Origin of the sequence: Pedobacter agri PB92 (genome assembly GCF_000258495.1) — a bacterium.
Classification (GTDB): Bacteria; Bacteroidota; Bacteroidia; order Sphingobacteriales; family Sphingobacteriaceae; genus Pedobacter; species Pedobacter agri.
The window spans coordinates 1-42,149 of sequence record NZ_AJLG01000016.1; the positions used below are offsets into that span (position 1 = coordinate 1).

Annotated in this window: 36 protein-coding genes; 18 read left to right on the plus strand and 18 right to left on the minus strand. The window is 38.1% G+C overall.

The window, feature by feature from the left end; genetic code table 11:
- A partial coding sequence (locus tag ON09_RS24060; protein WP_202947113.1) for a hypothetical protein occupies nucleotides 1–440 on the minus strand: 440 nt, incomplete at its 3' end.
- A 327-nt stretch (nucleotides 441–767) separates the two neighbouring features.
- On the opposite strand from ON09_RS24060, the gene ON09_RS03915 reads away from it, so the two are divergent.
- Nucleotides 768–1,571: a glycosyltransferase gene (locus ON09_RS03915; protein WP_157258828.1), complete on the plus strand. Its 804-nt coding sequence runs from the start codon at nucleotides 768–770 to the stop codon at nucleotides 1,569–1,571.
- Here the strand turns inward: ON09_RS03915 and ON09_RS03920 are convergent, their stop codons facing one another.
- The 6 genes from ON09_RS03920 to ON09_RS03945 all read right to left on the minus strand — a co-directional run bounded on the left by ON09_RS03920 (nucleotide 1,572) and on the right by ON09_RS03945 (nucleotide 7,813).
- Nucleotides 1,572–2,378, minus strand: coding sequence for a DUF5672 family protein (locus tag ON09_RS03920; protein ID WP_010599756.1), 807 nt, complete (start codon nucleotides 2,376–2,378; stop codon nucleotides 1,572–1,574).
- Entirely contained in the window at nucleotides 2,368–3,087 is a 720-nt protein-coding gene (locus ON09_RS03925; RefSeq protein ID WP_010599757.1) for a glycosyltransferase, read from the minus strand. Before ON09_RS03925 ends, ON09_RS03920 begins: the two co-directional genes overlap by 11 nt.
- 104 nt (nucleotides 3,088–3,191) lie before the next feature.
- Nucleotides 3,192–3,983 carry a glycosyltransferase family 2 protein gene (locus ON09_RS03930; protein WP_010599758.1) on the minus strand — a complete coding sequence of 264 codons (792 nt, stop codon included), beginning with the start codon at nucleotides 3,981–3,983 and terminating at the stop codon, nucleotides 3,192–3,194.
- A gap of 2 nt (nucleotides 3,984–3,985) precedes the next feature.
- Nucleotides 3,986–5,821: an ABC transporter ATP-binding protein gene (locus ON09_RS03935; RefSeq protein ID WP_010599759.1), complete on the minus strand. Its 1,836-nt coding sequence runs from the start codon at nucleotides 5,819–5,821 to the stop codon at nucleotides 3,986–3,988.
- A gap of 129 nt (nucleotides 5,822–5,950) precedes the next feature.
- A complete protein-coding gene (locus tag ON09_RS03940; RefSeq protein ID WP_010599760.1) occupies nucleotides 5,951–6,937 on the minus strand; it encodes a glycosyltransferase family 2 protein in 987 nt (328 codons plus the stop codon).
- Nucleotides 6,938–7,813, minus strand: coding sequence for a glycosyltransferase family protein (locus ON09_RS03945; protein ID WP_010599761.1), 876 nt, complete (start codon nucleotides 7,811–7,813; stop codon nucleotides 6,938–6,940). It abuts the gene before it with no gap.
- A gap of 67 nt (nucleotides 7,814–7,880) precedes the next feature.
- Here ON09_RS03945 and meaB point away from each other — a divergent pair, with 67 nt between their 5' ends.
- Entirely contained in the window at nucleotides 7,881–8,777 is an 897-nt protein-coding gene (gene meaB, locus ON09_RS03950; protein ID WP_010599762.1) for a methylmalonyl Co-A mutase-associated GTPase MeaB, read from the plus strand.
- 57 nt (nucleotides 8,778–8,834) lie between these two features.
- Here meaB and ON09_RS03955 read toward each other — a convergent pair whose 3' ends face one another.
- On the minus strand, nucleotides 8,835–10,124 hold the full coding sequence (locus ON09_RS03955) for an aminopeptidase P family protein (protein WP_029204097.1): 1,290 nt from the start codon (nucleotides 10,122–10,124) through the stop codon (nucleotides 8,835–8,837).
- 169 nt (nucleotides 10,125–10,293) lie between these two features.
- On the opposite strand from ON09_RS03955, the gene ON09_RS03960 reads away from it, so the two are divergent.
- The 6 genes from ON09_RS03960 to ON09_RS03980 all read left to right on the plus strand — a co-directional run bounded on the left by ON09_RS03960 (nucleotide 10,294) and on the right by ON09_RS03980 (nucleotide 16,665).
- A complete protein-coding gene (locus ON09_RS03960) occupies nucleotides 10,294–11,646 on the plus strand; it encodes an OmpA family protein (protein ID WP_010599764.1) in 1,353 nt (450 codons plus the stop codon).
- A 100-nt stretch (nucleotides 11,647–11,746) separates the two neighbouring features.
- Nucleotides 11,747–11,884, plus strand: a complete 138-nt coding sequence (locus ON09_RS26565) for a DUF6728 family protein (RefSeq protein ID WP_010599765.1) — start codon at nucleotides 11,747–11,749, stop codon at nucleotides 11,882–11,884.
- Between the two features lie 11 nt (nucleotides 11,885–11,895).
- Nucleotides 11,896–12,276: a RidA family protein gene (locus ON09_RS03965; protein ID WP_010599766.1), complete on the plus strand. Its 381-nt coding sequence runs from the start codon at nucleotides 11,896–11,898 to the stop codon at nucleotides 12,274–12,276.
- 3 nt (nucleotides 12,277–12,279) lie between these two features.
- On the plus strand, nucleotides 12,280–13,182 hold the full coding sequence (locus ON09_RS03970) for an EamA family transporter (RefSeq protein WP_010599767.1): 903 nt from the start codon (nucleotides 12,280–12,282) through the stop codon (nucleotides 13,180–13,182).
- Nucleotides 13,183–13,187: 5 nt separating this feature from the next.
- Nucleotides 13,188–15,293 (plus strand): ATP-dependent DNA helicase RecG, encoded by a 2,106-nt coding sequence (gene recG / locus ON09_RS03975; RefSeq protein WP_010599768.1) that lies wholly within the window; start codon nucleotides 13,188–13,190, stop codon nucleotides 15,291–15,293.
- A gap of 88 nt (nucleotides 15,294–15,381) precedes the next feature.
- Nucleotides 15,382–16,665: an MFS transporter gene (locus ON09_RS03980; protein ID WP_039841817.1), complete on the plus strand. Its 1,284-nt coding sequence runs from the start codon at nucleotides 15,382–15,384 to the stop codon at nucleotides 16,663–16,665.
- A 421-nt stretch (nucleotides 16,666–17,086) separates the two neighbouring features.
- Here the strand turns inward: ON09_RS03980 and ON09_RS26765 are convergent, their stop codons facing one another.
- The 6 genes from ON09_RS26765 to ON09_RS04005 form a co-directional block, all read right to left on the minus strand.
- Nucleotides 17,087–17,302, minus strand: a complete 216-nt coding sequence (locus ON09_RS26765; protein WP_010599770.1) for a PLDc N-terminal domain-containing protein — start codon at nucleotides 17,300–17,302, stop codon at nucleotides 17,087–17,089.
- Nucleotides 17,303–17,316: 14 nt separating this feature from the next.
- On the minus strand, nucleotides 17,317–19,068 hold the full coding sequence (locus ON09_RS03990; RefSeq protein ID WP_010599771.1) for an ABC transporter ATP-binding protein: 1,752 nt from the start codon (nucleotides 19,066–19,068) through the stop codon (nucleotides 17,317–17,319).
- Between the two features lie 103 nt (nucleotides 19,069–19,171).
- Nucleotides 19,172–22,060, minus strand: coding sequence for an outer membrane beta-barrel protein (locus ON09_RS03995; RefSeq protein WP_238533596.1), 2,889 nt, complete (start codon nucleotides 22,058–22,060; stop codon nucleotides 19,172–19,174).
- A 62-nt stretch (nucleotides 22,061–22,122) separates the two neighbouring features.
- Nucleotides 22,123–22,338, minus strand: coding sequence for a carboxypeptidase-like regulatory domain-containing protein (locus ON09_RS25855; protein ID WP_238533597.1), 216 nt, complete (start codon nucleotides 22,336–22,338; stop codon nucleotides 22,123–22,125).
- 240 nt (nucleotides 22,339–22,578) lie between these two features.
- The gene (locus tag ON09_RS04000; protein WP_039841825.1) at nucleotides 22,579–23,889 is read right to left on the minus strand and encodes an amidohydrolase family protein; all 1,311 of its coding nucleotides are present in this window, start codon (nucleotides 23,887–23,889) and stop codon (nucleotides 22,579–22,581) included.
- Nucleotide 23,890: 1 nt separating this feature from the next.
- Nucleotides 23,891–26,911 (minus strand): amidohydrolase family protein, encoded by a 3,021-nt coding sequence (locus ON09_RS04005; RefSeq protein WP_010599773.1) that lies wholly within the window; start codon nucleotides 26,909–26,911, stop codon nucleotides 23,891–23,893.
- A gap of 113 nt (nucleotides 26,912–27,024) precedes the next feature.
- Here ON09_RS04005 and ON09_RS04010 point away from each other — a divergent pair, with 113 nt between their 5' ends.
- The 6 genes from ON09_RS04010 (at nucleotide 27,025) to ON09_RS04035 (ending at nucleotide 32,793) form a co-directional block, all read left to right on the plus strand.
- Nucleotides 27,025–27,468: a hypothetical protein gene (locus ON09_RS04010; RefSeq protein WP_010599774.1), complete on the plus strand. Its 444-nt coding sequence runs from the start codon at nucleotides 27,025–27,027 to the stop codon at nucleotides 27,466–27,468.
- A 384-nt stretch (nucleotides 27,469–27,852) separates the two neighbouring features.
- Nucleotides 27,853–29,250, plus strand: a complete 1,398-nt coding sequence (locus ON09_RS04015; RefSeq protein ID WP_010599775.1) for an anthranilate synthase component I family protein — start codon at nucleotides 27,853–27,855, stop codon at nucleotides 29,248–29,250.
- Nucleotides 29,251–29,281: 31 nt separating this feature from the next.
- Entirely contained in the window at nucleotides 29,282–29,866 is a 585-nt protein-coding gene (locus ON09_RS04020) for an anthranilate synthase component II (protein WP_010599776.1), read from the plus strand.
- Nucleotides 29,867–29,947: 81 nt separating this feature from the next.
- Nucleotides 29,948–30,730, plus strand: coding sequence for an indole-3-glycerol phosphate synthase TrpC (gene trpC, locus ON09_RS04025; protein WP_010599777.1), 783 nt, complete (start codon nucleotides 29,948–29,950; stop codon nucleotides 30,728–30,730).
- Between the two features lie 355 nt (nucleotides 30,731–31,085).
- Nucleotides 31,086–32,042 carry a mechanosensitive ion channel family protein gene (locus ON09_RS04030; protein WP_238533598.1) on the plus strand — a complete coding sequence of 319 codons (957 nt, stop codon included), beginning with the start codon at nucleotides 31,086–31,088 and terminating at the stop codon, nucleotides 32,040–32,042.
- Nucleotides 32,043–32,319: 277 nt separating this feature from the next.
- Nucleotides 32,320–32,793, plus strand: coding sequence for a hypothetical protein (locus ON09_RS04035; RefSeq protein WP_010599779.1), 474 nt, complete (start codon nucleotides 32,320–32,322; stop codon nucleotides 32,791–32,793).
- 111 nt (nucleotides 32,794–32,904) lie between these two features.
- On the opposite strand, the gene ON09_RS04040 is transcribed toward ON09_RS04035, so the two are convergent.
- Both ON09_RS04040 and ON09_RS04045 read right to left on the minus strand, forming a co-directional pair.
- The gene (locus ON09_RS04040; RefSeq protein ID WP_010599780.1) at nucleotides 32,905–35,208 is read right to left on the minus strand and encodes a Tex family protein; all 2,304 of its coding nucleotides are present in this window, start codon (nucleotides 35,206–35,208) and stop codon (nucleotides 32,905–32,907) included.
- 343 nt (nucleotides 35,209–35,551) lie between these two features.
- Complete coding sequence (locus ON09_RS04045) at nucleotides 35,552–36,253, minus strand: SAM-dependent methyltransferase (RefSeq protein ID WP_010599781.1); 702 nt, start codon at nucleotides 36,251–36,253, stop codon at nucleotides 35,552–35,554.
- A gap of 278 nt (nucleotides 36,254–36,531) precedes the next feature.
- Between ON09_RS04045 and ON09_RS24065 the strand changes: the two genes are divergently transcribed.
- Nucleotides 36,532–38,244 (plus strand): DUF6600 domain-containing protein, encoded by a 1,713-nt coding sequence (locus ON09_RS24065; protein WP_010599782.1) that lies wholly within the window; start codon nucleotides 36,532–36,534, stop codon nucleotides 38,242–38,244.
- Nucleotides 38,245–38,290: 46 nt separating this feature from the next.
- Here the strand turns inward: ON09_RS24065 and ON09_RS04055 are convergent, their stop codons facing one another.
- Nucleotides 38,291–38,914: an HAD family hydrolase gene (locus ON09_RS04055; protein ID WP_010599783.1), complete on the minus strand. Its 624-nt coding sequence runs from the start codon at nucleotides 38,912–38,914 to the stop codon at nucleotides 38,291–38,293.
- An 80-nt stretch (nucleotides 38,915–38,994) separates the two neighbouring features.
- Between ON09_RS04055 and ON09_RS04060 the strand changes: the two genes are divergently transcribed.
- From ON09_RS04060 to ON09_RS04070, 3 genes are all read left to right on the plus strand, one after another.
- A complete protein-coding gene (locus ON09_RS04060; RefSeq protein WP_010599784.1) occupies nucleotides 38,995–39,222 on the plus strand; it encodes a YtxH domain-containing protein in 228 nt (75 codons plus the stop codon).
- A gap of 59 nt (nucleotides 39,223–39,281) precedes the next feature.
- Nucleotides 39,282–40,682: an MBL fold metallo-hydrolase RNA specificity domain-containing protein gene (locus tag ON09_RS04065; RefSeq protein ID WP_010599785.1), complete on the plus strand. Its 1,401-nt coding sequence runs from the start codon at nucleotides 39,282–39,284 to the stop codon at nucleotides 40,680–40,682.
- Nucleotides 40,683–40,883: 201 nt separating this feature from the next.
- Nucleotides 40,884–41,567, plus strand: coding sequence for a class I SAM-dependent methyltransferase (locus ON09_RS04070; protein ID WP_010599786.1), 684 nt, complete (start codon nucleotides 40,884–40,886; stop codon nucleotides 41,565–41,567).
- A 75-nt stretch (nucleotides 41,568–41,642) separates the two neighbouring features.
- Here ON09_RS04070 and ON09_RS04075 read toward each other — a convergent pair.
- Nucleotides 41,643–42,149, minus strand: a 507-nt coding sequence (locus ON09_RS04075; RefSeq protein WP_010599787.1) for an outer membrane beta-barrel protein, incomplete at its 5' end; no start/stop codon positions are given.

The window sequence follows — 42,149 nt, forward strand, 5'->3', positions numbered from 1 at the left end:
GAATCGCTCATATAATCAGATATTTTCCCGATGATGTCCATTTCGTTTCTGGTTAAAAAATCAAGTGAAAAATGGGAATGAGCCAAATTCAAAACACCTTTCAATTTAAGTTTAGTAATTGTTGGAAGTGTTTTGTATTTATTAGGGAATAAACGCGATTTAAGCGAATAAAATTTCTTATGCTTTACTGCTTCTTTGGCATTATTAAGTACAATTTCGTAGTTTGTAACACTAAGCCACCAAACAATTTTTTTAATAGCAGAATAATTTTTATCAAATATAGGCTCTAAAAAAGTTTCTGGTAAAATAAGAAAATTACCTTTTTGGTTTTCGATTTCATTTACAAATGGGACATTGTACTTGATATATGATTGATGTACTGGATGTTCACCTTGGTGATAAAAATAATACATGAAAACACTATGACCTAATTCAATCAATCTTTTGCCAAGCTGGTGTAGCGCTTCAGGGCCGCCTGTAGCATAATTTGAAGGGCAAAAAATGTATATCTGGGTGTTAGGTTTAATCTGTATCAATTCAAAATTTTTCCTCAAAAATAGGCAATTATACCGTAAAAGTTGAATAATGGTTATGAGCTTCGAAATATCGTTAAATATCAAAGAAAAATAGCACTTATATATCATTTTGATATCTTTGGCATTTGCTTAAAGTTATGATTTCAATAATAATATCCTCAGTTAATAAGCGCAACCTTGATAATGTTAGTAAGAATGTCGCCACTTCAATCGGGGTGCCGTATGAAATAATTGCATTTTATAATGGTACTGGAGAGAGAGGAATATGTGAGATTTATAATGAGGGGGCAAAAAAAAGCAAGTTTTGATATTTTATGTTTTATGCATGAAGATATCTTAATAAAAACTTCAAATTGGGGCATAGAAGTTATTAATAATTTTGAGAAAGATAAATCATTGGGTCTGATAGGCATTGCTGGCAGCTCTTTTAAAACCTTGGCTCCTTCTGGCTGGGGTAGTCCTGTATATGAAATCGATACAAATTTTTACAACTATGAACAGCATTTTAAGCATAGCGATAAAAAAACATTTCATACTTGCCATAATCCACGCGGAAGAAATTTAGAAAATGTTGTCGTTTTGGATGGTGTATGGCTTTGCACAACTAAAGAGGTGTTCTCGAAATGTAGTTTTGATCAAAGCTTATTTAAAGGCTTTCATTGTTATGATCTCGATTTCAGCTTAAGTGTGGGCAAGCATTTCAACGTAGCAGTAACCTTCGATATTCTGATTGAACATTTTTCAGAAGGTGGTTATAACAAGGAATGGTTTTATGATACCTTAAAATTACATAATAAGTGGCGAATGGAGCTACCTAAAAGTATAGAGCCGATTTCTGAAAGGCTGATAGCACAAATGGAAAAGAAGGCTTTTTTACGCATTTTATTTAAAATGATCAACTTAGGATTTAGTAACAAATATCTATTTAATTTTCTTCGTGATTATAGAAAGCACTCAAAAATAAGCAACAGTTTATACTGGAAGCTGGTTTATTACTTGATTAAAATGATATATCTCGGTAAAACAGTCGATTAATCATGTAAGTTTGTAATGAAAATCTTCAATTTTATCCTTCCAGAATTTTAGATTTTTCTCCCAGGCATGGCAACCAAAAGGAAGTTTACCGTCGTTAAGTTCAATGGCAATTTCAGGGCAAGTTTCGATAGCGAAGTTAACAGCTTCCTTGTATGAGGGGATTTTGAGGGTATTCGTTTTGCGATTTAATTCGATGCTGAAAAAAATATCCTCATTAAAAATACTATTTTCTTTATCTTCATATTCCGTGATTTGCGTTTTATACTTTTCGCAAATCTTAAAAAAAGTATCTGTTTTACGCAGAGAGAAACCGCCATTGCCGACCATTTTGTTTAACTGCTTATCCAGTGCTGGTTTACCGTCTTTTCCTTTAATATTGTATCTCCTATGCCAATAAGATCTGAAAGCTTCTTTCAGTTTTTTGAAAGTTGATTGATGACCTTTGTCGTAAAACCAGGGCGCACCGATATAATCATATTTTTTTGAACACCAATAATCCAATTGGTTAGAAAATACAAATGCGTCTAATTGGTAAATTAAGATATAAGGGTAATCCTGAAAAGCTGCGTAAAATGTCGATGATAGCATTAACCTATTATAGCCAAAAACATTTTCAAAGTAGGCATTTTCGAAGGTGATTACTTTGGTAAATCGTTTGTCGGTAGTTTGGAGTTGTACTGGCTTTACGGCCACAATATCCAAGCCCTTAAAAATGCGGAAGCATTGTTCGAGCGATATTTGTTCGTAAACAGATAAGCTTTCTTTGTAAATTGGAATTACAATTGCATTGGTCTGGTTACTTGACATGTCTTCCTTGTGCTTTATGTTTCATTATTCTAAACTTAAACCTCAAGTAATTTAGAAGACCTAAATGTTTCTTGATAATTAATGGTTTATCACTTATAAATTTCGAATCAATTTCTGAACTAGATAGGCCAGTAGTGCCAAATTTAGCAACGATCAAAGGGATGTGCTTAAATTCGTAATTTGCATCTCCCCTTAGTTTTAAGTTTAAATCATAGTCTGCACAAATTCTATATTGCAGGTTGTACTCGTATTTTTTAAATACACTTGCAGGATAAAAAATGGCCTGATGCGAAATATTATATTTCGCTAGCTGGTAAGCCTTTGCCGATCTTACAATCCGAATATCGTCCATTAAAATGTCTCCATAATAACAGGTACTCTCATCTGTTAAGTATTTGGGAACTGATTTGAAATCTGAATAAATTTCATCATCTGCACCAATAAAATAAAACCACTTGCCTTTGGCGTGTTTAAGTGCTTTATTCATAGCATCGTAAATTCCAAAATCTGTCTCTACAACAACTGTTTGATCAATATTGCGTTTTTCTTTGAGCAATTCTAGCGTATTATCGGTACTTTCTCCATCAAAAAAAATTAACTCACAATTGTTAGGCATGGATTTTTCAATGCTTTCGAAAAACGAAGGCAAATGTGTTGCAGCGTTAAATGTAACACAGATGATGGAAACTAGGGGTGTAGTATTTTGCATTTACAAAAACTTTCTTGCGTAATTAAGTTTACTCCAATAGCCTTTTCTCTGCATAAATAGCAGGATTTTTTGATTACTAATGATAAACTGAAGCAGCCTGATGTTTATTTTTTCTCACTTTTTCTGCTTACTAAATTTAATAAATGAGTTTTGAATTTTTGATGATCGTTATACAGGTACGCGGTAAAATGTTTCAATCGTTGAAGAAATTGTTGGTCAGCTATTTTTCTATCTGCCCTCTTCGGTTTTTTGGTCCTGAGAATGTCCGTGCTGGTTGAAAGATGTTGACGGTATTTTACCAAAATAGCGGTTGAAGCTAATATTGTTCCTGTGTTTGTAGCAACGTATGCAATCCACCAATCATGAAAAATTTCTGGTTTGAAATGATCCAGAAAGCGTACTATCCGCTTGTTAAATAGGATCGTATGCCCTGAAACACAGTTTTCGAATAAGAAATATCTTGAATCACCACCAGAATAAAATCTTCTTACGTCAGAGATTTTTTTATTTATAGAAATTCCATGTTCATTTATGAATTCCGAGTCATGATAAATGAGGTTATGTTCCCCAATTTCGTTAACCTGAACTGCTATTTTATTTAGATGCCAGATATCATCCTGATCAGCCAGGGCTATAAATTCACCCGTACAAAGCCTAATTGCCTTTTCAAAATTTTTGATATAGCCTAAATTGATCTCATTTTCATATACTTGAAAATAAGGATATTTTTCGGCATAAGCTTTCAGTATATCAACAGTTCCATCAGAGGAACAATCATCAACTGCAATGATTTCAATGTTGGGATAACTCTGATTGACAATAGAATCTAACTGTTCAACCAGGTATTTTTCTCCGTTATAGGTACATAAGGCTATTGAAACTAATGGCTTATCCATACTTAATCATTAAAAGCCTGCATATCAATCAATCTTCTATATAAACCATTTTTAGCCAGTAACTCAGTATGGCTTCCTGATTCTACAACAGTTCCTTTATCGATAACTACAATTTTATCTGCATGCTGTATGGTGCTTAAACGGTGGGCAATTACAATAGATGTACGGTTCTTCATCAGGTTATTCAAAGCTTCCTGTACCAGTTTTTCTGATTCTGTGTCAAGCGCCGATGTGGCTTCGTCTAGCAGCATAATTGGTGGATTGGCAAGAACTGCTCTTGCAATACAAATACGTTGCCTCTGCCCACCAGAAAGTCTATTACCCCTGTCACCAACAAATGATTGATAACCATTTTCAGTATTGAGAATAAATTCATGGGCATTTGCAATTTTAGCAGCCGCAATTACTTCTTCTTCGCTAGCTTCTGGTCTTGCAAAGGCGATATTATTAAAAATGCTATCGTTGAATAGGAAAGACTCCTGATTGACGGTACCCATCTGCGCTCTAATGCTTTCGACAGTTAAGTCTCTATAATCATTACCATCTATTTTAATAGAGCCTGATTTCGGATCATGGAAACGTGGAATAAGATCCATTAAGGTACTTTTTCCACCACCTGATGGGCCAACTAAAGCTATTGTTTTGCCTTTTTCTATGTCAATATTAATGTTTGAAAGCACTTGCTTTTCACCATATGAAAAGGAAACATTATTCAACGTCAGTGCATGCTCAAAAGTTTTTAGCGGTTGGGCATCTGAAGAATTCACCAGTTGTGGTTTGGTGTCAATCAGGTCTAGCACACGCTCTCCAGCTGCAATTCCTGAATGAATGCCACTAAACGAATCGGTTAGGGCTTTAGCCGGACGCATGACCTGTGAAAATATCGCGATGTAAGCAATAAAGTCAGCTGCAGCCAGCGCATTTTTATCATTGTGTAAAATTAATGAACCCCCATACCAAACAATAATCGAGATCATCAGCACCCCTAAAAATTCAGATACAGGTGAACCCAATTGTTGTCTCCTCACCATTTTACGTGTAAGATTCGAATAGAAGATGTTTTCCTCGTTAAACTTATTTTTAATCCTTTCAGTTGCATTGAAAGCTTTGATAATTTTAATGCCACTGAGTGACTCATCTAAAAAACCAATCATTTTTGCAAAAGACTCATGCGATTCTTTGGCTTGTTGCTTCAGTCGCTTTACAATTTTACTAATGATGAAAGCCGAAATGGGAATTACCAGTAAAGAGAAGAAGGTAAGCTTTGCAGAGATGTTAAACAATAAAATAACATATACAATAAGGGTAACAGGCTCTTTAAAAACAACCTGTAGCGTATTGGTCACTGTAAATTGAACCACCTGAACATCTGAGGCAACTTTCGAAATAATATCGCCTTTACGCTCGCTGTTAAAATAACCTACGTGAAGGTTCATCACATTGTTAAAAACCCTTTTTCTAAAATTCAATAATGTATGTACGCGTAAATCTTCCATAATACGTTGCGAAAGATATCTGAATATGTTTGAAAGCAATACAGAAATCACAATTACGAAACATACATACATCAGGGTGGTTTCAATGGTGTTCACCCGGATAGAATAAGCTACAAACTCTCTTAGTTTACCCAAAAGGCTAAATGATGATGCCGCCTTGTCAGTTAAACTAGGGGTTTCACAAGCTTGTTTATTGGCATTTAAAAGCGTTTCAAAAAGTGGAGATAATAGCGCCAGGTTAAATGTGCCAAAGAGAATGGAAAGTAACGTAGCAATCACATAAGGAATTGCAAATTTTTCTATCGGCTTGGCAAAAGATAATAAACGAAAATATGTTTTCATTTGAAGTGAAATGGAATATGTAAGATGGACGATGAATCAAATCATCTCCAAAAAAATCTAATTAAAACTTGGCAAAGGTAAGCTTTTCAGACAAACCTGTTGGAATTTCAGCAGCCAGGAAGCTTAAAATTACAATCGCTTAATTTTCTTATGCTTAATTGATTGATTGATCACGTCGATGATATCATCGATGTTGTGCTGAGATTGATGTTTTAACTTTAATTGTTCCAACTTTTTTTTGCTTTCATCAATCCGGCCCTGGTGGTTCAAATATTCCTGATAACTTTCCCATACCCAGGTTTTGCCTGTAACTAACTTTGGGATAAGTTCTGTAAATATTTGTTGCAGTGGATACAAGGCTTTTCTAATTCCGGTAAGATGAATGCCCTGCAGGATGTATCTGTTCCGATAGTAGATTTTTTTAATGAAATTCGATTTGATTTGTGTTTTAGTGCTGCCGCTCACATGGTGGAAGCAAAAGGACTGATGTTCATAGTAACACTTCCAGCCAAGTTGCCAGGCACGTAAACTCAAGTCAAAATCTTCTGATGAGAAAGGAGAGTAGATTTCGTCAAAACCGCCCAACTCCTTAAGTTTCTTTGCGTCAACCAAAGCATTCGCACCTGAAAGATATGCCGTGTAAACATCTTCATCAGCTGGATTTTGGCTATAATAAAATTTGTTCGCCTTAATTCTGCAACCAGAATAATATAACAGGCGAGCGGCATCCTCAATCCGGCTTTCATCAAAACTCATGATACGGGCCATCACGCCAAAAGTATCTTCCCGTTCAAAATACTTCCATTGTGCCTTAAAATAATCAGGATCTAATTTAACATCAGAATTTAAAAGTAAAATTAGCTCATGCTGAGCTTCCCTAATTCCATGGTTACAAGTAAATGAAAACCCCCTGTTCCTATCATTAATAAGCAACTTTATCTTTGGATAATGTTGGTGAATAAATTCGATACTGTTGTCTTTCGAGCCATCATCAATCACGATAACTTCAAATTGTGAGCCGGTATTTTCTGCAGCTGTAAAAACCGATGGCAGATACTTTTCTAAAAGGTGCCTGCCATTATAATTTGGGATAACAATTGAAACGCTTTTTTGCATCTACTTCACAATTTTATAATTTCGATACTCAAATAAGCGTAACCCGGTTAAATCTTCAATCTTTTGCAATAGCCTTCTCCTGAAATTCATTTTTGGTGTTTCCTTAGTCAGATCTTTCTCAAACTTCCAGTTAGCCGCCCCAATTCTGGGTGCCATTACTTTTGGATGACTCCCTTTAAAATGCACAAGGCGATCGGCATTACGCATATCAAAGGTTTCCTGAACCGGATAATTTTCTTCAATCCATTCTTCCGTTTGATAAAATTGATTGAAATTCCGCACTTTGCCTTGAAGTCCTTGTGGTGGTTTTACCCAGCCATAATGAAAAATATAAGCATCGATCAATTTTACCCTCAGCTTTCTGTCATTGATACGAAAACCTTGCGCATCACGATATGAGTGCACACCAGGCAAATTTTTGATGATTCTAACCTCTCTTCGATACCACCTTCTTGATTCAGCCAGGTAATCATAAGAAGCGTAGAAGTGTTTGTATTTTAATAAGAGCGCCTCTACCTGTTTATTCTCCAACTCCAGCTCCATTTCTTTCCTAATTATTGGAAGATAGTCTTCATGAATGGCTTCATCGCCCTGAATATAAATCATCCAATCCGTGTCAGCAGAAATTGCGGCGATGGCTTTGTTGGTTTCATCAGCAAAAACTCTTCCGCCTTCGCGGATAGATTCATCCCATATGGTATCGATAATTCTGATTTTTGGATCGATATTTTGAACCAGTTCTGCGGTTTCATCGGTCGAATTACCCAATGCAATTACAAACTCATCGCACAAAGGCAGCACAGAAAGAATGGCCTCTTTTGCAGGGTAGTCATTTATAACTGCGTTTCTCAAAAAAGTAAATCCGGTAACTTTCATTCGGGACAGAGGTTTGTGCGCTTTGTGGTTTATTATTTTGTTAATTTGTACAAAGATAGTTTTATTGATGAATACCCATCTATCCATTTTAAGCGAAGTAAAACAAGGCAATTATAAGATTTTGGCCCGGGCACTTACGTTCGTTGAAAATAATATTGCACCGGCAGATCAGATATTAAAAAATTTAAATCCACATTCAGAAAATCTTGTTATTGGAATTACAGGGCCTCCAGGGGCAGGAAAAAGCACTTTGGTTAATGCCATTACCAATCATTTTACTGCTGCAAATAAACGGGTGGCAATATTAGCGATAGATCCGACCTCGCCATTCAATTTTGGTTCCTTGCTTGGAGATCGGATCAGGATGGCGGCACAGTTTAACAATCCAAAAGTATTTATCCGTTCGCTGGCTACAAGAGGTGCGCTGGGTGGTATCTCGGCGAAAACCATTGAAATGGTTGATGTATTGAAGGCTTCAAATTTCGACATCATTTTAATTGAGACGGTTGGTGTTGGGCAATCTGAAGTGGAAATTGCAGGCCTGGCTGATAAAACGATTGTAGTTTTAGTTCCCGAATCGGGTGACGAAGTGCAGCACATTAAATCTGGCTTAATGGAGATAGCAGATTGTTTTGTGATCAATAAAGCTGACCGTGATGGAGCCGATACCTTCGCCAATAATCTAAAAAAAATCGTCCACCAAGGGCTCAAGTCTATTCCGGTATTAAAAACTGTCGCTGACAAAAATACTGGTGTAACAGAATTATGTAAATGGATACTGAAACCAGTTGAAATGACAAATGAGCGGAAAGTTCATCTTTTTGCAGAGAAAGCCTGGAGGATTATACAAAATCAGAAGATGATGGCAGTGGACAAAAAAAGGCTGCAAGAAAATATTCAGGCAGCCTTAGTAAAAAATGATTTTAATGTTTATCGGTTTGCAGAAGAGTTTGTGAAATTGTAACTGATTTTGTTGGATCAGTGCCCAAGAAATCAATCATGTGGTCAGCCCATTAAACCGCTAGCTATTCATGATGCTTTCGATCTCTTCAGCTTCCACAGGGATATCTGACATTAAATCTATATTACCACTTGAAGTAATCAAAATATTGTTTTCGAGTCGGATACCCAAGCCTTCTTCAGGAATATAAATTCCAGGTTCAACTGTTAAAATGTTACCTGCCGCAAATGGCGTATATCTTCCGGCAAAATCATGAACATCGATACCAAGGTGATGGGAGGTGCCATGCATGAAATATTTTTTATAAGCCGGATAGTTCTTGCTTTGGTTTTTTACATCATTAGTGGTAAGCAGGCCAAGATTAATAAGCTGCTCCGTCATTATCTCACCAACTTCTTCGTGATAAGTATTCCATACTGTATCGGCAACAATTAATTTGGTTGCCTCTTTCATTACATGCAAAACAGCGTTGTACACTTCTTTTTGCCTTGCAGTGAATTTGCCATTAACAGGAATCGACCGGCTCATGTCGGCATTGTAGTTGGCATATTCTGCGCCAAAATCAAATAAAATTACATCGCCATCATTACAAGTTTGATTATTATCGTTGTAATGGAGGATGTTGGCATTATGTCCAGATGCTATAATTGGGGTATAAGCATGCCCTGTACCACCTTGCCTGATAAATTCGTGGATAATTTCTGCCTCAATCTCGTATTCTTTCACACCAGGTTTGGTGAATTTCAATACCCTAACAAAAGCATCGCGGGTAATGGAACAAGCTTTTTTGGTTAATTCAATTTCTACTTCCGACTTAACTGCTCTTAATTCACGCATGATTGGCGCTGACCGCTCATAGTGGTGTAAAGGATACTTCGATCGCATCTGCTCGATAAAACGAATGTCGCGATAGGGAACAGTGTGTGCATACCGGTCGTTTTCATTTGTATTAAGATAGATATTCTCTGCATAGTGGACAATGCTGTGCAAAATATTATCAAAATCTTCCAGCCAATAAATGCTTTCAATGCCAGAAGCAGCTTTCGCTTGTTCCTTCGTATACTTGTAGCCTTCCCATACTTTGATGTAATCATTTGTCTGTCTTAAAAACAGGACTTCTCTGTACAAAGGATTAGGACAATCGGGATATAGCAGTAATATAGTCTGTTCCTGGTCAATACCAGATAAATAAAATAAATCAGGATTTTGCTTAAAGATATAGTTCTGATCGCCACTTCTTGGGAATTCATCAGCTGCGTTAAATAGTGCTAATGAATTGTTTTTTAGCTTTTTAACGAAGTTTTTTCTATTTAAGATAAAGAGGTTCTGATCAATTTGGGAATATTTCATAATAAATGCAATTTTAACAAGGTGATGGCCAAATGTAAGAAAATCATTAATCACAGCGAAGTTTGGAACAGAGTTTGTATAAAAGTTTGAAAATTTAAAATTTTGTTTAATTTTGCCATTACTAAAAAATTAATCAATTAGATTGTTTACCCTTAAAAGAAAAAAGATTATGAATTATTCTACTTTAAAGAAAAGTGTTGCGCTTTCTTTAGTGGCATTAACAGGAGTTGCTACTCTTGCTGTCGCTCAAGATGCTCCTGCAACAACTTCTTCAACCAAGGTATTTGGTGGAAGAGGACAGTACAGAACCTGGTCAATTGGTGTTAATGCTGGTGTGTTAGCTCCTGTTATTGCTATTGGTGGTACTAATGATTTTGACAAATGGGATGTGAACTTAGGTTACGGTTTAAATATCCGTAAACAATTAGGTCACTCTTTCGCTTTAGAATTAGCTGGTGTTCGTGGTAAAGTTTCAGGAACAAACAATTCTGTTCTTTCTCCAACTTCAACTGTTAGAGAGTTTGAAACTGAATTACAATATGCTGTAGATTTACGTGGTGTTGTTAATTTAGGTTCTATCGATTTCTTACGTCGTGAGAACTCAGTAGGTTTCTTCTTAACTGCCGGTGCTGGTTATTTAGCTTATGCTCCAAAAGTAACTTATACTAACGGAAATGTTGTTGACTGGAAAGGTAGAGCTATAGGCCCTGCTGATGACAGACACGATTCTCCAAAAGATTACGTAAAAGGTTTCTATATCCCAGTTGGTGCTGGTGTTAAATTCAAAGTTTCTGAGCGTGTTAACTTTAACTTAGGTTATACTATGAACTTTGTTGATGCTGATAACTTTGATGGAGTTTATGCTAAAGGTACTACTAAAGATAAATTCTCTTACGGTTACGCTGGTTTAGAATTCTCTTTAGGTTCTTCTGCAAAACCAAGCTTAGAGTGGTCTAACCCATTAGCTACAATGTACGATGAGTTAAAAGATCCAACTTTACGTCAAGAAGTTGAAGCATTGAAAAACCGTGTATCTAACGTAGAAAAATCTGTTGAAGATTTGAAAAAAGATACTGATGGTGATGGTGTTGCTGATCAATTCGACAAATGCCCAGGAACTCCTGCAGGTACTGCTGTTGATGGTTCAGGATGTCCACTTCCTAAATTCACTGCTGCTGCTGATTCATCAAACGTAACTGGTTTCGAAAAAATCGGTTTCGATTTCAACTCATCAGTATTAAAAACTGAATCTTATCCAACTTTAGATAAATTATCTTCAGTGTTACGTGAAAACGGTGGTAAAGTAACTGTAAACGGTTACGCTTCAAGCGAAGGTACTGCTGCATATAACTTGAAATTATCTAAAGACAGAGCAAATTCTGTTAAAACTTACTTAGTAAACTCTGGTGTTAACGCTAGTCAAGTTGCTACTAAAGGTTTAGGTGAAGCTAATCCAATTGCTTCTAACGATACTGAAGAAGGTCGTATCCAAAACCGTCGTGTTGAAACTGCTAGAAACTAGTATTTCAATATAAAGTTTAAAAAAAAAGTCCCGATGCAAATCGGGACTTTTTTTATGCCTTTTAATTTTCTGAATTAAGCTTTTTAATTAAGTTTGTAGCATGTACTTCTTCAGGAAAAAAGATCCGAACAGGCCAGATAATATCAATATTAAGATTATGCATTTCATTAATGCATTGGCAATAACAGTTTTTCTGGCAGGTATCCTCTACAAGCTTATTCAATGGCTTGCTAAATAATTACTTTTATTATGAAACAAATCATCACCACAACAAATGCTCCAGCTCCAATTGGACCATATAGCCAGGCTGTACAAGCAGGTAACTTTTTATTCGTATCAGGCCAGGTAGCAATCAACCCTGAAAATGGAGAGCTTAACCTCATCAATATAGAAGAAGAAACCCATCAGGTAATGCGAAACCTTAAAGCAGTATTATTGGAAGCTGGTTTAACGTTTGATCACGTTGTGAAGTCAACTATTTTTTTGAGTGATATGGGTACTTTTGGGCAAGTAAATGAAATTTACGGGCAATATTTTACCGCAAATTTTCCTGCCCGCGAAACGGTGCAGGTATCTGTATTACCAAAAAATGTAAATGTAGAAATTTCTGTTATTGCCATTGTAGCATAAATTTTGGCGAGCAGCAAGAGTAAATATTTCCTGGCCGGCATTATCCCGTATATCATTTGGGGTACAATGTCAATTCCTTTGCGAAACATTAAAGGATTTCCTCCACAGGAGATATTGTATTATCGAATATTCGTTTCCATTGTTGTGGTGTGGGGCATTATTCTACTCTTTAGAAGATCAGCGCTTAACAAAGATATTGAATTCTTTAAAGCGTTAACGCCCAATAAAAAGGTTAAGCTTTTAGCGCTAACCATATTATCTGCGATTTTAATTACTGGGAATTGGTTTACTTATATCTATGCTGTAAATAGTGTAAGCTTAAAAGCTGCGGCCTTTGCGTATATGGTTTGCCCGTTATTAACGGCACTATGCGGTTTTATCATCTTGAAAGAACAGTTAACAAAAGCCAAAGTTGCTGCACTTGTTGTGGCATTTGTAAGCATTGTGCTTCTTGCCACGGGTTCGTTGCAGGAAGTGTTATGGGCAATTCTAATTGCTGCTTTTTATGCGGTTTATGTTATTGTTTTAAAGGTTATTAAGAATATTGATAAGTTCAATTTTTTAGGCATTCAGCTTATATTATCAGGATTGATGATGCTGCCTGCCTACTTAAGTAACTCGAATGTTTTTCCTACTGATTCATTCTTTTGGATACATATTTTCTTAATTGCAATTGTATTTACCATTATTCCCCTGTTTTTAAATGCTTATGCTTTACTGGGAATGCCATCATCTGCGCTCGGTATCTTAATCTATTTAAATCCTATAGTAGCTTTTACCGTTGCATTTTTCTATTTCAAAGAAGAGATAGATGTGCATCAGCTTTTTGCCTATTTGCTTTTACTGTTGTCTATCGTTATTTTTAATGCGCAATTGCTACAGCGCATTGTTTACAAGAAAGCATAAAGAATTTGTACCAGTCGATTCTAGATACCCCTATCGAGTTTATAAAAGGCGTAGGGCCAAGTCGTGCAGATGTTTTGAAAAAAGATTTAAGTCTTTTTACCTTTCAAGATATGCTGGCGCATTATCCCTTTCGCTACATTGACCGTACAAAGTATTTCAAGATTAATCAGATACACCCCGATTCACAATATATCCAGATTATTGGTCGTGTGATTAGTAAAAAGGTAGTTGGCGATAAAAGAACAAAACGCATTGTAGCTGTTTTTAAAGATGAAACGGGCATCATGGAGTTGGTTTGGTTTCAAAGTCTGAAATGGGTTGAAGACCATATTACTGTCGGAACAGCCTATGTAGCATTTGGAAAACCAACGCTTTTTAATGGCACCTTTAGTATTTCACATCCGGAAATGGAGTTGTATCAAAACAGATCTGTTGGTCGTGGAAACTTAACCCTGCAACCTATTTATAGTTCTACAGAAAAGCTCAAAAAATTTACGCTCGATTCCAAAGGAATTCAGCGACTGATTGCCGGTTTATTAGATCAGGTAATTCCACAGGTTACTGAAAATTTGCCACAATATATTATCGATAAATATCAGTTGCCAGACAAGAGGATGGCGCTTTTAAATATTCATTTCCCAAAAAATGAAAAAGATTTAAATGCCGCTCAGCGTAGGCTCAAGTTTGAAGAGCTTTTTTACATTCAGTTGCAGTTGCTTCACAATAAACAGTTAAGGCAATTAAAATTTAAAGGTGCGAGGTTTGATAAAGTTGGAGAGAAAGTAAACCGTTTTTACAAAGAGTTTCTGCCTTTTGAACTAACGAATGCACAAAAACGCGTTGTTAAAGAAATCAGGATCGATACCCAACGGGGTGTTCAAATGAATCGGCTTGTGCAGGGCGACGTAGGAAGCGGTAAAACCGCCGTGGCACTCATGAGTATGCTTTTGGCAAATGATAACGGCTACCAAGCTTGTATGATGGCTCCAACGGAAATTCTAGCCCGGCAACATTATGCTTCCATTACGGAATTGGTAACCGATGATTTGGTCAAAGTGGCGATTCTTACCGGAAATACCAAAAAGAAAGAAAGAACCATTTTGCATGAGCAGCTGGAGAACGGCGAAATCGATATTTTGATTGGTACTCACGCACTCATTGAAGATAAAGTAAAGTTTAAAAACTTGGGCCTGGTGGTAATTGATGAGCAGCATCGGTTTGGGGTAGAACAAAGGGCAAAACTTTGGCGCAAGAACATCATCCCGCCACACATTTTAGTGATGACGGCAACACCCATTCCGCGTACGCTGGCCATGACTTTATACGGCGATTTGGATGTTTCGATTATGGATGAATTGCCTGCAGGAAGAAAACCGATTGAAACCCGGCATTTATTTGAAGGTCAGCGGCTGCGTATGTTCGGTTTTATGAAACAGGAGATTGCTAAAGGCCGACAGGTTTACATCGTTTATCCACTGATTAAAGAAAGTGAAAAACTCGATCTCTTGCATTTGGAAGCGGGAGTAGAGCAATTAAGTTACCAATTTCCTCGCCCTGATTATCAGATCAGCATTGTACACGGACAAATGCCAAACGCCGATAAGCAATTTGAAATGCAACAGTTTATTGAAGGGAAAACACAGATTATGGTCGCCACAACGGTTATTGAGGTTGGTGTTAATGTTCCAAACGCTTCCGTTATGGTCATTGAAAACTCCGAACGTTTCGGACTTTCTCAATTGCACCAATTACGTGGACGAGTGGGTAGGGGTGCAGAACAATCTTTTTGCATTTTAATGAGTGGAAATAAACTCAGTAAAGAAGGTAAAGTACGTTTAGAAACCATGGTACGTACCAACAACGGTTTCGAAATATCGGAAATTGACTTACAGCTTCGGGGTCCAGGCGATATTACTGGAACACAGCAAAGCGGCGTGCTGGATTTAAAGCTTGCAGATTTGGCAAAAGATCAAGTTATTTTATCAGAGGCGAGGAATACTGTTATCGAGATTTTTTCTGAAGATCCGCAATTGGAGAAGCCAGAAAATGCCATTCTAAAGGCACATCTCCAAAAACTGGAGCGTGGAATTTCTTTTGATAAGATATCTTAATATCATTCCCAGGTAACGTTTCTAATGGTGTTCTATTTCCATTGCGGTTTTCATTTTTCAAACCTTAGTTTTGCATAAATATTTTCCAGTGGCAGATTCAGACTCCAACCCCATAATCGTTAAACAAGATCCTTTTGCAGCGCTTCGCTTTAAAGAATTTAGGTCGTTTTTAGGCATGCGTTTCTTTTTCACACTTGCTTACCAAATGCAGGCTGTGGTAATCGGTTATCATATTTATGAGCTAACGCATGATCCATTAAAGCTGGGTCTGGTTGGGTTATGTGAGGCCATTCCTGCAATTGGTATAGCACTCTACGGCGGTTACATTGCCGATAAAAGCGAAAAGCGTGGTTTGCTGATTAAGATATTTTCAGGCGTTTGGCTGGCGTCGGTGTTGATGCTTATCATTACCAGTAAATACCTGCATTTGAAAGAAGATCTCATCGTGCTGATTATGTATGGTTTGGTTTTTTGTATCGGTTTAGCGAGAGGTTTTTTCGGACCTGCTACCTTTTCATTAATGGCCAATATTATTCCTAAAGAACTTTATCCTAATTCAAGTACCTGGAATAGCAGTAGCTGGCAATTGGCTACCATTATTGGTCCGCTTTTAGGAGGATTGATCAACTGGCTTTGGGGAATTACTGCAGCTTACAGTGTAATTGTATTTTTAGTATCGGTATCGCTAATCTGCATCTTCACATTTAAAAAACACCCAGCAACGTTTGCGCCCACACAAAATATTTTTCACAGTTTAAAGGAGGGAATTCAGTTTGTATTCAAAACCAAAATGATGGTTTGGGCCATGAGTTTGGATTTGTTTTCTGTGTTTTTTGGCGGTGCTGTAGCCTTGCTTCCAATTTTTGCAAAAGATGTATTCCATTTAGGGTCTTTCGGATTGGGCATGATGAGGGGTGCGGCATCTTCTGGTGCAGTCATCACTATGCTCTTAATGACCAGATTTTCTCCAATGGGAAAACCGTGGCGAAACCTGTTAATTGCTGTTACAGGATTTGGTTTGAGCATCATTTGCTACGGACTTTCCAGAAACTTCTACCTCACCCTTTTCTTTTTATTTCTTGAGGGGTCGTTTGATAGTGTAAGCGTAATCATCCGGCAAACCATTATGCAGTTGCTTACGCCAGATCATATGCGTGGTCGTGTATCGGCAGTAAACAGTATGTTCATCGGCTCATCTAACGAAATTGGCGAATTTGAATCAGGCTTAACGGCGAAATATATGAGGCTGGTTCCTGCAGTAGTTTTTGGCGGCAGTATGACCATTGCCATCGCAGGAATTACGTGGCTAAAGACAAAATCATTAACAAAGTTAAGCTTGCAGGATATAAACGAACAAACCGCGAAAGTTTAGTATTTATTGGAAAGCCAACTGCTGCTTATATTTAAGTTTGTTCCTGCCTTTCCTCCAATCTTTTAAAAACAACTGTCGTGCTGAGGCACGAAGCATTTGTTTCATCGGTTGCAGGTGCTTCGTGCCTCAGCATGAAAGCTTATTCAAGTCTACTGCTGTTTTAAAAGTATTTCCGTTCAGTCAGGTTTATTTAGGAAACTATTCTGCTGATAAACGATGGAATCGTTAAGTTATTGGTGCGCTCGTTACAAACGAACGCAAGCTTAGAAAGCCTAGAGCACTTTATTTTCCGTTGGGTAGGCAATACGATCAAAAAAGCGAGTGACTTTGCAAACTAAACCCGATGGCACAGCGGGACAGAAACCAACCTAAGAAAACTGAACTTGCTTTCCAAATCCTTATTTTGTAGCCGATTACTAGATCAAAATTTTCTGTTCTTTCCCCAGATCAAGTAAATTATTGAGCCTAAAAAAGGCGCAAGTAATATGATGATAAACCATAATGCTTTTACGGGGAAAAGCATGGTTTTGTTCCGTGATATATGATAAAGCGCAGTTAAAATTAGTGCCAGCCAAAGGATGGCACCAATTATAATAATTATACCGATTTCGTTGCTTTCAATTTGTGCTACTAACATAGGATGAAGTTTTATTATACCTCAACAATTCTTTCGCCAATTTGTTGACGCCACATGGCTTGGTATAATCCATTTTGAGCGATTAAGGCTTCATGCGATCCTTGCTCGATAATGTGGCCTTTCTCCAACACGTAAATTACATCTGCATGTTTAATGGTCGATAAACGGTGGGCAATTAAAATCGTCATATGGTCGGTAAGATTGGAGACCGAGCGAATGGTTTTAGTAATCTCTTCTTCCGTAATTGAATCCAATGAAGATGTTGCCTCATCGAAAACCAAAATATCTGGCTGACGAAGTAATGCTCTGGCGATTGATAAGCGTTGCTTTTCACCTCCGGAAACTTTAACACCGCCTTCGCCAATCAACGAATCTAAACCTTTATCTGCTCTGGTCAATAGGGTTTGACATGCAGCTTGATTTAATACTTTATAACACTCATCATCAGTTGCGGTTGGATTTACAAAAAGTAAGTTCTCTCTGATTGTTCCGGAAAATAGCTGAGTATCTTGCGTTACAAAACCAATTTTCTCACGCAAAGCATCTAAATCAATATCATCACTTGGTGTGCCGTTATATAAAATTTTACCTTCCTTAGCTGGATAAAGACCCACCAATAATTTTACCAGGGTAGATTTTCCTGCCCCTGATGGACCAACAAATGCGATGGTTTGTCCGCTCTGCGTTTTAAATGAAATGTTTTCCAATGCGTTTCTGTTCGCAGTTTGGTGTTTAAAACCAACATTACTAAAAGTTAAATCTTTTATCTTCTGAATAGAGATCGGGTTTACTGGTTTCTTATCAATTGGCGTACTCAAAATCTTTTTAAAATTGCCTAAAGAAACTTCTGCCTCACGCCAGGCCAAAATTACGTTTCCCAATTCCTGCAACGGACCGAAAAGGAAGAATGAATAAAAAAGGAAAGTTAAATACTGACCTGCAGTAATGTCGTTATCGAAAATAAGCAGCAACAAAACTAAGATCATCGTGCTTCGCACTAAATTCACAGTGGTTCCTTGAACAAAGCTCATGCTTCTCACATATTTCACTTTCTTCAATTCCAGACCTAAAATTTTATAGGTGGTTTTGTTCAAACGATCAATTTCCTGATCGGCCAAACCCAAACTTTTTACCAGTTCGATGTTCCGCAAAGATTCTGTAGTGGAACCCGCTAAAGCAGTAGTTTCGCCAACAATAGAGCGTTGAATGGCCTTAATTTTACGGCTTAAAAACCAACTTACAAAACTGATGATTGGGATGGCTGTAAAATAAACCAATGTGACTTTATAACTGATGGAAACAGAGTATACGATAACGAAAATCATCCCAATCAAACTTACAAATAAGATACTGATGAAAGAGGTGATAAATTTTTCAGAATCCAAACGCACCTTTTGCAAAATGCCTAAGGTTTCGCCACTGCGCTGATCTTCAAAAACTTGATAAGGTAATTTTAGAGAATGCTGCAAACCATCGGCATACATTTTAGCGCCCACTTTTTGAACGATAACACTGGTAAAATAATCCTGAAAATTTTTAGCCACACGAGAAATCATTGCTGCGCCAATGGCTAGTCCGATTAATCCTAAAGAGCCCCAAAGGTATTGGCTATAGGTTAATTTATCTTTTTGGTTAATAAAACGGTCTAAAATCCTACCGGTGATATATGGATCTAAAAGTGAAAAGCCAATATTTAAACCTGCAAGCAATAACGCCAGAACCACAATCCACTTGTGGTTTTTCAGGTAGTCTAATAATAATCCCATTAAAGTTTTGTTGTTTGTAATGCAAACATAAAAAAAGGGAATGGATAAAAACCCATCCCTTTTTTTATGACTTTTCGGAAAGATACAGCCTATCTTGCGATGACTAAAATCCGTATCTCAAGCCAATTTGTGCCTGCCATGGGTTACCTGTTGGAATGACAACACCTGTGTTATTTAAACGGTAGTTATAGTTCGAACTTGCAGCATCAAAACCAGTAACCGCATAAAGTGCTTGCGTACCTAAAGTTTCTGATGTACCCCAGGTTTTCTTAAACAAGTTGGCTACGTTAAATAAGTCGCCCGAAATTTCCAGGCTTTGTTTCTTATTTGAGCCAAATTTAAACTGATAGGCTAATCTTAAATCGAACGTACCATAAAAGCCATTGATACCTCCATTACGTTCCGCAAAAGTACCTTCGTATTTTGTGATATAATCTTTTAAGCTTTGGCTCGCGTCGCCATTTGCCAATAATGTTTGTAAGGCAGTTCTAAGTGCCGCTGGTACATTTGTATTTGATGTATTGAAAATATACGCCAAATCATTTGTTGCTACAAAATCGCCGTTGGTATTTCCACCAGATAATAAACTATATCTCGTGCCACCGATTCCCGAATAGCGGATACCTGCCTTAATGCCATAGAATGATGGTAGTGTTCCATAAACTACCACTTTGTTTCTGAATTGACCATTTGAATAAGTCATATTGCTTAAGTTCCTTGGGTCATCTACCACTGGTAGTGATAGGGTAGCTGAGTTGGCCACATTACCATTGAAAGATGTATTGTCTTTTGCATCATTCCAGGTAAAGCTTGCTGAAATTTCTCCATCTTTAAAGTATTTCCAGGTACCATCTACAACAACGGCAAATTGATTTACTTTACCTTTACTGTTCATTTCTAACACCCTACCGAATGCATTGGTTAAGCGGCCTGTTTTCCAATCAGTAGTACCATTACCAGCAATAATTGTATTCGCAGGTACATACACACCTCTATTCCCTTCATTTGATAATGTGAAGAATGGATTGGCAACCATATTTCTATCCACATACATATAGTTATTACGTGCTAATGTAGCGTAACCCGTAATACCTATTCTTATTTTATCATTTATTAATTTATTATACGATAAGTTGGCTTTATACACAACTGGTATTTTAGCGTCCTCTGCGTAAGTATTGATGGTAGGGATTTGTAATCCTGGTAAAGTTGGTGCTGTTGCAGTTCCATTTCTGTAACCAATAAAGTTTGGAGTAGGCACGCCGGTTCCGGTAACGTCAACTGTAGCGAAGTGTTTACCATCAAACGTTAGGTTATTAATGGTTACATAATTGTTCACATCCGATCCGAAAATTCCGGCACCTAAGCGAACATAGTCGGTATGTTTTTCATTCACGTCCCAGTTAAACTGAATACGAGGTTGAATTAAAAACTGCTTTAATTTGTGATCTGTTCTTACGCCAATGGCATCAAACAGTTGTTGGTTAAGTGGCGATGTTGGATATTTGCTATAATCTAAGCGTAAACCACCAGTAAAATCTAAGCCTTTACCCAATTTGGTTTGCATTTGACCGTAAATTGCTGTATTCCATAGCTTACCAATTACGGTTGGGTCATCAACTAAGGGAACTTCTCTGTAATAGCTGATGGGAATTAAATTATCAAAGTTTTGTAAGGCTGTTTGCGCAGTTGCTCCTGTACCCGATCGGTTAAATGTAAATCGACCGTTAACTTCACTACCATACAATGATTTTGCATGGGTGTACATGATGTCTACACCAAAAGTATATTTGATCTTATCTGTGTTATAGTAAAAATTATCTACCAATTGCAGAACGTTATTGGTAAAACCCTCTTGTCCGAACCGATGTCCACCAATTTGAACTGCAGCGAACCGACTGCCACTAGGAGTGATCGATTCTAAGTTAGAAACAACAGCTCTAGGGATGGCAAAACCTAATTCATCATTTTGCGTGCTGGCCTGGTAGGTATACAAATGTTGTAATTTCAATTCATTCGTAACCTTGCTGCTAATGGTCGAACGTAAGGTAGCCAATAAGCTATTATCAACATTTTTATCATTACCGTAACTTTCGTAAAAGTTAATTCCGGTATTATCTGCTAATCCTAATGGATTTCTGTCGTTGGTATAATTGTCCCTAACGGTTAATAAATTTTTCTCATCAATTTGCCAATCTAAACGAAGAAAGCCTGCATCTGTACCTCTTTTTTTAGAAAAAGATCCAAATTGTGGAGAGTTAGCCACACCATATTTGTTTCTGGCAACAGCTAAAAAGTTGTTTAAGGTGTTGTTTGTGATATTAAATCGGGCTTCGTCTGCTTCTGAATTAATATCTGCAATTAGTAAGGGGCGAGAATCTCTTTGATGATCCCACGCAGCAAAATAATGTAATTTATCTTTGATGATTGGTCCACCTAAACTAAATCCATATTGATAAGTGGAGAAATCGTTTACTCTTTTGTTACCTCTGATATCGTAACTACTGGCTAAAAAATCTGCTCTGTTGTATGCAAACGCACTACCTGTAGTTTCGTTTGTTCCTGATTTCGTTACTGCACTGATTGTACCGCCTCCGGAACGGCCTAAACTCACATCGTATTGGTTGGTTACTACTTTAAATTCACGAACACTTTCAATTGAGATAGAGTAGGGTGCACCGCTTCGGCTGGTTGTACTTCCAGATGAAGTTGGGTTTTTTGCAGTCATACCATCAATGGTAAAGTTGGTAGATGAACTTAACTGTCCAGAAATACCACCTGGGCCAGCCAAAGGCGATAGATCCGTCAAACTAGAAAAGTTACGTCCGTTTACTGGCAATAGATTCATTGTTTTTGATGAGATCTCTGTTGAAGCGCCAAATTGTTGTGCCTTATTTCTTAGGGCAGAACCATTAACCTCAACGCCACCCAGATTCTGAGAAGTTTCTTGCATGTTGATGGCGATTTTTACAGCATCACCCTGGTTTAGCATAAAACCGGTTCTATTTTGTTCAGCATAACCAATGTAAATTGCTTTTACTGTATATGGCCCACCTAATGGAAGTTCTTTAAAAGTGTATTCGCCTTGGTAGATGTTCTGGTGGTAAAACCAGTTGAATTGTTTTTAATTTGAACGGAAACTCCAGGAATCGGTTTCTTTTGTTCATCCGTTACAATACCGGATATGGATGCTTGCGTGGTTTGTGCAATTGCAGAATGGGTAGCAAAAGACAATAGTAGCATCACTGCAACTAGTAAATTTTTCATCATTGTTTGATTTTTTAATAGGTTATGAAGCTTGCATGAGCTCGCAGAATATTGTTTGATGCTCATGCAGGTTTCATCATGATTAGTTCTGATTTTTATGATGCAAAATTGTAGTTGTAGTGTTAAGCTAAATTCGATTTTATGTTATCAAATGATTTATAAATTGTTTGATTTAGGGATTGATGTTAAAATAAAAAACGGCCAATAATTAATATTGGCCGTTCCTGTTAACTTATTGTGAACCTACTTTTTATCAGCTGTATACTTATCGCTGAACTTCTTATCCAACTGTTTATGCAAATTATCCAGATTGATATCTCTTCCCTGAATAAATGCCTGTTCCACTTTGTTGGTTCTCATATCCAAAGCATCGCCGGCAGAAATAAAGAAAGTAGCATCTTTTCCAGTTTCAATGCTCCCGGTAATTTTATCAACGCCCATTACTTTTGCGGCGTTAAGGGTAATGGTAGATAATGCTTTTTCTTTATCCAAACCCCAAGCGGTAACTGTTCCAGCCATAAAAGGCAGGTTCCGTTGTTGCCAGTAACCATCGATGCTTAATACTACATTTAAACCGGCATTAGCCAAAACAGCTGCATTTTTATACGGCATATTTACATCATCATCATTGTTGTTTGGCAAGGCGTGAGGTTGTTTTACCACCAAACTGATATTATTTTCTTTTAAGAAATCGACTATTAAATAAGCTTCATCAGCGCCGGTGATTACGGGTGTGATGCCGAATTTCTTGGCAAAGTTTACAGCAGCAACAATATCTTTTTGACTATCAGCTGTGATAAACAACTTTTCCTCGCCAGAGAAGACTTTTTTCATGGCATCGAAGCGATTATTGATTACCTCAGGTTTGCCCATTTCTGAATAGGCTTTTGCTTCTGCGAAGAAAGAGGTTAACTGCGCAATTGCAGCTTGGGTTCTTTCAGCTAATGCTTCAGGCGACATTTGCGGTCTGCCGAAGCCACCGAACCCACCTCTGAAACGTGGTGTAACCGGCCAGCTCATGTGCATGGCGTCATCAGTTTTTATGGCTGCATCTTCCCAGTTCCAGGCATCCAGTTGAACTACTGATGAACTTCCAGATACTGTTCCACCCTGTGGAGTGGGCTGCGCCATTAGTACTCCATTGCTACGTAATGTAGCCGGAACCTTTGAATCGGTATTGTAAGCTACAATAGAGCGAATGTGCGAGTTGAAATCACCAATTTCCTGAAAATCCAAAGTTGCCTTTACCGCCTCAATTTCTGTTAAACCTAAATTGGTTGTAGCGGCAATAAAACCCGGATAAACGTGTTTTCCTGTGGCAACAATTCTGCTTACATCATCTTGTGGCACCTGTCCGTTTGCAGTAACCGAAATAATTTTTCCGTTGCTGAAAAGAATGGTGCCATTTTCAATCACTGTTCCGTTGCCTACGTGCACGGTTGCACCCGTAATGGCGATGGTTTTAGTTTGTTTTTTAGCTGGCGAAATGTTTGCCTGGGCAAAACACATCAGGCTTGTTGCCGAAAAAGCCAGACTCATTAAATATGTTTTCATGTTAGTGTGCATGTTCTTTCTCGGTTAATTCTGCTGAATAATTTTCTAAAGTTTCGCAATTGTACAAGCGTGGTGCATCTCCCATTGGGCGTTGCATTCTGCCACCTTTACTTTTACTTTCTAACATTTTTTGGATCAAACGGGCTTTTTCTGCTTGCTGTGCTTTAATTACCTGCGCATCTTTTTCAATATCCCAGTATGCAATACCGTCAACAAATGTTTTCTCTGCTTTTGCGTAAATTGAAAGTGGATTAGCAGTCCAGATCACTACATCGGCATCTTTTCCAGGTTTTAAACTCCCAACCTTATCGTCAATGTGAAGCATACGTGCAGGATTCAAAGTCACAAATTTCAAAGCATCTTCTTCCGGAACATTGCCATAAAGCACTGATTTGCCAGCTTCCTGGTTCAGGTGACGAGCCATTTCTGCATCATCAGAGTTGAAAGCAGTGGTTACGCCAACATTGTGCATAATTTTTCCATTGTAAGGAATGGCCTCAGCAACCTCATTTTTGTAAGCCCACCAATCTGAGAAAGTAGAACCCGCAATACCATGTGCTTTCATTTTATCAGCCACTTTATAGCCTTCTAAAATGTGTGTGAAAGTATTGATTTTAAAACCAAGGCTATCAGCAACATGAATTAACATATTGATTTCGCTTTGTACGTAAGAGTGGCAAGTAATGAAACGTTTGTTGTTTAGGATTTCAACGATCGCATCCAATTCCAAATCTCTGCGAACGCTGTTGCCTTTTACTTTCATTGCTTTTTCATATTCTTTCGCACGGGTAAATTCATCCACAAAAGTTTGCTCAACGCCCATACGGGTTACCGGGAAACGGGCGCCCGTACCAAAATTACTTTGCTTCACATTTTCTCCTAGTGCAAATTTGATGAATCCATCAGCGCCAGCAAACTTTAATTCCTCCGGTGATTTACCCCATCGAAGTTTAATCAGTTGCGACTGACCTCCAACCGGATTCGCGGAACCGTGTAAAATATGAGAAGTGGTTACACCACCAGCCAGTTGGCGGTAAATATTTACATCTTCCGAATTGATGATATCGGCAATGCGAACCTCTGCAGAAACAGATTGGGCGCCTTCATTAATACCACCAGCGCCAGCAATATGCGAATGTTCATCGATAATACCTGCAGTGATGTGTTTGCCTGTGGCATCAATCACTTTTGCTCCACCTGCCGAGAGATTTTTTCCTACAGCTTTAATTTTTCCGTTCTCTAATAGTACATCTGCATTTTGCAGTACACCATCCTTTTCATTCGTCCAAACCGTACCGTTTTTGATTAAAACAGTTTCCACTTTTGGTAATTCCGTTGCACCAAAAGCAGTGAATGGATAAATTAACGAACCCACCGCTAATGATGGCTTTGGCTCATCTTTTTTAGGCATTTCTTTCGCAGCCTCTTTAAAAGTTGCGGTAAATTTCCCTGTAGATCCATCTGCCAAAGCAGATTCACCTTTAATGGTTATGGGGTTGGCAGAAGTAATGTATCCGCTTAAACGCACATCGCCTTTCGGATTTTTCTTCAGATTGAAATTGATGCTTACCCAGTCACCACTTCTGGTGAAAGTAGCCGAGGTTTTAACGCTATCTACACCAGTTCTTTCAATTGCAGCGGTTGAGCCGCCACCTGTTCCGGTGATTTTAAGAGTTAAAGCGCCAGCGCCATCCACATTGAGGTTATAAGTTCCACGAATATCGCTCACATCAATTTTATTAACAATGAAGCGTTTTCCCTGTACCCAGTTTTCGAAAATGATATTGCCGTTTTTAAATAGGTTATCCGATGAAATTAAAAAATTAGCCACTTTGCCTTTTTCCAGTGAACCAACTTTATCTCCAATTCCCAATAAATTGGCAGGAATTGTAGTTACCGCTAATAAAGCTTGTTTCTCAGTTAAACCGTTTTCAATCGCTGTGCGGATATTCGTCCAGAAATCGCGGCTGTTTTCTAAACCAAAGGCAGTAAGTGCAAAATTAACACCTGCTTTTTCTAAAGCTGCCGGATTGGTTGGAGCCAATTCCCAACCTTTCATTTGTGATAAGGTTACATTTCTGGCTTCCGCAGGGTCTTCTACATCATATGCTTTTGGAAAAGATATCGGAACGATCAAACTTGCGCCAGTTGCCTTGATTTCGTTAATGCGTTGATATTCATCGCCGCCAGATTTAATGATGAATTTCTTGCCAAATTCTTTTCCAATTTTATCAGCACGAAGTACATTCTGCCATCCATCAACTTCAAAAATTTGAGGGATGGTTTGTTGTTTGCCAAATTCATCCAATGAAATGTTGTACTCCTCTTTTTGTTTGCCATACCATTGCGCATCGTAATAAGTTTGGCGCAACAAAGCAATTGATCCCATTAAAGAAGTAGGATAATCATTTGATGAAGTTCCTTTGTTGAAAGAGTAATTTGCTGCGGTTTGATCTTTTAGAATCACTGCATTATCAGCGCCTTCATTCAGCGTTACCGCTGCAGAAACACCACGGGCAATGCCATCGCGACTGATTACATTCACGCTTCCAAAACCAACCTTACGCAATTCATCAGCTTTTTTGGTATCTACCGAAAAAATATTTTTCACATAAGTTTCAGGTCTGATGGCTTCGTTCCAGCCGTAAGCACCTTTCTTGGTAGAAACAAAAATAGATTGACGTTGTCCGCCAAAGCCCCGGGCCTGGGCGGGTGCTTCAGCAATTCCATAATTCGAAAAAGCATCAACCAATGAGGGATAAATAAATTTTCCTTTCAAATCTACAACCACATAACCCTTAGGTACAGCAACACCAGCGCCAACTGCCTGGATGGTTTGTCCTTTGATTAATAGTGTAGCATTTGTTAAGGTTTGGTTGGCATTTACTACTATAGTCGCATTTGTAAAGGCAAACATTCCTGGCCGCGTATCAAAAGAGCCGTTTACAGGGAAGGTAGTTTGCTGTGCAAACATAATTGTAGTAGAAAATACCATCGCAATAGCGAGTAAAATTTTCTTCATGATCAGTTTGGGGGTTTATTTTGTTTAAAACTAATATAAATTAGCGTTGGTTGAGCAGAATATCCTATTTTTTACAATTAATCCCTATTTTTGGACAAACATATTTTATAAAAATGTATAGTATCTTAAAATCTGCGCACTCTGGATGGCGCTACATCGTATTAATCTTATTAGTAATTGCAGTTATCAATGCTTTATCGGGTTGGTTTGGAAAAAAAAATTACACAGAAGGTAATCGTAAATTAAATGTGTTTACACTAATTAGTGCACACATTCAGTTTTTGATTGGCTTAGTGCTTTATTTTTTAAGCCCGCTTACTAAATTGCCAATGAGCGATGCGATTGGCAGATACTTTAAAGCTGAGCATACCGCGATGATGATTGTTGCCATTGTTTTAATTACTGTTGGTAATGCAAAATCGAAAAGAGTGGCAGATGCTGTAGACAAACATCGTAATATTGCTATTTTCTTCGGATTGGCCTTGGTGCTGATTGTGGTTTCTATTTTGGTGATGACAAAAAATGTTCCAGGGAGATCATTTTTTGGGATATCTTAAAAATTAAGCATTTATTGGTAGCTCTTATAGCGTTTCGATAAAGATTTAATTAATAAATTTTAAATTTTACAAGGGAAATTTGATTTAAAAGCAGATTTCCCTTTTTTTAGGATTGAACGTGTTGCAGGAAATTTCACAAATATTTCCATTATTCAAAATTCTTTATATTTTTGTCGCTCATGATCAACAATATACATACATGGCTTTGGCAAAGTAATTCAAAACAGAATTGCGCCGGCTGCGTATGAGGAAAATATTTTTATCAACCTAAACCTTAAAGAACCATTAAAGCCCGGCGTAGAACCACACGCCGGGCTTTTTATTTTTAATAATAAATCCCGTCACTGCGAGGCACGAAGCAATGACGGAAATACCGTAAAGAAAATGTACAGAATAAATACTACTTACAAAAAACTACTTGCCGATACCACCACGCCAGTGAGTATTTATCTTCGCTTACGTGATGTTTATCCAAACAGTATTTTGCTGGAGAGTTCAGATTACCATAGCAGAGAAAATTCAATGAGTTTTGTTTGTGCCGATCCGGTTGCGGGAATTATCTTAAAAGGAAAACGTTTAGAAACATATTTTCCAGATGGTACCGTTGGCATTACAGAAAGCAAAAATCTGATGCAGGAGATCGCAGATTTTAAAGATAAGTTTAAAGAAACTGAACTGCCTGAAATTAAATTTATCTCAAGCGGGCTTTTTGGTTATTTCACTTGGAATGCGGTTCAGCACTTTGAAGATATTCAATTCACTTCTGAAACTCCAGAGGGAGAAGAGATTCCAGAAATGCAATACCATTTATATCGGTACATCATTGCGATCGATCATTTCAAAAACGAAATCACGCTTTTCAAAAATACCTTTGAGGGAGAAGAGGAGGGGGGATTGGAAAAAATGGAATATCTGATTCAGAATAAAAATTATCCTGAATACAAATTCCAGCTTCGGGGGGAAGAAACTTCGAATCTAACCGATCAGGGCTTTATGGATCTGGTAGAGAAACTGCAAAAACACATTTATCGTGGTGATGTATTTCAAATTGTGCCGTCAAGAGCCTTTAAACAGGCTTTCTCTGGTGATGAATTTAATGTTTACCGATGTTTGAGATCGATTAATCCATCGCCTTACCTATTCTATTTCGATTATGGAAATTTCAAGCTTTTTGGTTCATCACCTGAAGCACAAATCACCATTAAAAACAATACGGCGAATATTTTTCCAATTGCCGGAACCTTTAAGCGTAGCGGGAATGATATCGAAGATGCAGAACAGGCTAAAAAGCTAGAGCAAGATCCAAAAGAAAGTGCGGAACATGTGATGTTGGTAGATTTAGCCAGAAATGATTTAAGCCGTCATTGCAATCGTGTAGAGGTGAAATCATTCAAAGAAGTTCAATATTATTCGCATTTGATTCATTTGGTGAGTAAAGTAAGTGGTCATTTACAGGAAAATGTAAGTGCTTTTAATGTGGTTGCAGATACTTATCCGGCAGGCACCTTGAGTGGTGCACCAAAATATAAAGCCATGCAATTAATTGATGAAAATGAAAAGCTGGGACGTAATTTTTATGCCGGCGCAATTGGTTTCATGGGTTTCAACGAAGATTTTAACCATGCCATCATGATCAGGACGTTTATGAGCAAAAATAACGAACTGCATTACCGAGCAGGTGCGGGTATCGTGGCGGATTCAGTTCCTGAAACTGAAATGCAGGAAGTGAACAATAAGATTGCTGCCTTACGTAAGGCTTTAGAAATGGCCGAGGGCATTTGATGGAAGATGGATTTTAATAGAAAATTAACCAATGGAAAATAAAGATAAAAAGGCTGTTCTAGTAATCGATAACTACGATAGTTTCACCTATAACCTGGTTCATTTAATTAACGAGGTGGGTTACGAAGCAGTGGTTTGGAGAAATGATAAATTCGAACTGGCTGATGTAGCGCAATACGACAAAATTTTGCTTTCACCTGGACCGGGTATCCCTGAAGAGGCTGGATTATTATTGGATGTGATCAAAACTTATGCACCAACAAAGAGTATTTTTGGAGTTTGTTTAGGTCAGCAGGCCATTGCTGAAGCGTTTGGTGGAACACTATTAAACCTGGGCAGACCGATGCACGGTATCGCTACACCAGTTACCGTTGTGGATGGCGATGAACCACTATTTTGGGAATGTCCGCAAACGATAAATGTTGGTCGTTACCACAGTTGGGTAGTGAGTAAAGAGAATTTTCCATCTTGTTTGAAGATTACGGCCAGAGATCACAAAAGTGAGATAATGGCTTTGAGACATGAAAGCCTGGATGTTCGCGGGGTACAGTTTCATCCTGAAAGTGTGCTGACCGAGCATGGTAAACAGATGATGGAGAATTGGTTGACTTCTTAATAATTTCGTCATTGCGAGGCACGAAGCAATCTCATTTAGATAGACTGCTTCGTGCCTCGCAGTGACGGTAAATTGGAAAAAATGAATATTTTAGATAAAATCGTATTACGGAAAAAAGAAGAAGTTGCTGATGCAAAGCGACTGATATCTGTTCAGGATTTAGAAAAAGCTGATTATTTCAAACGTACGCCTTATTCTTTTAAAGAGTTTTTGTTGGCTGAAGACAGAACCGGAATTATTGCAGAGTTTAAACGACGTTCTCCATCAAAAGGTTTGATCAATGGTGTTGCTGACGTCGCGGAGGTTACCCAGGCCTACAATAATGCTGGCGCATCTGCGCTGTCTGTGTTAACCGATGTCGATTTTTTTGGCGGAAAAACTGATGATATTTTAGCAGCGAGAGCGGTAAATCAGATCCCCATTCTTCGTAAGGATTTTATGATTGATGAATACCAGATTTTAGAAGCAAAAGCCTGGGGTGCTGATATCATTTTACTAATTGCAGCGATTCTGACGCCAAAACAAATTAATGATTTTGGCAAGTTTGCACAAAATTTAGGATTGAATGTTTTGTTGGAAGTCCATAATCTGGAGGAACTGGAAAGAAGTATTTGTCCAAATTTGGATGCCATTGGCGTCAATAACAGAAACCTGGCAGATTTTACGGTAGATATTCAAACTTCTTTTGATTTGGTTAATCGTATTCCTGATGAATTTTTGAAAATCTCCGAAAGTGCCATCAGCAATCCTCAAACCATTAAAGAACTGAAAACCGCTGGATTCAATGGCTTTTTAATCGGCGAGAACTTCATGAAAACCAATAACCCTGGCACTTCAATAAAAGAATTTGTCGCACAAATTTAAACAGTCTTCTATCCAGTTTTTGTCAGTCTGAGCTTGTTGGAGATTCGTTTTGGCGTTTCGACAAGCTCAACGTGACAAATCTGTAAAAAATGTGGGATTAGACCATTGTATTGATTCCTAAATTTTAAAGTGTAACGCTCCTAATCTCGCCTATTTTTTCTTTCTGAAACAAAGCATAAGTGTTGTTGTTAAATAAATACAAGCGCTAATATTTAACCAACAAATTACTTTTATGCAGTATCTCGACCATTTTTTCGGTTATCCTATTCCTATTTTTATCAAGAACTTAATTATTGGGATAGCCGCAATTTTACTCGGACTACTTATTAAATTTATCATTCATAAAATCTTTATTATGCTTTCCCGCTGGTGGGATTCTGTGATTATAAAATCTACCATCAAACATCTTCGCAGACCAGTTGCGGTGTTCATTCCTTTGCTCTTACTAAATTCATCACTTGATATTATGGTGATGCCGGCTTCGGTTCGATTGCACCTTGATAAAATGCTCGAAATTGCGCTTACTGCAATTTTTGCACTCATATTAATCAGGTTGATTAACGTTCTGGAAGACTTTTTTTATCTCAAATATGATCTCAATAAAGAAAATAATCTGAAAGAAAGAAAAATCCGTACACAGCTCCAGTTTGTAAGAAAGTTCATTGTTTCGCTGATCATTTTAATTACTGCCGCTATCATTTTGTTGAGTTTCGAAAGTATGCGTAAAATTGGTGCAGGTTTACTTACAGGGGTTGGAATTGGTGGAATTATTATCGGTTTCGCTGCACAAAAATCTCTGGGAAATTTACTGGCAGGTTTTCAGATCGCTTTTACACAGCCCATCCGGATTGATGATGTATTAATTGTTGAAGGAGAATGGGGAAGAGTGGAAGAAATAACCCTGACTTACGTTGTGGTGAGTATCTGGGATCAGCGGAGATTGATTTTGCCCATTACCTACTTCATTGAAAAACCCTTCCAAAACTGGACAAGGGTTTCGGCAGATTTACTCGGAACCGTGTTTTTATATATGGATTATACCATTCCTATTGAACCCTTGCGCCAGGAGTTAACAAGGCTTTTAACAACTAATCCCCTTTGGGATAAACGAGTAAATGTGGTTCAGGTTACCGATACGAATAAAGACGGATCAATTGAGATCAGGTTTTTGATGAGTGCTTCTAATTCATCAAGAGCCTTTGATTTGCGTTGCAATGTACGCGAAGCCATGATCACTTTTATCCAAAATAATTATCCTGAAAGTTTACCGAAAACAAGGTTGGAACATAAGGATAAGTTTGCAAATCTTTAAACGGAGCACCATTTCAAAAAATATTGAATCGTATATTGATAAATCGTTTTATTGATTGTATAAATATTAGTTCACTATATTTTGCAATATATTCAGTTTAATGCACTAGATTTTTAGTTTTCAAATTAATTATTCTTAATTTGTTTAACGCTGGTTTTCTGTCAGTTAAGGTTAAGTTCCTTATCTTCTGCGTATTGACTGGCTTTTGATGGGTTTCTGTTGGCATAATTGTTGATTTTTTGGAAAAAAATAATTAATCATCCTAACATTTTAATCCATGAAAAACTTAAAAAAAGTTCTCTTTACTATTCTGCCGTTACTAACTTTAACAATTTTGTTTTCTTGTAAAAAAGAAAGCAATGAAATGCCAACCGATACGGAGAACAAAAACTTTAAATTCACTGTAACTGTTGATGGAGTAGAAGAGCAAGATTACGTATCATTCGTTTTTGTAGGTGGAAGCCTTGACAATGCAAAAACCATTTGGAAAGTTAATGGTGTAACCAAAAACAATGAAACAGCCATCTCTCTAGGAAAAAACGATTTTTTAGGCGCTACAAAAACTTACGTAATTGAAAGTACAACACCTTTAAGATTAGTTACAACCAGTCAACAATGTTTAAATCCAGGTGCTACAAATCCTTCATTTAAAGTGAGCTATAAAGCTGAAGTAAATGGACAAGTCGTTACAAATGATCAAAACTTTACGGTAACTTCTACAACTGATTATACGCATAAATACGATTATTAATCAACACTAAGTTTTGATCAAATACAAAAGGAGAAATCTTTAATCGCTGAATATTGCAATTAAGATTTCTCCTTTTTTTGTTGTCATGCCTGATTGAGCCTAAGTATTTGCCTATTTAAACAAGCTTTTCAGCTTTGCTAATTTCTCCTGCAAATCGCCATCGGCATCTTTTTTTACCTGCTGCGGTTTTGGAGCAAAATTCTTCGTTCTCTGGTAGCTGTTGTTCACTGGTTGTTCCTTATTCCTTGCTTTTTCCGGCTTCGGAACCTTGTCTCCCGATTTTGGACTGTTTTCAGTTTTCATCGATAAAGAAATTCGCTTGCGGGCAGCATCAACTTCCATAACGGTAACTTCAACTTTCTGATGTACTTTAACAACATCATTTGGATTGGCCACAAAGCGATTAGCCAGTTGGCTGGTGTGTACTAAACCATCCTGATGCACGCCAATATCAATAAAGGCACCGAAATTGGTGATGTTGGTTACAATTCCAGGCAGTTTCATGCCTATTCTCAAATCGCCGATTTCATTTACGCCATCTGTAAAGCTAAAAGCTTCGAACGCTTCTCGCGGATCGCGGCCAGGTTTGGCCAGCTCTTTTAGAATGTCGTTTAACGTTGGCAAACCTATTTCATCAGTAACATATTGTTGTGGCTTAATTTGCTTTTGCAATTGTGTATCTTTCATCAAAGCAGAAACTGTTGTGCCTAAATCTTTAGCCATTTTATCAACTACCGCATATCGCTCCGGATGCACGCCACTCATATCTAAAACATTGTCAGCATGACGGATGCGTAAGAAACCAGCTGCCTGCTCATAGGCTTTATCACCCAGGCGAGGCACTTTCTTTAAGCTTTCCCGGTTTTTGAAAGCGCCATTACTATTCCGGTAATCAACAATGTTTTGCGCTAAAGTTGGCCCTAAGCCAGAAACGTAAGCCAGGATTTGTTTCGATGCCGTATTCAACTCCACTCCAACAGCATTTACCGCACTAATAACCGTATCATCTAAACTGGCCTGTAATTTATTTTGATCAACATCATGCTGGTATTGCCCAACACCTATCGATTTCGGATCGATTTTTACCAATTCTGCCAGTGGATCCATCAAACGGCGACCGATAGAAACAGCACCACGAACGGTAATATCTTGCGTTGGAAACTCTTCTCTCGCTACTTCCGATGCAGAATAAATAGATGCACCACTTTCATTAACCATTACAATGGTTACTTGTGGTAAATTCAGAGCACGGATAAATGCTTCAGTTTCTCTGCCCGCAGTTCCATTACCAATGGCAATGGCCTCTACCTTGTGTTTTTCGCAAAGCTGTTGAATGGTTATCTCGGCATTCTTCACATTGCCTTGGCCGGTGTGCGGGTAAATGGCTGTATTTTCCAAAAGCTGGCCTTGCTTATCTAAACAAACAACCTTACAGCCTGTACGGAATCCTGGATCAATAGCCAATACATTTTTCTGTCCCATTGGTGCAGCTAATAACAACTGGCGGGCATTTTCTGCAAAAACCCGAATGGCTTCTTCATCGGCTTTCTGTTTGGTTAATACCCGAAGTTCGGTTTCCATTGCGGGCTCCAGCAAACGCTTGTAACCATCTTCTAATGCTTGCTGAACTTGTTTCGATGCGGCATTGTTGCCTAGCACAAATTGATTTTCCAGCATTTCGATTGCGCCTTCGGCTGGCGGCAAAGCATCTAAACGTAAAATTAACTCTTTCTCGCCACGGCGCATCGCCAAAACACGGTGCGATGCAGCAGTTTTAACAGGCTCATTCCATTCAAAATAATCCTTGTACTTAATGCCTTCTTCTTCTTTTCCTTTAATTACTTCCGATTTAAATTCTGCCTTTTCCTGAAAGTAAGTGCGCATTTTGGTACGGGCTTCGGCATTTTCAGAAATCATTTCAGCGATAATGTCTCTAGCACCTGCTAATGCCTCTGCTAAAGAATTTACTCCTTTTTCAGCATCAATAAATTTATCTGCTTCAGCGTCTAAATCAAAGTGCTTCTGGTCAAAAATTTGCAATGCCAAAGGCTCCAAGCCTTTTTCTTTCGCTACAGATGCACGTGTTTTACGTTTGGGTTTGTACGGAAGATATATGTCCTCTAAAAGTGAAATAGTTTCTGCTTCATTAATTTTCTTTTCCAGTTCGGGCGTCAGTTTTCCAAGCTCGGTCATCGATTTCAAAATCGCTTCGCGGCGTTTATCTAAATCGCGTAATTGCAATACCCTGTCGCGGATCGCAGCAACTTCAACCTCATCTAAACTTCCGGTTAATTCCTTGCGGTAGCGGGAAATAAAAGGTACGGTTGCGCCTTCATCTAACAGGCTTACTGTAGCCGTAACTTGTTTTTCTGCAATTTTTAATTCTGCAGCTATAATTTTATGATGAGCTAACATATTAAGATTTTCAATTTAAAGGAAGCAAAGCTAATCAGGATTTACGGAATTTAAGGATTTTTAAAATCAAGTTTTCCACCGAAAAATGTGGGAAATTTTTATCGGATGAAATTGTATGTGAATATAATTTCGTAAGATGATAAAAATTTGAAAAGCAATATCAGCAGGCAAATTAATGTTCGTCTGGCTTTCCGCTAAATGCCCGATGAAGAATCGGGCGATACCGCTGCAATCCAGTTTATGTGGACAGGTAAATGCAACTATTTGCAGTTGCAAAGTTTACCATATGCTAACGTGTTTTAAAGGAATAATCAAAATGGCCTGTTTTCACAGGCCATTTCATTTAATACATTAAAAATATGGTTGGTTTTTTATGGAGATCGATTTCCTCCTTGCGCCAGTTATATACGCTTTGGGTTTTAATAAACTCATCCTCGGCGGTTAGGTTGCTGGCAACACAAATTTGTGTGTTAGGTTTGCAACTTTTCAGTACTTCTTCAAAAAGTTGATTATTTCGAAATGGCGTTTCAATAAAAATTTGGGTTTGTTTATATCGGCTGGCTGATAAGTCTAAATCCTTAATGCGTTTGGTGCGCTGTTCCTTATCAATGGGCAAATATCCCCAGAAGGCAAAACTCTGTCCATTAAAACCAGAAGCCATTAATGCCAATAAAATTGAGCTTGGGCCAACCAAGGGTACAACTTTGATCCCACGTTTGTGTGCTTCGGCTACAATATCGGCACCTGGGTCTGCAATTCCAGGGCAACCCGCTTCACTCATTAAACCCACATCTTTTCCTGCTTTTAGCTCATTAAAAAACTGCCCTAAGTCAGTACGGTTATGTTTTCCATAATCATGTACAATTAGATCTTTCTGAGGTGTTTTTAAACCTGCCTCCTTCAAAAATCGACGAGCTGTTTTACTGTTTTCTACAATATAGGTGTCAATTTGGTTAATGGTATCAACCAAATAGGGCGTAAAGGTTTTGTGTGCTACCTCTTCAGCAAGAGGAACAGGGATAAGATATAAAGTGCCGTTCTGCATGATGCAAAAATAGGTACAATAAACAGAATTTTAGTTTTAAAGTTTTAGCAGCGTTCGATATAATCTCTTTTGTAAACAGTGGTGTAGCAAATTTTATTTCTGAATGACTTATATTCTGCACAATTATCACGTGTATAAAACGTTAAATAATAGTTAAATATGCCTTAATTGGCATGATTTGGCAGAAAACTAAAAAACTATGCATGCATATTAAACCTTGCTAATTTTTGGTTCTCTAATTGATACACACAAGTTAGGTTATTAAAATAAACACACAAATGAAAACACTGAAAAAATCGGCAGTTGTGCTGGGGCTTTTTGGGCTCCTTGTCGGAACCACCACCTTAGTCAGGGCACAAGACTATCAAGATAGCTACCAGGATGATGGTTACAGTACGGGGAATATTTCCATGCAAACCTTTTATGATGAACTTAGTCCCTACGGAACTTGGATTCAGGATCCGCAGTATGGTTACGTATGGCGTCCGGATGTTGATCAAAATGAATTTCGTCCTTACTACACCAACGGGCGTTGGGCTATGACAGAATATGGCAATACCTGGGTTTCCAATTATGATTGGGGTTGGGCTCCATTTCACTATGGCCGTTGGGTAATAAATAGTTACCGCCAATGGATTTGGTTACCGGATACCAACTGGGGACCAGCTTGGGTTGATTGGAGAAGTGGTGATGGTTATTATGGCTGGGCACCAATGGCGCCAAGCATTAACATTAATTTAAGCTTTGGCCGCCGTTATGTGGTACCAGAATTTTGCTGGAACTTTATTCCGCAAAGAAATATTTACATTAATACCTTTCCAAGATATGATTACGGCCGTAATAATGTTTACATCCGCAACACTACCATCATTAACAACACTTATGTTTACAACAGAAGAAGTTATTATGGCGGCCCGAGAATGGAAGACATTAGAAGAGCAACCAATCGTGATGTAACGGTTTATCGTTATGCGCAAAGTAATCGCCCGGGTGCAAGTAGAGTAGGTGGAAGGGAAGTTTCGATTTACCGACCAAGGCCGGAACGTAATGCAGTTGATAATCGCAATGCTGCTCCAAGAAAATTTGAACAAGGGAATGCAGGAATTAGCAGGGGCGGCAGAAATGAAGGCTATGCAAATCGTGATCAAAGGGGCAGAGATAACAATGCCAATCGTGGCAATAATGAGCAAAGAGGAAATGGCGATAACCGTTTTGGTTCAAGAAATGATAACCGCAACGGCAGAGGAAACGATGCAAACGTTGGCAGAGACATTCAACCCAACAATAGCGGTGAGGCTTATGATCGCAATGCCAATGGAAGAACAAGCCGTGGAAATACCAATGGAATTGAGCAAAGAAATGGTGATGCAAATGTGAACAGCCGTCAGGATCAGCAGCGTTCGGAGCAAATACGCCAGCAACGCAACCAGCAAGATCGTATGAGCCAGGATCAGCAACGTGCTCAACGTGAAGTGAGGGGCAATGACGAACGTTCGCAACAAATGCAGCGGCAACGTGCTGAGCAAGCTGCTCAACAGAACTCTCAACGTAATGAGCAAATGCAGCAACAACGTTCTCAGCAAATGGAACAGCAAGGGGCACAGCGTAATGAGCAAATGCAGCAACAACGTTCTCAGCAAATGGAACAGCAAAGGGCACAGCGTAATGAGCAAATGCAACAGCAACGTTCACAACAAATGGAACAGCAAAGGGCACAGCGTAATGAGCAAATGCAGCAACAACGTTCTCAGCAAATGGAACAGCAAAGGGCTCAACGTGAGCAGCAAATGCAGCAACAACGTTCGCAACAAGCTGAACAGCAAAGGGCACAGCGTGATGCGCAGCAGCAACAACAAAGGGCGCAACAGCAACAACAAATGCAACAACGCCAGGAACAAAGAAGAACTGAAGCAGCACCTCAGCAACAAAGAGGGGGCGGCGAAAGAAGCGGCTCTGAAGGAGGAAGGCCATCGAGAGGTGGACGAGGATAGATGGATTGAAAGTCCCGATGAAAATCGGGGCTTTTTTTATGGGTAGTTATTGCCCCGCAGCTTGATGTAATTTGCTCAAATCTTTTCCTTTAAAAGTACTCTTAGCATTTGGATGAAGATTGTCCGGATCCAGCAGGAAAGTTTCGATCCCAAGTTCTAAGCCAAATTTTATTTCTGAATCTGCGTCATCACCAATGATTAAAATTTCATTTTTGTTGAGGTTATGTTTTTCGATCAAATTAATGAAAGCTTGCTTTTTATTCGATACAGAAACATCAACCACGTGCACCTCTTCAAAATCATCGGCTATACCCAACATGATAACTTTTGATTTTTGCTGTTTTGGAAAGCCCGCCGTAACAATAAATTTCCGGCCTTGTAAGCTTTTAATATAGGGGTAATCGTCGCTTGGTTGAAGCGGCTTCAACACCTCTCTGTTGGCAAGATATTCAACAGTATGATCAACCACATCTTTAGGGAAATGGTATTTCTCTGCCACTTTTAAAAATGGTGTTCGCAACATCTCATCTTTAGCTGCCTGGTAATCTGCTTGATCGATCTTTAAATTTTGTTGATCTAACAGATCATATAGCCCAGTCATTAACACCTCTTTATTTGGTTTGGTAAAGTAAATAGTGTTATCAAGATCAATAAAAAATACTTGTTTCATTATGGATTGGTTTTTGTATGATGAAAAAAAGTTAAAACACCTCAAGGTAAAATATGTTTAATTACTAAATAGCAAACATCATGAAAAAAGAGACAAAAATTATAGTAGGCGTATTAGCCGGAGCAGCATTGGGAGCAACTATCGCATTAGCATTATCGTCAGATTCTACTAATGATTTAAAAGGTAAAGTATCAGATTTTTTTGCTGATTTGCTAGATGCATCAAAAGATAAATTAGCTGGCTTAGCTGATAAAGCTTCAGGAGTAGCCGATAAGGTAAAAGATAAAATTGCTGAAGTAAACGCTTAACGAAATTGGAAATGCCGGAAATATCCGGCATTTTTATTTCAAATTCTAACCACATCTAAATGAAGATTGCCTTTCACGGTGCTGCCCGTACAGTTACGGGAAGTAAGCACCTTATTACCCTAAAAAATAATACCCAAATATTATTAGATTGTGGACTGTTTCAAGGAATGGGCCATGTTACCGATAAGCTGAATGATTATTTCGGCTTTGATCCGAAAAAAATTACCTATCTCGTTTTATCTCATGCACATATCGACCATTGTGGCCTTTTGCCTAAATTGGTTGCTGATGGTTTTGAGGGGAAAATATTTTGTACACCTGCTACAATGGATTTATCCAGAATTCTGATGATGGATTCGGCAAAGATTCAGATGCAGGATGCTGAATTTTCTAACCGGCACCTGCGAGAAGGAGAAGAGATGGAGGAAGCACTCTATACTGATGCAGATGTAACCAAAACATTAAGCCAGATGAAGATTGTTGCTTATGAGGAAGATTTTAAAATCGATGAGCACATTAGTTTAAAATTTACCGATGCCGGCCATATTCTGGGCAGTGCCGCAGTACATTTAACCATTACCGAAGATGGGAAAACCCAGAAAATTACTTTCTCAGGTGATGTTGGCCGCTATGGTGATTTACTTTTAAAAAGCCCGCAGCAGTTCGATCAGGCAGATTATATTTTAATGGAATCAACATATGGCGATTCATTACACAAAGATCTCGATCCAATTGAGGACATGCTTTTTGAAATCATTAACCATACTTGCAAGGTAAAGAAGGGAAAAGTCATCATTCCGGCTTTTGCTGTGGGCAGAACACAGGAGTTGCTTTTTGCCTTAAATGGTTTGGAGTTGAAAGGCAAACTGCCTGATGTTCCATATTACGTAGATAGTCCTTTGTCTTCCAAGGCCACTGAAATTTTGCACAACCATCCGGAGGTTTACAACAATGGCGTGAAACAGGTCTTAAAGGTTGATCATGATATTTTTGGCTTTAAGGGTTTACGCTTTATCGAAAGCGTTGAAGAATCGAAAAAGTTAAATGAAGATCCGCGACCTTGTGTAATTATTTCTGCTTCAGGAATGGCTGATGCCGGACGTGTGAAACACCACATCAGAAACAATATCGGCAATCAGAAAAACACCATTTTGATGGTAGGCTACTGTGAACCAAATTCATTGGGCGGACAGTTAATTGCAGGTAAAAAAGTGGTTGAAATTTTTAGAGATGAATATGAAGTGAAAGCTGAAATTCAATCTATAAAATCGATGAGTGCGCATGGCGATTATGAAGATTTATTGCAATTTCTTTCTTGCCAGGATCCGGCGAAAGTAAAACAGCTGTTTTTGGTTCACGGTGAATATGACGTTCAGCAAAATTTTGCCACAAGATTGAAGGATCATGGATTTAAGCATGTAGCTATTCCAGAATACCATCAGGAGTTTGAATTGGAATAAACTTCATCTTGGATAAATTGTCATTTCTACCGAACGGAGAAATCTTTTAACCCGCTGATTTTATCAGATTTAAAATCATATTGTTTATTACGAGGCACGAAGCAATCTTTTACCGAATGAGATTGCTTCGTACCTCGCAATGAAAATTCTTATTGGTTTTACAGTAATCCAATACATGTTCCATTTTTTTATCTTTGCCTTATGGATGTTTTTGGTAAAGCGCTTACTGATATTTATAAAACCGGCGAAGCCGATATACTTTGGCTGCATAATTCTTACGGCGAGCCAGAAGAAATGCCTTTAGAATTTTTCTTTCGTGATGATGAGGATATGCCTGTATTGGAACTACAGGCTTTGAAAATGTGTGAGGGGAAAGTGTTGGATATTGGTGCCGGAGTCGGCAGTCATGCTCTACTGTTGCAGGCTTTTAATGTTGATGTAACTGCCATTGATGTTTCGGAGGCAGCCGTGAATATTATGAAAGATCGTGGGGTTAAAAAAGCTTTGCTACAAGATGTTTTCAACTATCAGGAAAAGTTTGATACCATTTTAATGCTAATGAACGGCATTGGCCTAACCGGAACATTGGCCGGATTCAAAGATTTTCTAATCAGAATAAAAGATTTACTTCATCCCGGCGGACAAGTAATTTTCGATTCATCTGATATTTCATATCTCTACGAAGACCTGCCTAAACCTCAAAACCAATATTATGGTGAAGTTTCTTATCAATACGAATATAAAGGAGAAAAAGGGAATTGGTTCAACTGGGTTTATGTTGATGAAGAAACGATCAAAACAATTGCAAAAGAAACAGGCTGGAATTGCGAAATGATATTTGATGATGGCGAAGATCAATATTTGGTTAAACTGACCTTAGCTTAGCATCAACTTTTAAAACACGAGGTCATCTAACTTAGATAGATGACCTCGTGTTTTGGAATAATGATCTTCAAATTTTTAGAAGTTGAAGAATGTTTGTCGGCCACCCACTTTCTGTCCAAAGTTTTGAATATTGTAAGTGAGTGTTAACATTCCATATCTACCTAAGTTATTCGTCTGGTAATCAATCACACTATTTCCCGTAATCTCTACCGATCTACGTACATTACTTTGCAAAATATCATTAATCGCTAATTTTAATTGTAACCGGTCGTTTTTCATGAAAAGATAGGTTACAGCTGCATTCCAAAGTTTAATGTTGTTATTATAGCCTGCAATTTGTTGTGTATTGGCAGTTATGGCGAAATTGGTTTCAAACACAACCTTTTTAGGATATCGAATGATAAGTTCTGAAGTTGCTGTATGTGTGTTATAGCTTAGGTTTGTATAAAAACTATCCTGATAACGGCTGCGGTTTAAACTAACCGAATAAAATTGAGAAATCTCTACCAGATCGTTAAAGTTCACACGAACATTACCATTTGGTCCGATGTAAAATACATTGGCATCACTGAGTGTGTACGT

Coding starts and splice junctions, on each gene's coding strand:
- ON09_RS03920 (WP_010599756.1), bottom strand. CDS start 2,378: ATGTCAAGTAACCAGACCAATGCAATTGTAATTCCAATTTACAAAGAA.
- ON09_RS03925 (WP_010599757.1), bottom strand. CDS start 3,087: ATGCAAAATACTACACCCCTAGTTTCCATCATCTGTGTTACATTTAAC.
- ON09_RS03930 (WP_010599758.1), bottom strand. CDS start 3,983: ATGGATAAGCCATTAGTTTCAATAGCCTTATGTACCTATAACGGAGAA.
- ON09_RS03935 (WP_010599759.1), bottom strand. CDS start 5,821: ATGAAAACATATTTTCGTTTATTATCTTTTGCCAAGCCGATAGAAAAA.
- ON09_RS03940 (WP_010599760.1), bottom strand. CDS start 6,937: ATGCAAAAAAGCGTTTCAATTGTTATCCCAAATTATAATGGCAGGCAC.
- ON09_RS03945 (WP_010599761.1), bottom strand. CDS start 7,813: ATGAAAGTTACCGGATTTACTTTTTTGAGAAACGCAGTTATAAATGAC.
- meaB (WP_010599762.1), top strand. CDS start 7,881: ATGAATACCCATCTATCCATTTTAAGCGAAGTAAAACAAGGCAATTAT.
- ON09_RS03955 (WP_029204097.1), bottom strand. CDS start 10,124: ATGAAATATTCCCAAATTGATCAGAACCTCTTTATCTTAAATAGAAAA.
- ON09_RS03960 (WP_010599764.1), top strand. CDS start 10,294: ATGAATTATTCTACTTTAAAGAAAAGTGTTGCGCTTTCTTTAGTGGCA.
- ON09_RS26565 (WP_010599765.1), top strand. CDS start 11,747: ATGTACTTCTTCAGGAAAAAAGATCCGAACAGGCCAGATAATATCAAT.
- ON09_RS03965 (WP_010599766.1), top strand. CDS start 11,896: ATGAAACAAATCATCACCACAACAAATGCTCCAGCTCCAATTGGACCA.
- ON09_RS26765 (WP_010599770.1), bottom strand. CDS start 17,302: ATGTTAGTAGCACAAATTGAAAGCAACGAAATCGGTATAATTATTATA.
- ON09_RS03990 (WP_010599771.1), bottom strand. CDS start 19,068: ATGGGATTATTATTAGACTACCTGAAAAACCACAAGTGGATTGTGGTT.
- ON09_RS03995 (WP_238533596.1), bottom strand. CDS start 22,060: ATGCTAAACCAGGGTGATGCTGTAAAAATCGCCATCAACATGCAAGAA.
- ON09_RS25855 (WP_238533597.1), bottom strand. CDS start 22,338: ATGATGAAAAATTTACTAGTTGCAGTGATGCTACTATTGTCTTTTGCT.
- ON09_RS04000 (WP_039841825.1), bottom strand. CDS start 23,889: ATGAAAACATATTTAATGAGTCTGGCTTTTTCGGCAACAAGCCTGATG.
- ON09_RS04005 (WP_010599773.1), bottom strand. CDS start 26,911: ATGAAGAAAATTTTACTCGCTATTGCGATGGTATTTTCTACTACAATT.
- ON09_RS04010 (WP_010599774.1), top strand. CDS start 27,025: ATGTATAGTATCTTAAAATCTGCGCACTCTGGATGGCGCTACATCGTA.
- ON09_RS04015 (WP_010599775.1), top strand. CDS start 27,853: ATGTACAGAATAAATACTACTTACAAAAAACTACTTGCCGATACCACC.
- ON09_RS04020 (WP_010599776.1), top strand. CDS start 29,282: ATGGAAAATAAAGATAAAAAGGCTGTTCTAGTAATCGATAACTACGAT.
- trpC (WP_010599777.1), top strand. CDS start 29,948: ATGAATATTTTAGATAAAATCGTATTACGGAAAAAAGAAGAAGTTGCT.
- ON09_RS04030 (WP_238533598.1), top strand. CDS start 31,086: ATGCTTTCCCGCTGGTGGGATTCTGTGATTATAAAATCTACCATCAAA.
- ON09_RS04035 (WP_010599779.1), top strand. CDS start 32,320: ATGAAAAACTTAAAAAAAGTTCTCTTTACTATTCTGCCGTTACTAACT.
- ON09_RS04040 (WP_010599780.1), bottom strand. CDS start 35,208: ATGTTAGCTCATCATAAAATTATAGCTGCAGAATTAAAAATTGCAGAA.
- ON09_RS04045 (WP_010599781.1), bottom strand. CDS start 36,253: ATGCAGAACGGCACTTTATATCTTATCCCTGTTCCTCTTGCTGAAGAG.
- ON09_RS24065 (WP_010599782.1), top strand. CDS start 36,532: ATGAAAACACTGAAAAAATCGGCAGTTGTGCTGGGGCTTTTTGGGCTC.
- ON09_RS04055 (WP_010599783.1), bottom strand. CDS start 38,914: ATGAAACAAGTATTTTTTATTGATCTTGATAACACTATTTACTTTACC.
- ON09_RS04060 (WP_010599784.1), top strand. CDS start 38,995: ATGAAAAAAGAGACAAAAATTATAGTAGGCGTATTAGCCGGAGCAGCA.
- ON09_RS04065 (WP_010599785.1), top strand. CDS start 39,282: ATGAAGATTGCCTTTCACGGTGCTGCCCGTACAGTTACGGGAAGTAAG.
- ON09_RS04070 (WP_010599786.1), top strand. CDS start 40,884: ATGGATGTTTTTGGTAAAGCGCTTACTGATATTTATAAAACCGGCGAA.